We start from the raw sequence: 55,507 nt of genomic DNA on the forward strand, positions 1-55,507 counted from the left end.
ATCCTGCCTGTCCTGTAACAAGCTATTGCGCTGGTTGTAAAGGGCAAGACCACTCAGACAGCAAATCAGCAAGGCCACCAGCAACAGCCAGGCAATAAGGCGGCTGCGTAATGACATTCCGGCAGTAGTGTTCATTTTTTTCTCTCTGTTCCCGTTGACAGTCTCAAGCGAGCAACTGCTCTAATTATCAGTTTTTGTCATTCTACATCTTTATAGACGAAGATATAGCCGGGTTTACCCATGTACTATTTAAAAGTGATGACGGTATTAGCCAGATACCACTGCAAAACAAATTTAATGACGCCATGGCATGCCAGCCACGTAGCTTAGCAAACACCACAATGACGTCAGATGATCTAAAACAAAACAATAAAGTCCAATGTCATTATGCGGAACACATCATCAGCCAGCAGAGCAAAAGTGAATTGCCCCCCTGCAGCACCGTCAGTCCTACAAGAATGCTAGGATCATGACTTGGACTTTGCCAGAAAGATCACTCATGAAGCTGACACAGATGTTTGTGCACCCGATGAAATCTGCACGAGGGATTGCCTATGACAGGGCATTTGCCAGTACACAAGGGCTGTTGCATGACAGGGAATGGCTGCTCAGCACAGCGGATGGACAGTTCCTGACCGCACGTCAGCATCCACGGATGTTGCAGATTACAACTGCCTTGATACCAGGGGGCTTGTTGTTAGGTGCGCCAGGACGCTCACCCGTTCTTGCCATGACCCAGGTCTACAAGCAAAAGGTGGCAGCAACCGTATGGCGTGCCAACTTCACAGCCTGGCATGGGGATGAACATGTTGATGCCTGGCTGTCCGACTATCTGGGTATAGCCTGCCGTTTGCTGTGGCTAGGCATGCACTCAACACGCCTGCTAGAAGGAGCAGCGACACCCATGTCTTTTGCAGACGGCTATCCCTATCTGTTAGTAAACCAGGCTTCGCTGGATGCACTGAATCAGGACTTGCGCAAACCGGTCACGGTGCAGCATTTCCGTCCCAATTTGCTGGTCACGGGCGGATTGCCGTATGAGGAAGACGACTGGAAGGTCATTCAGATTGGCGACATCGTATTTGAAGTGGCCAAGCCATGCACCCGCTGCCAGATGATCACCACCGACCCTATCAGTGCAGAGGTGGATGCTGACAATGAACCCATGCTGACACTCAGCAAGACCAGACAACAGGCAGAGGGAATCTGCTTTGGCGTGAATCTGGTGGCACGTAATGAAGGAATTCTGGAAATTGGTGCACCAGTGCAGGTGCTTGAATCCAGGTATGCATTCTGACGAACACCGGACAGGCTGCAAGCCGATTGAAGCAGAAATGAAAAAAGCCAGCTTTCGCTGGCTTCTTTCATAACTTCACCGAATATTATTCAGCGGAGTCATCTACAACGGCAACGGCATCTTCAGCACGGTCAACCAGCTCAACCAGAGCCAGCGGGGCATTGTCGCCCTTACGGAAACCGTACTTCAGGATACGCACATAACCACCATTGCGGGCGGAGAAGCGCGGGCCGAGAACGTCGAAGAGTTTAACCACGATGTCGCGGTCACGAGTGCGGTCAAACGCCAGACGACGGTTGGCGAGAGACGGCTTTTTGCCGAGCGTAATCAGCGGCTCGGCCACACGACGCAGTTCCTTGGCTTTCGGCAGCGTGGTCACGATAACTTCGTGCTTCAGCAGCGAATTCGCCATGTTGCGCAGCATCGCCAGACGATGGCTGGTCGTGCGGTTCAGTTTACGATTACTGTAACGATGACGCATTGTTAATGTCCTTTAGTCTCAAACTTACGGCTTTTCCAGACCAGCCGGAGGCCAATTCTCAAGCTTCATGCCGAGAGTCAGACCCTTGGAAGCGAGAACTTCTTTGATCTCGTTCAGCGATTTGCGACCGAGGTTCGGAGTCTTCAGAAGCTCGGTTTCAGTACGCTGAATCAGATCGCCGATGTAATAAATGTTCTCAGCCTTCAGGCAGTTGGCCGAACGAACCGTCAGTTCAAGATCGTCTACCGGACGCAGCAGGATCGGATCGATCGGCGGCGCCTTTTCAACGACTTCTTCAACCGCTGTGCCTTGGAGGTCAGCAAAGATCGACAGCTGATCCATCAGAATACGTGCAGCATTGCGCACGGCCTGTTCCGGTTCGATCACGCCATTGGTTTCGATATCGAGAACCAGACGGTCGAGGTCGGTACGTTGCTCAACACGGGCGCTTTCCACTGCAAAGCTCACACGGCGAACCGGCGAGAAGGAAGCATCCAGTTGAATGGTACCGATGGAACGGTTTTCTTCATGAATGGAACGAGCAGACACGGGCTGATAGCCACGGCCTTTTTCGACCTTGATCTCCATGTCGATTTTGCCGCCAACAGAGAGGTGGGCAATCACGTGTTCCGGATTGATCACTTCAACATCATGGGGCAACTCGATATCGCCAGCCAAGACAGCACCTTCGCCTTCCTTTTTCAAGGTCAGCACGACACTGTCACGACCATGCAGCTTAAGCACTACGCCCTTGAGGTTGAGGAGGATGTCAACGACATCCTCGCGCACGCCATCAAGTGCGGAATACTCATGCAAAACGCCAGCGATAGTCACTTCGGTAGGAGCAAAGCCCGGCATCGACGACAGCAGGATACGGCGCAGCGAGTTGCCAAGAGTGTGAGCATAGCCACGCTCGAACGGCTCCATCGAAACGCGTGCATGGGTAGCAGATACCGGCTGCACGTCAATCAGACGAGGTTTCAAAAATTCCGAAGCGCTGTTTTGCATAGTCATTCCCTAAGAGCTAGCGATTACTTGGAGTAGAATTCCACAACGAGCTGTTCGTTGATATCGCTAGACAGTTCGGAACGTTCCGGAGCAGATTTGAAGACGCCTTCCATCTTCTTGGAGTCAACAGACACCCAGGAAGGGAAACCACCTTGCTCAGCCAGAGCCAGACCCTCTACGATACGGGCTTGCTTCTTGGCTTTTTCGCGGACAGACACTACGTCACCAGCTTTAACCTGGAAAGACGGAATGTTAACTACCTGGCCGTTCACAACGATAGCCTTGTGGCTTACCAGCTGACGTGCTTCTGCACGAGTGGAGCCAAAGCCCATGCGATATACAACGTTGTCCAGACGTGCTTCAAGCAGCTTCAGCAGGTTTTCACCAGTGGAGCCCTTGCGACGTACAGCTTCCGCAAAGTAATTGCGGAACTGACGCTCGAGTACGCCATAGATACGGCGGATTTTCTGCTTTTCACGCAGTTGGACACCGTAGTCGGACAGACGACCCTTACGGGCGCCGTGTTGACCAGGCGGGGTATCCAGTTTGCACTTGGAATCCAGTGCACGACGCGCGCTCTTCAGGAAAAGGTCGGTGCCTTCACGACGAGCGAGCTTACATTTTGGGCCGATATAACGTGCCATGTTCTCACACTCTCCGAATTAGATACGACGTTTTTTGGGCGGACGGCAACCGTTGTGCGGTACCGGCGTCACGTCGGAGATGCTGGTGATCTTGAAACCCAGCGCGTTGAGTGCGCGAACAGCGGATTCACGACCCGGACCCGGGCCCTTGATACGAACTTCGAGGTTCTTCACACCGTATTCTTGGGCAACTTTACCAGCATGCTCTGCTGCTACCTGAGCAGCAAAGGGTGTACTTTTGCGCGAGCCCTTAAAACCAGCGCCGCCAGAGGTAGCCCAAGACAGTGCATTGCCTTGACGGTCGGTGATAGTGATGATGGTGTTGTTGAACGAAGCGTGCACATGCACGATACCTTCGCTAACAGACTTGCGCACTTTTTTGCGTACACGGACAGCTGTGTTTGCTTTAGCCATTTCTGTGTTCCTTTAGTTACTTCTTGCCGGCGATCGCCTTACGCGGTCCCTTACGGGTACGCGCGTTAGTGCGAGTGCGCTGACCGCGGCACGGCAGGCCACGACGATGGCGCATGCCGCGATAGCAGCCCATGTCCATCAGACGTTTGATGCTCATCGTGATTTCGCGGCGCAGATCACCTTCAACAGTGAACTTTGCAACTTCTTCACGCAGAGTTTCCATCTCAGCGTCAGTCAGATCCTTCACCTTGGTGGAGGGGTTCACGCTGGCAGCAGCACAAATCTGCTGGGCGCGAGTTTGACCGATGCCGAAAATTGCCTGCAGGCCAATAACGGCATGCGCATGATTGGGGATGTTTACCCCTGCAATACGGGCCATACTCTTTCCTTAAGCCTTAAGACCTTGAAAAGTTTGCGATTGTAACACGCAAAGTCAGGTCTAACAAATGTTAGCCTTGTTTTTGCTTGTGACGCGGGTCCGTGCAGATCACGCGTACAACGCGATTGCGACGGATAATTTTGCAGTTACGGCAAATCTTCTTTACCGAAGGCTGTACTCGCATGTCAGTTCCTTTCGTTACTCTAAAAGAGCGAGTGCGTAATTTCGCACGGAACACGATACGGGCAGCGGTCTGTCCAGGCGGTGTTGGCCACCCTGACCTTTTAATCAATAAGCGTGCTTTGAAACAAGCTTGCTGATCATGCCCAAGTACGACGTGTCCATTCTCAAGTTTGATCCAGCAGTAGGGCGGCTGCTCTACTGCCAAATCTCACCCTGCATCTGGATGGTTCTTACCTAGCCATATAACCCAGCGAGAACACGTATGTCACCGGCCGAGTGCATTGCCTTTGAAGTTAGCCTTCTTGAGCAAGCTTTCGTACTGATGCGACAGAACGTAGGACTGTACCTGAGCCATGAAATCCATGGTGACCACTACAATGATCAGCAGTGATGTGCCACCGAAGTAGAACGGTACATTCCACTTCAGGATGAGGAATTCCGGCAACAGACAAACCAGCGTAATGTAGATTGCACCGATCAATGTCAGCCGCAGAATGATCTTCTCGATATAACGCGAAGTCTGCTCACCTGGACGGATACCTGGGATGAAAGCACCACTCTTCTTCAGGTTATCTGCCGTCTCTTTCGGATTGAAAACGAGCGCGGTATAGAAATAACAGAAGAAAATGATGGCCGTTGCATACAGCAGCACATAGATCGGCTGACCGGGATGCAGCTTGTCAGCCACGCCCTTGAGCCAACCCAGGCTTTCATTGTTGCCCAGCCAGCCAAGAATGGTGGCAGGGAACAGAATGATGCTGGATGCAAAAATCGGCGGGATCACCCCTGCCATGTTGAGTTTGAGCGGCATGTGCGTGCTCTGACCCTGCATGACACGATTACCAACCTGACGCTTGGCGTAGTTCACCAGAACCTTGCGCTGACCGCGTTCTGCGAACACGACAACGTAGGTCATCAGTGCAACACCGACAAACAGCACGATGGTAAACAGGATGGGCAGCGAGCCTTGACTGGTCAGCGTGAGCGTCTTGCCAATGGCAGCCGGAACACCTGATGCAATACCTGCACAGATGATCAGCGAGATACCGTTGCCGATACCACGCTCGGTAATCTGTTCACCCAGCCACATGAGGAACATGGTGCCGGTTACCAGAGATACCACGGTTGTCAGGTAGAACTCCCACTGGGCAGTCACCACCAGGTTAGGCTGCTTAAACAGCATCACCGCAATACTGAAACTCTGGAAAGAGGCCAGCAAAACGGTTGCATAACGTGTGTACTGAGTTACCTTACGACGTCCCGCGTCGCCTTCCTTCTTCAGCTGCTTCAGGCTCGGAAGAACCTCAGAGGCAAGCTGAAGAATGATGGAAGCAGAGATGTACGGCATGATGCCCAGGGCAAATACCGTAAACCTCGAGAGGGCGCCGCCCGAGAACATGTTGAACATGTCGAGCAGGCCCGTCTGCGACGTGTGGAACAACTTCGCTAGTTCGGCAGGATTGATACCAGGCACCGGAATATGCGCACCAATACGGTAAACAATCAAAGCTCCGATCAAGAACATGATACGGCGCTTCAAATCACCAAATTTATTGGCATTTCCAACTAGAGAAGTATTCGACACGTAAGTGCGCCTTATTCAATACTGCCGCCGGCAGCTTCGATAGCAGCGCGAGCGCCAGCAGTCGCAGCAATGCCACGCAGCTTAACGGCACGTTCGATCTTGCCGGACAGGACAACCTTGGCTACCAGAGCCTGAGCGTCTACCAGACCAGCTTGCTTCAGTGCCAACAGATCGATTTCGTCAACCGGCAGCAGGTTCAGTTCGGACAGGCGTACTTCTGCATTGAAGCGAGCAGTCAGCGACTTGAAGCCACGTTTCGGCAAGCGACGTTGCAGCGGCATTTGACCGCCTTCAAAACCAACCTTATGGAAACCACCTGCACGGCTCTTTTGACCCTTGTGACCACGACCGGAAGTCTTGCCCAGGCCGCTACCAATGCCGCGACCTACACGACGCTTGGCATGCTTGGCGCCGGCACCGGGTTGAATGGTGTTCAGCAGCATCTCTTAGCCCTCGAATTTCAACAGGTAGCTGATCTTGTTGATCATGCCACGGTTTTCAGGGGTATCGAGCACTTCCACAGTCTGGCGGATCTTTTTCAGACCCAGGCCACGGGCGCAAGCCTTGTGGGATTCCAGACGACCGATCAGGCTCTTTACCAGAGTTACCTTAACAGTGTTGGTGTTACTCATGATCAACCCCCAAGATCTCTTCTACGGTCAGACCACGCTTGGCGGCAACCTGAGAAGCGGTGTTAATCTTGTTCAGGCCGTCCAGAGTTGCACGAACCACGTTGTACGGGTTGGTGGAACCATGAATCTTGGCCGAAACATTGTGAACACCCATTGCGTCGAAGATTGCGCGCATCGGGCCACCGGCCTTAACGCCAGTACCTTCCTTGGCCGGCTGGATGAACACGGTGGTAGCACCATGCTTGCCGGTTACGGTGTGATGCAGCGTACCATTACGCAGCGGGATCTTTACCAGATTGCGGCGGGCTTGTTCCATTGCCTTCTGTACGGCAACAGGAACTTCCTTGGAACGACCCTTGCCCATACCGATGCCGCCATCGCCATCACCAACGACGGTCAAGGCGGAGAAAGCCATGATACGGCCGCCCTTAACCACTTTGGTGACGCGGTTGACGCTGATCATCTTCTCGACCAGACCGTCGCCACGATCTTCCATTTCGTGCTTAGCCATTCTTCACTCCGAATTAGAATACGAGACCGTGTTCACGGGCTGCGTCTGCCACAGCCTTCATACGGCCATGGTATTTGAAACCGGAACGGTCAAATGCCACGGTCGAAATACCGGCTGCCTTGGCTTTTTCAGCGATGCGCTTACCGACTACGGCTGCAGCGGCCACATTGCCACCATTGGAAACATCAGCGCGTACTTCGGCTTCCAGAGTGGAAGCGCTTGCCAGTACCTTGCTGCCAGTTTCATCAATGATCTGGGCATAAATGTGGCTGTTGGTGCGGTAAACAGTGAGACGCACCATCTTGAGCTCCGCAATCCGAGCACGGGTTTTACGTGCACGGCGGAGTCGAGCTTGTTTCTTGTCCATGTCAGTGCCTCAGTTACTTCTTCTTGGTTTCTTTCAGAACCACAACCTCATCAGCGTAACGAACGCCCTTGCCCTTGTAGGGTTCCGGGGAACGATAAGCGCGGATTTCGGCAGCGATCTGGCCAACGAGTTGCTTGTCAGCACCCTTGATCAGGATCTCGGTCTGAGTCGGAGTCTCAGCCTTGATGCCAGCAGGCATCTGGTGAGCTACCGGATGGGAGAAACCCAGAGACAGGTTCAGGGTGTCGCCTTGAGCCTGGGCACGGTAACCCACGCCAACCAGCTGCAGCTTCTTCTCGAAGCCCTTGGATACACCAATCACCATATTGTTCAGCAGGGCGCGCAGGGTACCGGACATGGCACGTGCGAACTTGCTGTCGTTTTTAGCCGCAAAAGTCAGTTCGTTGTTGTCGAACTTGATTTCAACGTCATTGCACAGAGCGGTGCTCAGAGAGCCCAGGGCGCCCTTTACAGTCACTTCTGCAGCACCGAATTTCACTTCGACGCCAGCCGGAATGGCTACGGGATTCTTAGCTACGCGAGACATTTGACCCCCTTATGCCACTACGCACAGCAGCTCACCGCCGATACCGGCAGCGCGTGCTTTGCGATCGGTCATGATGCCCTTGGAAGTAGACAGGATAGCTACGCCCAGACCATTCATTACCTTCGGGATTTCGGTGGAGCCCTTGTACACGCGCAGGCCAGGACGGGAAACGCGGTCAATGCGTTCGATCACCGGACGGCCAGCGTAGTACTTGAGCTGGATATCAAGAACAGGCTTCTTGGCTTCGCCGGCAACGGCGAAATCTTCGATGTAGCCTTCTTCTTTCAGCACCTGTGCCAGCGCAACTTTCAGCTTGGAAGACGGCATAGCAACAGCCACCTTGGAAGCCATTTGGCCGTTACGGATGCGGGTCAACATATCGGAAATAGGATCGTGCATGCTCATTTATGGTTCTCCTATTACCAGCTGGCCTTAACAACACCCGGAATTTCGCCCTTCATGGCGATTTCACGGAGTTTGTTACGACCCAGACCGAATTTACGGAACACGCCACGCGGACGACCGGTAATGGCGCAGCGACGACGCTGGCGTACCGGGGAAGCATTGCGCGGCAGCTGCTGCAGTTGCAGGCGAGCGGCGAAGCGTTCTTCTTCCGAGAGGCTTTGATTGTTGATGGTAGCGATGAGGGCTTCGCGCTTAGCGGCAAATTTTTCAGCCACCTTAACGCGCTTCTCTTCACGCTTGATCAGTGCAAGTTTTGCCATGTGCTTAACCCTTGAACGGGAACTTGAACGCAGCCAGCAGAGCGCGGGCCTCTTCGTCAGTCTTCGCCGTAGTGGTAACAGTAATGTTCATACCACGCAGAGCATCGATCTTGTCGTACTCGATTTCCGGGAAGATGATCTGTTCCTTGACACCCATGTTGTAGTTGCCACGGCCGTCAAAAGACTTGGCGGAAACACCACGGAAGTCACGAACACGCGGCAACGCGATGGTTACCAGACGGTCCAGGAATTCGTACATGCGTTCACGGCGCAGGGTAACCTTGCAACCAACCGGATAGTCATCACGAATCTTGAAGCCGGCGATGGATTTGCGAGCGGTGGTAACTACCGGCTTCTGGCCAGCAATCTTTTCCATGTCGCCCACGGCGAATTCCATTACCTTTTTATCGGCAACAGCTTCACCAACACCCATGTTGACGGTGATCTTCTCGATGCGCGGAACTTCCATGATAGACTTGTAGCCGAACTGTTTCATCAGTTCCGGCACTACGCTGTCTTTGTAGAAATCGTAGAAACGTGCCATGTTTGCTTTTCCTTACGCGCCGATAACTTCGCCACTGGACTTGAACACGCGTACCTTGCGGCCGTCTTCAAGAGTCTTGAAGCCTACGCGGTCAGCCTTTTGGCTAGCCGGGTTGAAAATAGCAACGTTGGAAGCGTCAACAGGCATAACCTTTTCAACGATACCACCAGCAACGCCACGCACCGGATTCGGCTTCTGGTGTTTCTTGGCAACATTCACGCCTTCAACAACCAGTTTTTCATCCAGGACGCGCAGAACGGTGCCGCGTTTACCCTTGTCTTTACCGGTGATTACTACGACTTCATCACCTTTACGAATTTTGCGCATGCGACCTCCTTACAGCACTTCAGGAGCAAGCGACACGATCTTCATGAAACGCTCGGTACGCAGTTCACGCGTCACGGGTCCGAAGATACGAGTGCCAATCGGCTCAAGCTTGTTGTTGAGCAGAACGGCAGCATTGCTATCAAACTTGATCAACGAGCCGTCCGGACGACGCACGCCTTTGGCAGTGCGCACTACTACTGCGTTGTACACGTCGCCTTTTTTGACGCGACCGCGCGGAGCAGCATCCTTGATGCTCACCTTGATGATGTCGCCAACGCTTGCATAGCGACGCTTGGAACCGCCCAATACCTTGATGCACATAACGTGACGCGCACCAGTATTGTCAGCGACCTCAAGCATGGTCTGCATTTGGATCATTTGATGATTACCTTTCTAATCCAACTTTATCCGTCACTTTCACCTGCCGGTTTCTCGCATAAGAGCAAGACCAAACAGACGAAACGCCACAGATCAAGCTGTGGCGTGTCAAACGGCCAGTTTTGGACCCCGTAAGGGCGGAATTCCTATCCGACACGGATAAGAAGATGGCCATTATACAAGGGACTTTCGTCCCTTGCAAGTCTTATACCTGGCGAGATTTCTCGACCAGGGCAGTCACCACCCACGATTTGGTCTTCGAGAGAGGACGGGACTCGCTGATTACTACGATGTCGCCGGCCTTGAACTCGTTGTTCTCGTCGTGTGCGTGGAACTTCTTAGAACGACGGATAATCTTGCCGTAGATCGGGTGCTTAACCTTGCGCTCGACCAGAACGGTTACAGTCTTATCCATCTTGTCGCTGACAACAGTACCGGTCAGCGTACGTACCACTTTGGTTTCGCTCATCTTAAACTGCCTTTTCTTTCAGAACGGTGCGAACACGAGCGATGTCGCGACGCACTTTCTTCAGTTCAGAGGTCTTGGCGAGTTGCTGAGTAGCGTGCTGCATACGCAGGGCAAACTGGGCCTTCAGGAGGCTCAGCAGTTCCGCTTTCAGCTCGTCAACAGTTTTGGCTTTCAGTTCGGACGCTTTCATTACTGACCTACCTGTCTAGTTACAAACACAGTGGCGATCGGCAACTTGGCTGCGGCCAGACGGAAAGCTTCACGAGCGAGTTCCTCGTTAACACCGTCCATTTCGTACAGCATCTTGCCAGGCTGAATCTCGGCCACGTAGTATTCCGGAGAACCCTTACCCCCACCCATACGCACTTCAGCAGGCTTGGAAGTGATCGGCTTGTCCGGGAAAATACGGATCCAGATACGACCGCCACGCTTGATGTGACGGGTCATGGCACGACGGGCCGCTTCGATCTGACGCGCGGTCAGACGACCACGACCAACAGCCTTCAAACCGAAATCACCAAAGCTCACTTTGTTGCCACGGGTAGCGATACCAGTGTTGCGGCCTTTATGCTGTTTACGGTACTTGAGTCTAGTTGGCTGCAGCATTGCGCGGGCCCTTTCTCGTTTTCTTCTCGGTCGCAACCGGAGCCGGTGCTACTTGACCCGGCTTCAGCTCACCTTTGTAAACCCATACCTTGATGCCAATGATACCGTAGGTGGTTTTGGCTTCAGAGGTAGCGTAGTCAACATCGGCACGCAGGGTATGCAGCGGCACACGGCCTTCGCGATACCATTCGCTACGAGCGATATCGATGCCGTTCAGACGACCGGAGGACATGATCTTGATGCCCTGGGCGCCCATACGCATGGCGTTCTGCATGGAACGCTTCATGGCACGGCGGAACATCACGCGCTTTTCCAGCTGGGAGGCGATGCCATCAGCAATGATTTGCGCATCCAGTTCCGGCTTGCGAACTTCTTCGATATTCACGTGAACCGGCACGCCCAGACGAGCTTGCAGTTCGCGCTTCAGAACTTCAATGTCCTCACCTTTCTTACCGATCACAACACCCGGACGGGCACTGTGAATGGTAATGCGTGCGGACTTAGCCGGACGCTCGATGGTGACACGACCAACAGCCGCATGACCCAGGCGCTTCTTCAGGTATTCGCGAACTTCCAGGTCTTGCATCAGCATTTCCGAGAAATTCTTCGAATTGGCGAACCACTTGGAAGACCAGTTTTTGTTAACGGCAAGACGGAATCCCGTCGGATGAATCTTCTGACCCATTTCTTACCCCTTAATTGCCAACGGTCAACGAGATGTGGCAGGTCTGCTTTTCGATGCGATTGCCACGACCCTTAGCACGGGCAGTGAAACGCTTCAGACTAGCGCCTTTGTCAACAAAGATGCTGGTGACACGCAGGGTGTCGATGTCAGCGCCTTCGTTGTGTTCGGCGTTAGCGATGGCAGATTCCAGCACTTTCTTCACAATAACCGCGCCCTTCTTCGGGGAGAAGGCCAGGATATTCAAAGCCTGACCAACGGATTGACCGCGGATCAGATCGGCCACCAAGCGGCACTTTTGTGCCGACAGGCGGACGCTTTTCAGATTTGCAGATACTCTCATCGCTTCACCTTATCTCTTCTTCGCCTTCTTATCGGCCGCGTGGCCTTTGAAGGTACGAGTCAGCGAGAATTCGCCCAGTTTATGACCGACCATGTTTTCGGAAACATAAACAGGCACATGGGTGCGACCGTTGTGTACCGCGATGGTCAAACCAATGAAGTCCGGCAGGACGGTCGAACGACGCGACCAAGTCTTGATCGGACGCTTGTCATTGGTTGCACGCGCCGCGTCGACCTTCTTCAGAAGGTGCAGATCAACGAACGGGCCTTTTTTCTGCGAACGTGCCATTGTCAATTACCCTTTAGTAGAATAGCGGCGGCGTACGATCATGTTGTCGGTACGCTTGTTGCGACGGGTACGGAAGCCCTTAGTCGGAGTGCCCCATGGGCTAACCGGCACACGGCCTTCACCAGTACGGCCTTCACCACCACCATGCGGGTGATCAATCGGGTTCATCGCAGTACCGCGAACGGTCGGACGAATACCACGCCAGCGGCTAGCACCAGCCTTACCCAGCTTACGCAGGGAATGCTCTTCGTTGCTAACTTCGCCAACAGTGGCGCGGCAGTCAACATGCACCAGGCGAATTTCGCCCGAACGCAGACGCAGCTGAGCATAGACACCTTCACGGGCCAGCAGCATGGCGGAACCGCCAGCCGAACGGACCATTTGGGCACCCTTGCCAGGTTGCAGCTCTACGCAGTGGATAGTCGTACCCACCGGGATGTTGCGGATCGGCAGAGCGTTACCAGCCTTGATCGGTGCTTCAGCACCGGACAGCAGAACTGCACCAGCTTTCACACCGCGCGGAGCGATAATGTAGCGGCGTTCGCCATCGGCGTAGCACAACAGAGCGATGTGGGCAGTACGGTTCGGATCGTATTCGATACGTTCCACTTTTGCCGGAATGCCATCCTTGTTGCGACGGAAGTCGATCAGACGGTAGTGCTTCTTGTGACCACCACCCATGTGACGGGTAGTAATGTGGCCATTATTGTTACGACCGGCAGTGGCAGACTTTTTCTCTACCAGAGCGGCGTGCGGAGCGCCTTTGTGCAGATCAGGGTGAACCACCTTGACAACAGCACGACGACCCGCGGAAGTCGGTTTTACTTTAACGATAGGCATGCTCTATCTCCTTACTCCGCAGCGGCCGGGGTGGCGGTCAGATCGATTTCCTGACCCTGAACCAGGCTAACGTAAGCCTTTTTCCAGTCTTTACGACGGCCAAAGGTACGGCCAAAGCGCTTGACTTTGCCCTTTACGTTAACAGTGGATACGCCTTCAACTTTTACGTTGAACAGCATTTCAACTGCAGCCTTGATCTCCGGCTTGGTAGCATCGGTAGCAACACGGAAAACAACTTGCTGATGCTTCTCAGCAACCATGGTGCTCTTTTCGGAAACAACCGGGGCCAGAATTACTTGCAACAGACGTTCTTGATTCATGCCCACTGCTCCTCCAGATGCTGCACCGCCTCACGGGTGATGACGATCTTCTTGAAACGCAGCAGGCTGTACGGGTCAGCTTGTTGAGCTTCGATCACCAGCACGTTCGGCAGATTGCGCGAAGACAGATAGAGGTTTTCGTCCAGTTCACGGGTAATGAACAGAGCCTGTTCCAGACCCATGGACTTAACCACACCTACGAATTCTTTGGTTTTCGGCGATTCAACCGACAGCGAATCAACCACGATCAGACGTTCGTCGCGAACCAGTTGGGACAGGATAGCTGCCATACCAGCGCGGAACATCTTGCGGTTTACCTTCTGAGAGAAATTCTCATCCGGGCTGTTCGGGAAAGCACGACCACCACCACGACGGTTCGGAGTGGAAGTCATACCGGCACGTGCGTTACCAGTACCCTTCTGCTTGAACGGCTTCTTGGTGGAGTGGTTTACTTCGGCACGAGTCAGCTGAGCACGGTTACCGCTGCGAGCATTCGCCAGGAATGCAGTCACAACCTGGTGAACCAGGGCTTCGTTGTATTCGCGACCGAACAGAGTCTCGGATGCCTGCAGGCTGCCAGCAGCCTGACCTTGGCTATTGATTACTTTCAATTCCATCACGCACCTGCCTTCACGCTAGGACGAACGACAACATCGCCGTTCTTGGCACCAGGAACGGCACCCTTAACCAGAAGCAGCTGACGCTCGGCGTCAACACGAACAACTTCCAGGCACTGAACAGTGCTCTTGACGTTGCCGTACTGACCAGCCATGCGCTTACCCGGGAAAATACGACCCGGATCCTGTGCCTGACCGATAGAACCCGGCGTGTTATGCGAACGGGAGTTACCGTGCGAAGCGCGGTTGGAAGAGAAGTTGTGACGCTTGATCACACCGGAGAAACCCTTACCCTTGGAGGTACCGGTTACATCAACCAGTTGACCTACGGTGAAGATTTCAACGGACAGTGCATCACCCGGCTTCAGGGAGGAGAGAGCTTCTGCGGACAGAACGAATTCGTTCAGACCCAGACCTGCTTCAACGCCAGCCTTGGCAAAGTGACCAGCAGCCGCCTTGTTAACGCGGCTGGCTTTACGGGCACCGAAAGTAACTTGAACGGCAGTGTAGCCGTCAACTTCGGCAGTTTTGATTTGCGTGACGCGGTTAGCAGACATGTCCAGCACAGTTACCGGGATGGAAGCACCATCTTCGGCAAAAATGCGGGTCATGCCGACTTTGCGACCGACAAGACCTAAACTCATGTTTATATCCTTTTGCAGGCGCCGATTACGATTGACCGGCATAAAAAACAAAAGCGGACTCGCAAAATTGCGAGTCCGCTAATGTATCACAGGATTTTCAGCAATCGCAAGCACTTAGCATGCGACAGGCTGATTTCTTGCAATTACTGCAGCTTGATTTCCACATCCACACCGGCCGGCAGGTCGAGCTTCATCAGAGCATCAACAGTCTTGTCGGTCGGATCTACGATGTCCATCAGGCGCAGGTGAGTACGGATTTCCAGCTGGTCGCGGGAAGTCTTGTTCACGTGCGGGGAACGCAGAACGTTGAAACGCTCGATTTTGGTCGGCAGCGGAACCGGGCCCTTAACAACAGCGCCGGTACGCTTGGCAGTTTCAACGATTTCCTGGGCGGAACGATCGATCAGGTTGTAATCGAAGGCCTTCAGGCGGATGCGGATTTTCTGGCTTTGCATATTATCTGCTCCGATTAGGCGATGATTTTGGCAACAACGCCGGCGCCAACAGTACGGCCACCTTCACGGATCGCGAAACGCAGACCTTCTTCCATAGCGATCGGTGCGATCAGTTCTACGGTGATTTCCACGTTGTCACCCGGCATTACCATTTCCACGCCTTCGGCCAGGCTTACAGCACCGGTCACGTCGGTAGTACGGAAGTAGAACTGCGGACGGTAGTTAGCGAAGAACGGGGTGTGACGACCGCCTTCATCCTTGCTCAGCACGTATACCGATGCGCCGAACTTGGTGTGCGGGGTGATGGTACCCGGCTTGGCCAGAACCTGACCACGCTCTACGTCTTCACGCTTGGTACCACGCAGCAGTACGCCTACGTTGTCACCAGCCTGACCTTGATCCAGCAGCTTGCGGAACATTTCAACGCCGGTGCAGGTGGTCTTCGCAGTTGCCTTCAGGCCTACGATTTCCAGTTCTTCACCAACTTTAACGATACCGCGCTCTACACGACCGGTCACTACAGTACCACGACCGGAGATGGAGAATACGTCTTCGATCGGCAGCAGGAACGGCTTGTCAACAGCGCGTTCCGGCGTCGGGATGTAGGAGTCCAGAGCAGCTGCCAGACGGAAGATGGAGGGTTCGCCCATTTCGGATTGGTCGCCTTCCAGTGCCAGACGAGCAGAACCGATCACTACCGGAGTGTCATCGCCCGGGAAGTCGTAGGAAGACAGCAGATCGCGCACTTCCATTTCAACCAGTTCCAGCAGTTCAGCGTCGTCAACCAGGTCAGCCTTGTTCAGGTAAACGATGATGTACGGTACGCCAACCTGACGGGACAGCAGGATGTGTTCGCGGGTTTGCGGCATCGGGCCGTCAGCAGCGGAGCACACCAGGATAGCGCCGTCCATCTGGGCAGCACCGGTAATCATGTTCTTAACGTAGTCGGCGTGACCCGGGCAGTCTACGTGAGCGTAGTGACGGGACTCGGTTTCGTATTCTACGTGTGCGGTATTAATGGTAATACCACGTGCCTTTTCTTCCGGCGCGCTGTCGATCTGGGAGTAGTCCTTGGCTTCGCCACCGAACTTCTTCGACAGAATGGTGGTGATCGCTGCGGTCAGGGTGGTCTTACCGTGGTCAACGTGACCGATGGTGCCGACGTTTACGTGCGGTTTGGTCCGTTCAAACTTTTCTTTTGCCATTTTGCAAAAATCCTTAATTAAAGAACATTAGATCAGAGTTGACCAGCCAGAGCCGGCCAACTTCAGCGCGCATTACTTCTTGGCGGCCATTACGGCTTCAGCGATATGCTTCGGCGCTTCGGAGTAGTGCTTGAACTCCATGGAGTAGGTAGCACGACCCTGAGTAGCAGAACGCAGGTCGGTGGAGTAACCGAACATCTCGGCCAGCGGTACTTCGGCCTTGATCTTCTTGCCACCCAGACCATCATCGTCCATACCTTGCACGATGCCGCGACGACGGTTCAGGTCACCCATCACGTCGCCCATGTACTCTTCCGGCGTCTCAACTTCAACAGCCATCATCGGTTCGAGGATGCACGGGCCGGCACGGCGCATGGCTTCCTTGAAGGCGATGGAACCGGCCAGTTCGAAGGCGATCTGCGAGGAGTCAACGTCGTGGTAGGAACCGAAGGTCAGACGTACGGTTACGTCAACCACCGGGAAGCCAGCCAGAATGCCGTTGTTCAGCGAGTTGCGGATACCCTTGTCAACGGAAGGAATGAATTCACGCGGAATCACACCACCCTTGATCTCGTCGATGAACTTGTAGCCATTACCTTCGCCGGACGGCTCCAGAGTAATCGTACAATCACCGTACTGACCCTTACCGCCGGACTGCTTGGCGTGCTTACCTTGCACGTCGGTAACAGTCTTGGTAATGGTTTCGCGGTAAGCAACCTGCGGAGCACCCACGTTGGCTTCAACGCCGAACTCACGCTTCATGCGGTCAACCAGAATTTCCAGGTGCAGTTCACCCATACCGGAAATGATGGTCTGGCCGGATTCTTCGTCAGTGCGTACACGGAAGGACGGGTCTTCCTTAGCCAGGCGGTTCAGGGCAACGCCCATCTTTTCCTGGTCGGCCTTGGTCTTCGGCTCAACAGCAACGTGAATAACCGGATCCGGGAATTCCATGCGTTCCAGCACGATCGGTGCATCAACGGAACACAGGGTTTCACCAGTAGTCACTTCCTTCAGGCCGATAGCAGCAGCGATGTCACCAGCGCGTACTTCTTCGATTTCCTTACGGTCGTTGGCGTGCATCTGTACGATACGGCCGATACGTTCCTTCTTGCCCTTCACGGAGTTCATTACGGTATCACCGGATTGAACCACGCCAGAGTAAACGCGGAAGAAGGTCAGCTGACCTACGTACGGGTCATTCATCAGCTTGAATGCCAACGCGGAGAACGGTTCGTCGTCAGAGGCGTGACGTTCGGCTTCAACACCGTCGACTTCACCCTTGATCGCCGGAACTTCAGTCGGCGAGGGCAGCAGTTCGATCACGGCGTCCAGCATGCGCTGTACACCCTTGTTCTTGAACGCGGAACCACACAGCATCGGCTGGATTTCGCAACGCAGGGTACGTGCACGCAGACCAGCAACGATTTCTTCCTCGGTCAGCGTTTCGCCGCCCAGGTACTTGTCCATCATTTCGTCGCTGACTTCGGCAGCGGCTTCAACCATCTTCTCGCGCCATTCTTCAGCCACGGAAACCAGGTCAGCCGGGATTTCGCCGTATTCGAACTTCATGCCCTGGGAAGCTTCATCCCAGATGATGGCCTTCATCTTCAGCAGGTCAACCACGCCTTCGAAGCCATCTTCAGCACCGATCGGTACAACGATAGGTACCGGATTGCCACGCAGACGGGTTTTCACCTGCTCTACGGCACGGAAGAAGTTGGCACCCTGACGGTCCATCTTGTTCACGAAGGCAATACGCGGAACCTTGTACTTGTTGGCCTGACGCCATACGGTTTCGGACTGCGGCTGAACACCACCCACAGCGCAGTAAACCATTACGGCACCGTCCAGTACACGCATGGAACGCTCTACCTCAATGGTAAAGTCCACGTGGCCCGGGGTATCGATGATGTTGAAACGATGTTCCGGGAACTGCATGCCCATACCTTTCCAGAAGGTAGTGGTAGCAGCGGAGGTGATGGTAATACCACGCTCCTGTTCCTGTTCCATCCAGTCCATGGTGGCGGCGCCATCATGCACTTCACCGATCTTGTGGTTAACACCGGTGTAAAACAGAATACGCTCGGTAGTAGTTGTCTTACCGGCGTCAATGTGAGCGGAAATACCGATATTACGGTAGCGCTCGATGGGGGTCTTTCTAGCCACGATCTACACCTTATTGTGTGGTTGAGCTTAGAAGCGGAAGTGAGAGAAGGCCTTGTTGGCTTCTGCCATACGATGCACTTCGTCACGCTTCTTCATGGCGCCGCCACGACCTTCGGCAGCGTCGATCAGCTCACCGGCAAGGCGCAGGTCCATGGACTTTTCGCCACGCTTACGCGCAGCATCACGCAGCCAGCGCATGGCCAGAGCCATACGACGGGACGGACGAACTTCAACAGGAACTTGATAGTTTGCACCACCTACACGGCGGCTTTTTACTTCAACAATCGGCTTGGCATTGGACAGTGCTGCGTTGAACACTTCCAGTGCGCTCTTGCCGGTTTTCTTTTCGATCTGTTCCAGTGCGCCGTAGATGATGCGTTCTGCAACGGCTTTCTTGCCGTCGATCATCACGACGTTCATGAACTTAGACAGATCTTGGGAACCGAACTTCGGATCCGGCAGAATCTCGCGCTTGGGGACTTCTCTGCGTCTTGGCATGTTACTTCCTTCATTATTCAGTTGAGCTTGTGCTCATGACCACCCATGTAAAAGCAGCCACTTACTCGACGACCTCAGGCCGCCGCCAGTACATCCCAATTATTTAGGACGCTTAGCACCGTATTTGGAACGGGACTGTTTACGGTCCTTAACACCTGCGGTGTCCAGGGAGCCGCGTACGGTGTGGTAACGCACACCCGGCAAGTCTTTTACACGACCGCCACGGATCAGCACTACGGAGTGTTCCTGCAGGTTGTGGCCTTCACCACCGATGTAGGAAATCACTTCGAAGCCGTTGGTCAGACGAACCTTGCATACTTTACGCAGCGCGGAGTTCGGCTTTTTCGGGGTGGTAGTGTAAACACGGGTGCACACGCCACGCTTCTGCGGGCAGGCTTCCAGCGCAGGCACCTTGCTGTTCACGGTCAGGACCGCACGGCCCTTGCGAACGAGTTGGTTAATGGTTGGCATTACTATCAGTTCCTAGTTGATTCATTCTGCAGACAACACGCCTCCAGAAGGACGGAGGATTATATTTTAGTCAAATACTTACCGTCAATTGAAAAACGCCGCACTACCAGCAACTGCAGCTGGTAGCGCGGCGTTTTTTCAACAGACAGCCAGTTTGTACTGCTTAGCTGTTGTTTTCCACTTCATCCACGTGTTGCTCATCCAGCAACTGGGACTGGGAAATATCCAGTCCTTGCCCCTGGCGGCGACGGGTACGGTGATAGGCCAGACCGGTACCGGCCGGAATCAGACGACCCACAATCACGTTTTCCTTCAGACCGCGCAGATCATCCTTCTTGCCCATGATGGCCGCTTCGGTCAGCACGCGGGTGGTTTCCTGGAAGGAAGCCGCCGAGATGAAGGAGTCGGTGGACAGGGAAGCCTTGGTAATACCCAGCAGGATGTTTTCGTACTGGGCAGGTTCCTTGCCTTCGGCCAGCATCTGGTCGTTCATTTCCAGCACGTCCGCACGTTCAACCTGTTCACCCTGGATGAACTCGGTGTCACCACTGTCGGAGATGATGACACGACGCAGCATCTGGCGAATGATCACTTCGATGTGCTTGTCGTTAATCTTCACACCTTGCAGACGGTACACTTCCTGAACTTCCTGGACGATGTAACGTGCCAGCGCTTCGATACCTTGCAGACGCAGAATGTCGTGCGGGTCAACCGGACCGTCGACGATCAGTTCACCACGGTTGACGACCTGACCATCGTGCACCAGAACGTGCTTGTCTTTCGGGATCAGGTTTTCGTAACCGTTACCTTCCAGATCGGTGATGATCAGACGCTGCTTGCCCTTGGTGTCCTTACCGAAGGAAACAGTACCGGTCACCTCGGCCAGCATACCGGCGTCCTTCGGCGAACGGGCTTCGAACAGTTCGGCCACACGCGGCAGACCACCGGTAATGTCACGGGTCTTGGAGGATTCCTGCGGGATGCGGGCCAGCACTTCGCCCTTGCCCACTTCCTGACCGTCACGCACGGTAATGATGGCGCCTACCTGGAAGGTGATGGATACCGAAGCATCCGAACCTGCCAGCTTCACTTCCAGACCGTTTTCGTCCAGCAGCTTCACCAGCGGACGCAGCATCTTGGACTGCGAACCGGCACGACGCTTCGGATCGATAACCACCAGGGTGGACAGACCGGTCACTTCGTCGGTCTGCTTGGCAACGGTGTTGCCCTCTTCCACGTTTTCGAATTTCACGCGGCCAGCGTACTCGGTGATGATCGGACGGGTGTGCGGGTCCCAGGTCGCCAGGACTGCACCAGCCTTGATCACCAGACCGTCGGTCACCATCAGGGTGGCGCCATACGGTACTTTGTGGCGTTCGCGCTCACGGCCCATATCGTCATGGATCACCACTTCACCGGAACGGGTGATGACAATCAGCTCTCCCTTGGTGTTGGCAACATAACGCATCTGGCTGGAGAAGCGTACGGTACCGTTCGACTTACCTTCAACCTGGCTGGCTGCGGCATTTCGGGACGCGGCACCACCAATGTGGAAGGTACGCATGGTCAGCTGGGTACCCGGCTCACCAATCGACTGCGCAGCAATCACACCGACTGCTTCACCGGCGTTCACGCGCTTGCCGCGTGCCAGGTCACGACCGTAGCACTTGGCGCACAGACCATAACGGGTGTCGCAAGTAATGGCAGTGCGGACCTTGACTTCGTCGATACCCAGGCTGTCGATGACGTCAACCATGTGTTCGTCCAGCAGGGTGCCGGCTTCCAGAACGGTTTCGCCAGTCGACGGATCAACCACGTCAACAGCGGTAACACGACCCAGAATACGATCACGCAGTGCTTCAATAACGTCGCCACCTTGCAGAACCGCCTTCATGGTGAAGCCATTGCTGGTGCCGCAATCATCTTCGATCACCACCAGATCCTGCGTCACGTCTACCAGACGACGAGTCAGGTAACCGGAGTTAGCGGTCTTCAAGGCCGTATCCGCCAGACCCTTACGGGCACCGTGAGTGGAGATGAAGTACTGCAGAACCGTCAGACCTTCACGGAAGTTGGCGGTAATCGGCGTTTCGATAATGGAGCCGTCCGGCTTGGCCATCAGACCCCGCATACCGGCCAGCTGCTTGATCTGTGCTGCGGAACCCCGCGCACCAGAGTCGGCCATCATATAAATGGAGTTGAAGGATTCCTGATCGACTTCCTTGCCTTCGCGGTCCAGCACCTTCTGCTTGGACAGCTCGTCCATCATGGCCTTGGCGATCTTGTCGCCAGTACGGCCCCAGATGTCCACTACCTTGTTGTAGCGTTCGCCCTGGGTAACCAGACCTTGACGGTACTGTTCTTCGATTTCCTTGACTTCCTTCTGGGCTTCACCCAGCAGCTCGACCTTCTTGCCCGGGATTTGCATGTCGTCCACGCAAATGGAGATACCGCCACGGGTGGAGTAGGCAAAACCGGTGTACATCAACTGGTCGGCGAAGATCACGGTATCGCGGATGCCGCAACGGCGGAACGATACGTTGATCAGCTTGGAGATTTCCTTCTTCTTCAGCGCCTTGTTGATGTGCTCGAACGGCAGGCCCTTCGGCAGGATATCCGACAGGATTGCACGACCAACGGTGGTCTCGTAACGCTTGATCACCGGCTGGAATTCGCCCTGCTCATCCTTTTCCCATTCTTTCAGACGAACGGTAATGCGGGTAGCCAGTTCAACCTGACGGGTTTCGTAAGCGCGATGCACTTCCTTGGTGTCGGCAAATACCATGCCTTCACCCTTGCCGTTTACCTTGTCGCGGGTCATGTAGTACAGACCCAGCACGATATCCTGGGACGGTACGATGATCGGGTCGCCGTTGGCCGGGGACAGCACGTTGTTGGTGGCCAGCATCAGGGTACGGGCTTCCATCTGCGCTTCCAGCGACAGCGGCACGTGAACGGCCATCTGGTCACCGTCAAAGTCGGCGTTGAATGCCGCGCAGACCAGCGGATGCAGCTGGATGGCCTTGCCTTCGATCAGTACCGGCTCGAACGCCTGGATACCCAGACGGTGCAGGGTCGGCGCACGGTTCAAGAGGACCGGATGTTCGCGGATCACGTCTTCCAGGATGTCCCATACTTCCGGCACTTCCTGCTCGACCAGCTTCTTGGCTGCCTTGATGGTGGAAGCCAGGCCCATGACTTCCAGCTTATGGAAGATGAAAGGCTTGAACAGTTCCAGCGCCATTTTCTTCGGCAGACCGCACTGATGCAGACGCAGGGTCGGACCTACGGTAATCACGGAACGGCCGGAGTAGTCGACACGCTTACCCAGCAAGTTCTGACGGAAGCGACCGCCCTTACCCTTGATCATGTCGGCCAGCGACTTCAGCGGACGCTTGTTGGCGCCAGTCATGGCCTTGCCGCGACGACCGTTGTCCAGCAGCGAGTCAACCGATTCTTGCAGCATGCGCTTTTCGTTGCGCACGATGATGTCCGGGGCGCGCAGTTCCAGCAGGCGCTTCAGACGGTTGTTACGGTTGATGACGCGGCGATACAGGTCGTTCAGGTCGGAAGTGGCAAAACGGCCACCATCCAGCGGTACCAGCGGACGCAGTTCCGGCGGCAGTACCGGCAGCACTTCCAGAATCATCCATTCCGGCTTCATGCCGGAGCGCTGGAAGGCTTCCAGCACTTTCAGACGCTTGGCGATCTTCTTGATCTTGGTGTCGGAATTGGTGGCTTCCAGTTCGCGACGCAGGGTCTCGATCTCGGTATCCAGATTCAGACGCTTCAACAGTTCGCGTACGGCTTCGGCACCCATCATGGCGACGAATTCTTCGCCGTACTGGTCTTCCTTGTCCAGGAAGTCTTCTTCGGTGAGCAGCTGACGGTATTGCAGCGGCGTCATGCCCGGATCGGTCACGACGAATGCTTCGAAGTACAGTACGCGTTCGATGTCGCGCAGGGTCATGTCGAGCACCATGCCCAGACGAGACGGCAGGCTCTTCAGGAACCAGATGTGCGCAGTCGGGCTGGCCAGTTCGATGTGGCCCATGCGTTCGCGACGCACTTTGGACAGGGTGACTTCAACGCCACACTTCTCGCAGATGACGCCACGATGCTTCAGGCGCTTGTATTTGCCGCACAGGCATTCGTAGTCTTTTACCGGCCCGAAGATACGGGCGCAGAACAGGCCGTCACGTTCCGGCTTGAAGGTACGATAGTTGATGGTTTCCGGCTTTTTGACTTCACCATAAGACCAGGAACGGATCTTGTCGGGCGAAGCGATGCCGATTTTAATCGCATCAAACTCTTCTTCTTGCGTTACTTGCTTAAAGAGGTCGAGCAGAGCTTTCATTGCGTCTCCAGTCAGGGGACAGGAGGCGCGGCATGATGCCGCGCCTTCTCACCCAATCAATAACGTTCCAGGTCGATATCCAGGCCGAGCGAGCGGATTTCCTTCACCAATACATTGAAGGATTCCGGCATGCCGGCGTCGATCTTGTGTTCGCCCTTGACGATGTTTTCGTAAACTTTGGTACGACCGGTGACATCGTCGGACTTCACCGTCAGCATTTCCTGCAGAGTGTAGGCGGCGCCGTATGCTTCCAGCGCCCACACTTCCATCTCACCGAAACGCTGGCCACCGAACTGCGCCTTACCACCCAGCGGCTGCTGGGTAACCAGGGAGTACGGGCCGGTGGAACGGGCGTGCATCTTGTCATCAACCAGGTGATGCAGTTTCAGGTAGTGCATCACACCCACAGTCACCTTGCGGTCGAAGGCTTCGCCGGAGCGGCCATCGTACAGGGTCATCTGGGTTTTGGACTCGTTAAAGCCCATCTTCTCGGTCAGCTCGTCGCCGCTCGGGTAAGCCAGATCCAGCATGTGCTTGATCTCGGTTTCCTTGGCACCGTCGAATACCGGCGTGGCAAACGGCATGCCCTTGCGTAGGTTGTCTGCCAGATCCAGGATCTCGGCATCGGACAGGCTGGCGAGGTCTTCGGACTTGCCTGTTTCGTTATAGATGCGCTCCAGGTAGCCGCGCAGTTCGGCAACGTCCTGCTGTTGCTTGATCATGCGGTCGATGCGCTCGCCAATACCCTTGGCAGCCCAGCCCAGGTGCACTTCCAGAATCTGACCGATGTTCATACGCGACGGTACGCCCAGCGGGTTCAGCACGATGTCGACCGGACGACCGTCGCCCATGTAAGGCATGTCTTCGATCGGCAGAATGCGGGAAACCACACCCTTGTTACCGTGACGACCAGCCATCTTGTCACCGGCTTGCAGACGACGCTTAACAGCCAGGTAAACCTTGACCATCTTCTGTACGCCCGGCGGCAGTTCGTCACCCTGGGTCAGCTTGCGCTTCTTGTCTTCGAACTTGAGGTCGAATTCTTCGCGCTTCTGAACCAGGCTTTCCTTGATCAGTTCCAGCTGCTTGGCGATGTCTTCATCAGCCATGCGGATGTCGAACCAGTCGTGCTTGACCGGCAGGCTTTCCAGGTACTCGGCATCAATGGCGGTACCCTTGGCCAGACGCTTCGGACCACCGTTGGCCAGCTTGCCAACGATCAGGCGTTCGATACGGCTGAACGCGTCGTTTTCGAAAATACGCAGCTGGTCGTTCAGGTCGAGACGATAGCGCTTCAGTTCGGCATCAATGATGGACTGAGCACGCTTGTCGCGCTCGATACCTTCGCGGGTGAACACCTGTACGTCGATCACGGTACCCACGGTACCAGTCGGCACGCGCAACGAAGTGTCTTTCACGTCGGAGGCTTTTTCGCCGAAGATGGCGCGCAGCAGTTTTTCTTCCGGCGTCAGCTGGGTTTCACCCTTCGGTGTTACCTTGCCGACCAGAACATCACCGGCTTCCACTTCAGCACCGATGTAAACGATGCCGGATTCATCCAGACGGCCTGCCATGCGCTCGGACAGGTTCGGAATATCACGGGTGATTTCTTCCGGTCCCAGCTTGGTATCACGCGAAACAACCGACAGTTCTTCGATGTGGATCGAGGTGTAGCGGTCTTCAGCAACCAGCTTTTCCGAGATCAGGATCGAGTCTTCGTAGTTGTAACCGTTCCACGGCATGAAGGCGATGGTCATGTTCTGACCCAGAGCCAGTTCGCCCAGGTCAGTAGAAGCACCATCGGCTACCACGTCGCCACTGGCGATCTTGTCGCCCACCTTCACCACCGGACGCTGGTTGATGTTGGTGTTCTGGTTGGAACGGGTGAACTTGGTGAGGTTATAAATATCCACACCTACTTCGCCAGCAATGGCTTCTTCGTCATTCACGCGGACTACGACACGGCCGGCGTCAACGTAGTCAACCACGCCGCCACGACGGGCAACCACGGTGGTGCCGGAGTCAACCGCTACCGAACGCTCGATACCGGTACCGACGAACGGTTTTTCCGGGCGCAGGCACGGTACGGCCTGACGCTGCATGTTGGCACCCATCAAGGCACGGTTGGCGTCATCGTGTTCCAGGAAAGGAATCAGCGAAGCGGCAACGGATACCACCTGACCGGTAGCCACGTCCATGTACTGCACGCGGTCCGGGGTAGCCAGAATGGTTTCACCCTTTTCACGGCAGGTTACCAGTTCGTCAACCAGGGTACCGTCTTCACCCAGCTCAGCGTTGGCCTGAGCAATGACGTAACGGCCTTCTTCGATGGCGGACAGGTAGTCGATCTCGTTGGTGACCTTGCTGTCCACCACCTTGCGGTACGGGGTTTCCAGGAAACCGAACTCGTTGGTACGTGCAAACACGGACAGCGAGTTGATCAGACCGATGTTCGGACCTTCCGGGGTTTCGATCGGGCATACACGACCGTAATGGGTCGGGTGTACGTCACGCACTTCAAAGCCGGCGCGTTCGCGAGTCAGACCGCCCGGGCCAAGAGCCGATACACGGCGCTTGTGGGTGATTTCCGACAGCGGGTTGGTCTGGTCCATGAACTGGGACAGCTGCGAGGAACCAAAGAATTCCTTGATGGCAGCGGATACCGGCTTGGCGTTGATCAGGTCGTGCGGCATCAGGTTGTCGGACTCAGCCTGATTCAGGCGTTCCTTCACTGCGCGCTCTACACGCACCAGACCGGCGCGGAACTGGTTCTCGGCCAGTTCGCCCACGGAGCGGACACGACGGTTACCCAGATGGTCGATGTCATCCACTTCGCCACGGCCATTGCGCAGTTCGCACAGGATGGCGATGACAGAAACGATGTCTTCAGTCGACAGGGTGCCTTCCATCACGTCGCGACGATGGGCGAATTTTTCACCAATCAGCGACTTGAACCACTCCGGGGTCTTCTCATCGAACTTGTACTGATAGGTACGCGAGCTGAACTTCATACGGCCTACGCGCGACAGATCGTAGGTTTCTTCGCTGAAGAACAGGCGCTGGAACAGTGCTTCCACCGCATCTTCGGTCGGCGGCTCCCCAGGACGCATCATGCGGTAGATGGCAACACGCGCTTGCAGGCGGTCCAGGCTGTCATCGGTGCGCAGGGTTTGCGAGATGTAAGCGCCTTGATCCAGATCGTTGGTGAACAGCACTTCAACCTGTTCGATCTCGGCCAGGGCCAGCTTGGCCAGCAGCTCTTCAGTGATTTCTTCGTTGGCGCGCGCCAGTACTTCGCCAGTGTCAACATTGGTGACATTGTGCGACAGCACCTTGCCCAGCAGGACATCAGCCGGCACTTCGATACGATCGAGCTGAGCGGTCTGGATGTCACGGATGTGCTTGGCAGTGATGCGCTTGTCCTTGGCCACGATCAGCTTGCCATCGGCAGCAACGATGTCGAACTTGGCCACTTCGCCCTTCAGACGCTCCGGAACCACGCGCATGAACACGCCGGACTTGGTCAGGTAGAAGGTGTCGAAGCTGTAGAACTCGGACAGGATTTGTTCGTTGCTGTAACCCAGTGCCTTCAGCAGGATGGTCACCGGCATCTTGCGGCGACGGTCGATACGGAAGTACAGCAGGTCTTTCGGGTCAAACTCGAAGTCCAGCCAGGAACCGCGGTACGGAATCACGCGGGCAGAGAACAGCAACTTGCCGGAAGAATGGGTCTTGCCGCGGTCATGCTCGAAGAACACGCCCGGAGAGCGGTGCAGCTGGGAAACGATAACGCGTTCGGTGCCGTTGATGATGAAGGAACCGTTGGTGGTCATGAGCGGAATTTCGCCCATGTAAACTTCATTCTCGCGCACTTCTTTTACCACCGGCTTGGACGACTCTTTGTCCAGGATGGTCAGACGGATACGGGCGCGCAGCGGAGCAGCATAGGTAATGCCACGCAGCTGACATTCCTGCACGTCAAACGGCGGCTCACCCAGAATGTAGTGAGCAAAATCAAGGCGGGCATAGCCATTGTGGCTATGGATCGGGAAGATCGACTTGAACGCGGCCTGCAGACCAGCATCCTTGCGCTGATCTAGCGGTACACCCAGTTGCAGGAAATCGGCATAAGAATCAATCTGGGTCGCCAACAGGAATGGGACATCGAGAACACTGGCGCGTTTCGCAAAGCTCTTACGAATACGCTTCTTCTCAGTAAACGAATAACTCATAGAGTCTCCATCGAGGTGGTAGTGGCGCAAGAAACCAAAAGTCAGCAGCCACGCCGGGTAATTGCTGGCTTTTACTATCTTTGTTTCGGCCAATTACAAGCGCAATAAGGCTGGCGGATTTCTCCGCCAGCCTCACCTTCTTTTTTCAAAGAAGATTATTTGATTTCAGCCTTGGCACCGGCTTCGGTCAGTTGCTTCAGAACTTCTTCGGCTTCAGCCTTGGCTACGCCTTCTTTCACGGTCTTCGGAGCGCCGTCAACCATGTCCTTGGCTTCCTTCAGGCCCAGGCCGGTGATAGCACGAACAACCTTGATCACGTTAACCTTGTTGTCGCCAGCAGCGGTCAGAACAACGTCGAACTCGGTCTTTTCTTCAGCAGCAGCAGCGCCACCAGCAGCCGGGCCGGCAACGGCAACGGCAGCAGCGGAAACGCCGAACTTCTCTTCGAACGCCTTAACCAGGTCGTTCAGTTCCATAACGGTCAGGCCAGCAACGGCTTCGAGGATGTCTTCTTTGGTGATTGCCATGTAAAAATCTCCTGAATTCTATAAGAATCAAATAAGTTAAGCGGCTTCGGCTTGCTTCTCTGCCAATGCAGCCAGGGCGCGGGCGAAGCCAGCAACCGGAGCTTGCATAACGTAGAGGAGCTTGGACAGCAGTTCTTCGCGGCTCGGGATGGACGCCAGCTCAGCAACCTGAGCAGCATTCAGTACCGCGCCATTGTAGGAACCTGCCTTGACGATGATCTTGTCGTCAGCCTTGGCAAATTGATGCAGCACCTTGGCAGCAGCAACCGGATCGGCAGAGATACCGTAAACGAGCGGGCCAACCATTTGTTCGGCCAGCGCTTCGAATTGGGTACCAGCAACCGCACGGCGAACCAGCGTGTTCTTCAGAACGCGCAGGTAAACGCCTTGCTCACGCGCCTGAGCGCGCAGCTTGGTCATGCTGCTTACCTCGATGCCCCGATATTCGGCGATGACGAGGGTCTGCGCAGCGGCCAGCTCGGCAGCTACAGCAGCAACGACTGCCTTTTTATCTTCGATATTGAGACTCAAGGTCTATCTCCTAGACTGAAATGAAGCAGAATGATTTCTGCTCCGCTTTGCAGCGGCGACCTGTATCAGGAGACAACATAGAGAAGGGAAACTGGTGCTCATGGGCGGAATTGAACCGCCGACCTCTCCCTTACCAAGGGAGTGCTCTACCCCTGAGCTACATGAGCCCTGAACTCTTCAGAAGCCTACTTTCGGGTACACCATCTGCGCAGGATGCAGGCCACCGGGAGGCAACTTGCGATTAAGCCTTGCGGCTCCTACGGTCTTTGACAATCTGGCAGGTAAGCCTGCCAGCCCAAAGCCAGTGGCAAGGTGGCGAACCACCCTGCCGAACTCACATCAAACTTAAGCGCTGACGGAGCTGGTATCTACACGAGCGCCAATACCCATGGTGCTGGATACGGCGATCTTTTTCAGATACACGCCCTTGGAAGCGGCCGGCTTGGCTTTCACCAGGGCATCTACCAGAGCAGTAAAGTTTTCACGCAGGGCTTCGGCTTCGAAAGAAGCACGGCCGATGGTGGCGTGAATGATACCGGCTTTGTCGGTACGGTATTGAACCTGACCGGCCTTGGCGTTTTTAACGGCTTCGGCAACGTTCGGGGTAACAGTACCAACCTTCGGGTTCGGCATCAGGCCACGCGGGCCGAGGATTTGACCCAGTTGACCAACAACGCGCATTGCATCCGGGGAGGCAATTACAACGTCGAAGTCCAGGTTGCCAGCTTTTACTTGCTCAGCCAGGTCGTCGAAACCGACAACTTCAGCACCGGCAGCCTTGGCGGCTTCGGCGTTGGCGCCTTGAGCAAATACAGCAACGCGTACGGACTTACCGGTGCCGCGCGGCAGAACGACGGAACCACGTACAACCTGGTCGGATTTACGCGGATCAACACCCAGATTAACGGCCACGTCGATGGACTCGTCAAACTTGGCGGTAGCAGCGGACTTAACCAGTGCAATTGCTTCTTCAACAGCGTACAGCTTGTTGCGATCAACAGTTGCCTTCAGGGTTTGCAGGCGCTTGGAAATCTTGGCCATTTACACACCCTCCACTTCAAGACCCATCGAACGGGCGGAGCCGGCGATGGTGCGAACAGCAGCATCCAGATCAGCAGCGGTCAGATCCGGCTGCTTGGTCTTGGCGATTTCTTCCAGCTGAGCGCGGCTTACCTTGCCAACCTTGTCGGTATGCGGCTTGGCGGAACCGGACTTGATACCAGCAGCCTTCTTCAGCAGAATGGTTGCCGGCGGCGTCTTCATGATGAAGGTGAAGGACTTGTCTGCGTAAGCAGTGATCACAACCGGAATAGGCAGACCCGGCTCGATGCCTTGAGTCTGGGCGTTGAACGCCTTGCAGAATTCCATGATGTTCAGACCACGCTGACCAAGAGCCGGACCGATCGGAGGAGACGGGTTGGCCTTACCAGCGGGCACTTGCAGCTTTACATAGCCGACAATTTTCTTTGCCACGATTAAAACTCCTAAAATGGGTATAGCGCGAGCGTGCACTCGCTTCCCGGACGAAAGCGCAACAGTATATACGCTTACAAACTAGCTGCCAAGTAAAATTACAGCTTTTCTACCTGACTGAAATCCAGCTCTACCGGCGTGTCGCGGCCGAAGATCTGCACCGACACACGCAGCTTGTTACGTTCGTAGTTAACTTCATCAACAGAGCCGTTGAAGTCATTGAACGGACCGTCGATAACACGGACTTTTTCACCCACCTCAAACAACACCTTCGGCTTCGGCTTTTCCACGCCCTCTTGCATTTGCTGCATGATGGCATCGACTTCCTTCTTGGAAATCGGAGCCGGACGATTGGCGGTACCACCAACAAAACCGGTTACCTTAGGCGTGCTCTTTACCAGGTGCCAGGTATCATCAGTCATGTCCATTTCGACCAGAACATAACCAGGGAAAAACTTGCGCTCGGTAATGGAGCGGCGGCCATTCTTCACATCCACCACTTCCTCTACCGGAACGAGGATCTGGCCGAACAGGTCTGCCACCTCGGAACGTTCGATGCGCTCACGCAGCGCCTTCTGCACACTCTTCTCAAAACCGGAATAAGCATGCACAACGTACCAGCGCTTTGCCATTATCTACCTCGACCAAGAATTACATCGTAGAACAACCAGGACAGACCCGAATCCACCATCCACATAAACAGGGCCAGCACCAGAACGAAGACGAAAACCATGCCGGTCATTTGCATGGCTTCCTTGCGGGTTGGCCATACGACCTTGCGCGCCTCGACCAACGAATCATTGGCATAGGCAACAAACTCCTTGCCCGGAGTCGACAACCAGACGGCACCAGCCGCCAGGACAACACCAACAATGAATGCCAGAGCACGCAATACACCCTGATCTTCGGGAATCATGTAGAAGCCAACAACACCGGCCACCACCAGCAGACCGGCCAAGGCCAGTTTGAGTTTATCTTGCATTTCCATGTGCGGAATGTTCTCTGCGCGTATGCGACAAAAGACCAACCGGCGCACAAGCGCCGGCTGGTCTTAATTGGCAGGCCAGGAGGGTCTCGAACCCCCAACCCTCGGTTTTGGAGACCGATACTCTACCAATTGAGCTACTGGCCTATAAACCTATTAATCAAGCAATGATCTTTGCTACCACGCCGGCGCCAACAGTACGGCCACCTTCACGGATCGCGAAACGCAGACCTTCTTCCATAGCGATCGGTGCGATCAGTTCTACGGTAATTTCTACGTTGTCACCCGGCATTACCATTTCCACGCCTTCGGCCAGGCTTACAGCACCGGTCACGTCGGTAGTACGGAAGTAGAACTGCGGACGGTAGTTAGCGAAGAACGGGGTGTGACGACCGCCTTCATCCTTACTCAGCACGTATACCGATGCGCCGAACTTGGTGTGCGGGGTGATGGTGCCCGGCTTGGCCAGAACCTGACCACGCTCTACGTCTTCACGCTTGGTACCACGCAGCAGTACGCCTACGTTGTCACCAGCCTGACCTTGATCCAGCAGCTTGCGGAACATTTCAACGCCGGTGCAGGTGGTCTTCGCAGTTGCCTTCAGGCCTACGATTTCCAGTTCTTCACCAACTTTAACGATACCGCGCTCTACACGACCGGTCACTACAGTACCACGACCGGAGATGGAGAATACGTCTTCGATCGGCAGCAGGAACGGCTTGTCAACAGCGCGTTCCGGCGTCGGGATGTAGGAGTCCAGAGCAGCTGCCAGACGGAAGATGGAGGGTTCGCCCATTTCGGATTGGTCGCCTTCCAGTGCCAGACGAGCAGAACCGATCACTACCGGAGTGTCATCGCCCGGGAAGTCGTAGGAAGACAGCAGATCGCGCACTTCCATTTCAACCAGTTCCAGCAGTTCAGCGTCGTCAACCAGGTCAGCCTTGTTCAGGTAAACGATGATGTACGGTACGCCAACCTGACGGGACAGCAGGATGTGTTCGCGGGTTTGCGGCATCGGGCCGTCAGCAGCGGAGCACACCAGGATAGCGCCGTCCATCTGGGCAGCACCGGTAATCATGTTCTTAACGTAGTCGGCGTGACCCGGGCAGTCTACGTGAGCGTAGTGACGGGATTCGGTTTCGTATTCTACGTGTGCGGTATTAATGGTAATACCACGTGCCTTTTCTTCCGGCGCGCTGTCGATCTGGGAGTAGTCCTTGGCTTCGCCACCGAACTTCTTCGACAGAATGGTGGTGATCGCTGCGGTCAGGGTGGTCTTACCATGGTCAACGTGACCGATGGTGCCGACGTTTACGTGCGGTTTGGTCCGCTCGAACTTTTCCTTAGCCATGGCAAAATTTCCTGAATTGAGTCTCTAACAAACAAATGGGTGGTGCCCATGGGCAGAATTGAACTGCCGACCTCTCCCTTACCAAGGGAGTGCTCTACCCCTGAGCTACATGGGCCCTTAAACAGGCAATAACGCTTGGAGCGGGTGAAGGGAATCGAACCCTCGTCGTAAGCTTGGAAGGCTTCTGCTCTACCATTGAGCTACACCCGCCTGCAACAACTAAACGGCTTTCAAACTACACGCCGCCAAGACGTAAATAATTCTGGTGGGGGGAGAAGGATTCGAACCTTCGAAGGCTGAGCCGCCGGATTTACAGTCCGGACCCGTTGACCGCTGGGGTAACCCCCCCTGAGAGACCCGAATAGTATAGATACCCGTTTCCGCCGTCAACACCTGTAGCGCATTTTTTTTAATTATTTTTGCCGGAAAATGCACAAAGCCCCGCACTGGGCGGGGCTCTGCTTTTTGCATCAAGCACTTAGCCTTGATCAGGCCTTGCCGGAAATCTGCAGATATTTTGCATGCAGCTCTTCCTGGGTTTCCGGATGAGCCGGATCCAGCGGGATGCAATCCACCGGACAGACTTGCTGGCACTGCGGTTCGTCGTAATGACCAACGCACTGGGTGCACAGGTTCGGGTCGATCTGGTAGATCTCTTCACCTTGCGAGATGGCGTTGTTCGGGCATTCCGGTTCACAGACGTCGCAGTTGATGCATTCGTCGGTAATCATGAGAGACATAGTAATTTCCTCAAGTATTCACAGTATTGATTCTGTCATCCACCTGCAGCAGTCGCAAGTTCGCCCCGTTATATCTTTATGCGGCGACTTGCAGGTGCATTACAGCGATTCTTCTTCCAGTGGCCTTGCCAGTGCGTAATGCACGGATGAGGCTTTGTCTTGCTTGATGACTTCCCAGCCGCTAAGGGCTTCTGGCCAATGCCTTGCTTCGAAGTACACCACACCGTCTTCTGCCAGTAGTGCTGCGACCAGCGGCAGTACTTGCTGCAGCAGCGTGGAATCGTATGGTGGGTCCAGGAAGATGACATCGAACTTTTCGCGACAGCTTTGCACGTAGTGCATTGCGTCCATGGCGACTACATCTATATGTGTTGCGGCGAGCAGCTGACGATTCGCCTTGAGCGATTCGACCACCTTGCGTGACTTCTCCACCATGACCACGCGAGCGGCCTCGCGCGATGCGGCTTCAAATCCCAGCGCCCCGCTACCGGCAAACAGGTCGAGGCAGCGCTTGCCATAGAGTTCCTGACCCAGCCAGTTGAATACGGTTTCCCTGACACGATCCGGTGTGGGCCGCAAGCCCTCGGCATCCGGGAACGGTAACAAGCGGCGGCGGTACTGGCCACCGATGATACGGACTTTGTTTCGCTGCTGATTCATGATGCATGGGCTGAAAACACAAGGGCGAGAGTTTACTCTTTTCCCGCCTGGCATGCTGCATCGCTAGCAGTTTGACGCTCAAGGTGTAGCGCCTGCCGTCACAATCTGCATTTGCTGTGGGTCTATCCGGCGTTGCCAGGCATCTCGAATCTGCGCAACACTCACCTGGGCTACGGCGTGCGGGTAGTCCTGCAGATAGCTCAAGGGCAAGTGGTACTGACCGATGACGGCGAGATAGGGCAGCAATTTGCTGTTGCTGTCATAGCGCAATGGAAAGCCGCCAATGATATTGGCCTTGGCCTGCTTCAACTCTGCTTCAGTCGGCCCTTCCTTTATATAGTGCCCCAGCACTTCGCGCGTTGTCTGCAAAGCCAAGCCGGCCTCAGCATTGCGGGTAGCCAGTGAAATGACAAACGGCCCGGCTTGTTGTAATGGTGTGAAATGACTGCGCACACCATAGGTCAAGCCGCGTCGCACGCGCAGCTCCTGCATCAGACGGGAATCAAAACCGCCGCCACCAAGTATGTAATTGCCAACCAGCAGTGGGTAGTAGTCCGGGTCGTCACGCCGGAGCACCGGCATGCCCATGGCAATATGGGTCTGGCTGCCGGGCCGTGCCAGATGAAGCTGAGCAACAGACTGTGGGGGCACTTGTGCGATATCCGGCAATGGCAGTGTGCTTTGTGGCAAGTTACGCAGCATGACATTGACCAGTTTTTCAGCGTCCTGACGTTTGATATCTCCAACAATGGAAACCACGGCCCCTGCTGCGCGGTAGTGCTGCTGCCAGAACTGCAGCAGATCTTCGCGCTGGATGGCTTGCAGGCTTTTGACCGCGGTGAACGCAGGTCTGGCGTAGGGATGATCACCATACATGCGCTGTTGCAAGGTGATGTCAGCACTTGCGCCGGCATCCTCCTGCTTTTGCAGCAGGCTTTCGATGGCGCGTTGCCGTTCGCGATTCAACACTGCCGTCGCAAACGTCGGTTGGGTCAGCAGCAGGGTGGCCAGTCCGGTGACACGCTCTTGCAGGTCGGATCGGCTCAGACTGCGCATACGCACTCCGGCGGTTTCCAGTTCGGCAAAACCGTTCAGCTGCGCTGCACTGTTGGCCAGCTGTTGCTGGATGGCCTCTTCATCTAGTTGGCCAGTCCCGCTATCCAGCAGGCCCGCCACCATGGCGGCCAGCCCTTCTTTGCCAGGTGGATCGCGCCGGCTGCCTGCGTCAAAGTCAACCCGCACATCCAGTATCGGGTTGGCATGCGTCTCTACCAGCAATACGCGGGCACCTTGCGGTGCAATCCATGACTGGATTTCAACTGCATGAGCCAGAGTGCTGACGAGGACAAACATGGCTGCAAAGGTTATCGTTTTAACGGACAAAGCCATCTCCCTTCAATTGGCCCGCCACGGGTACGGCTCCGCCTTTGCCAAGCAGGGTTACCACGGTGAGCTGGGTATCCTGCAAGGATGCCGCAGCCTGCCGCACTTGTTCTGCCGTCACCTGCTGCATTTGCTGCCGGATGCGGTCGGCGTCACGCCAGGAAAAACCTACAGACTCCAGCGTGCCGATACGCATGGCCTGGGCAAACAGTGAGTCACGCTGGTAAATCTCATCCGCATCCAAGCGCAGCCGGGCGCGGGCCAGTTCTTGCTCGTTGACACCATGCTCGACGATGTCCCGCAGTTGCTGACAGATGGCGACCTCCAGTTCAGCCGGCTGTCTGCCACGTGGCTGGGTGGCGGTAATCACAAACAAGGCTTCGCCCCGTCCCAACATGTTGTAGTCGGCCGCTGCTTCATGCGCCAACGCCCTCCCCCTCTCCATCTGACTTGGCAACCGTGCAGCAGCATCTCCCGACAACAGCGCTTCCAACAGAGCATAAGCATAAGCCTGACGATCCGCCCCAGGCTTGAGGCCAGGCGCATGCCAGGCCATGCTCAAATAGTTAAATTGTGATGGCGCACTCAGTTCCACCCGCTTGATACCCTGCTGCAAGGGCTCACGCTGCGGCTTACGTACCGGCAATGTTCTGGCCGGCAGTCCGGCAAAGTAATGTTTGACCTGATCAAATACCTGCGCCGGGTCGACATCCCCAACAATCACCAGCGTGACATTGTTGGGCACATACCACTGGCGATACCACTGACGCAGGTCCTCTGCCCGGGCTTGAACCAGATCATCCATCCAACCGATGACCGGATAGCGGACCGGATTTGCCACAAAGGCATTGGCATAGAGCGCTTCTTGCAACAGGCCGCCTGCTTGATCATCGGTACGCAGACGGCGCTCCTCCTTGACGACTTCCAGCTCGCGCAGGAAAGCTGCTTCATCAATCTGCAGATTGGCCATGCGGTCGGCTTCCAGCTCCAACAACAGGGGCAGTTTGTCAGCAGACAGCTGGGCAAAATACACGGTGTAATCGCGACTGGTGAAGGCGTTCTCCTTGCCACCGGCCTGGGCAATACGTCTGGAGTATTCGCCATCTGCAACGCTGGCCGTACCCTTGAACATCATGTGTTCCAGCAAATGTGACAGGCCGGTATGTCCATTGACCTCATCCACACTGCCTACCCTGTACCACAGCTGGGAAACCACCACAGGCGACCTTGCATCCCGTTCCACCACGACCTTCATACCATTGGGCAGTATTGCTTCTTGCGGCGCCGCCATGACCACACCTGTCAACAGCAGCAACATAGCCAGCATCAGCCCTGATTTTGCTTTCATCACCATCGTTTCTGCCCAGTTGCTCATTTAAGGATACAATTTAGCCATTTATCGCATCCCCAGACTACACAGACGCATGTTTAGTTTCTTCAAGAAAAAGCCAAAACCGGTTGAAACCCCGGTTATCGAACCCCAGACCGAGCCGTCACAGAGCAGGGTTGTCGAGTCTCCTGTCGCTGCGCCGGAAAACCATGCAGCCCCCACCGTGCAGGCTGAAGCCCTTGCACCGGTAGTTGCCAACACGGTTATTGCAGCGGAAATGCCAGCAGCAGAAAGCGCAGCCCCCACCAAAAAACTCAGCTGGACCGAGCGGCTGAAAGCCGGCCTGTCCAAAACCCGTGACAAGCTGGGCAAATCGCTGGCTGGCTTGTTTGGTGGTGGCAAGATTGATGAAGACCTGTACGAGGAGCTGGAAACCGTCCTTTTGACTGCCGACATGGGCATGGATGCCACCGTGCATCTATTAAAGGACGTACGTGAGCGCGTCAGCCTGAAAGGTTTGAAAGATGGCAGCGAGCTGAAAGGGGCATTGAAGGACTCGCTGAACGAGCTGATTCACCCCCTGGAAAAACCGCTGGACGTCAACGGCAAGAAGCCGTTTGTCATCATGATGGCCGGGGTGAATGGTGCCGGCAAAACCACGTCTATTGGCAAGCTGGCCAAATACTATCAGCAGCAAGGCAAGAGCGTGCTGCTGGCGGCCGGCGACACCTTCCGTGCCGCTGCCCGCGAGCAGTTGATGGCATGGGGCGAGCGCAACAACGTCACCGTGATTGCCCAGCAAGGCGGTGATGCCGCCGCCGTTTGTTATGATGCCATTCAGGCTGCCATTGCCCGTGGCATTGATATCGTGCTGGCCGACACCGCGGGCCGCTTGCCCACCCAGTTACACCTGATGGAAGAAATCAAGAAGGTAAAACGCGTCATCCAGAAGGCGCTGCCGGATGCTCCGCACGAAGTGATTCTGGTACTGGACGCCAATATCGGCCAGAACGCCATCAGCCAGGTCAAGGTATTCGATGACGCGCTGGGCCTCACCGGCCTGATTCTGACCAAGCTGGATGGCACGGCCAAAGGCGGCGTCATTGCCGCCATTGCCAAGCAACGCCCCATTCCGCTACGGTTTGTTGGCGTGGGTGAAAGTATTGACGACCTGCGGCCATTCAATAGCAAGGACTATGTCGACGCCTTGTTCGACTGACCCAGCAGCATAATCATTGAGCACCGGCACATCGCGGCCGGTGATGTCTTTCCGGATCAAGGGGAATCCAGCGCATGATTCAGTTCGACCAGGTCACCAAGCGTTATCCCGGTGGCAACGAGGCCCTGAAGAACCTTTCCTTTACCATCGACACCGGCGAAATGGTGTTTCTGGCTGGTCATTCTGGTGCCGGCAAGTCCACCTTGCTAAAACTGGTGGCCGGTATCGAACGCGCCACCAGCGGCAGCGTGATTGTCAGCGGGCAAAACCTGTCCAAGCTGCGTAACAGTCAGATTCCCTATGTCCGTCAACATATCGGCATGGTGTTTCAGGACCACAAACTGCTGTTTGACCGCTCGGTATTCGACAATGTGATGCTGCCGCTGGACATCATCGGCTTTGACCGCCGCGATGCCGCGCGCCGTGTCCGTGCCGCACTGGACAAGGTGGGCTTGCTGTCAAAAGAAAAAACCATGCCCATCCGCCTGTCCGGTGGTGAACAGCAACGTCTGTGCATTGCCCGTGCCGTGGTACACCGTCCCAGCCTGCTGTTGGCGGATGAGCCCTCGGCCAATCTGGACCGCGCCTATGCACTGGACATCATGGAATTGTTCAAATCCTTCCATCAGGTTGGGGTCAGCGTGGTGATTTCCGCCCACGATGAAACGCTGATGGAAGACTATGGTCGCCGCATCATCCGGTTGAAAGAAGGGCAGTTCGCCGCATGAAACATTACCTGTACCTGAACTGGCAAAGTGCTCGGCAAGCTTTGGGCAAGATTGTCCGCCAACCCTTTGGCAGCCTGCTTACCCTGCTGATGTTATCGATCGCCCTGGCCCTACCCTTATCCTTATACCTGAGCGTCAGCAGCATCCAGGAATGGGCGGGCCGCCTGACCGCCACCCCGCAAATCACGCTGTTCATGGAGCAATCTGCCGAAGAAGCAGACCTGGCCGCCGTCTCCAGCACGCTGACCAAACACCCGCGTATCCAGAGTTTCCAGTTCATTGGCAAGAAGCAGGCGCTCTCCGACCTGGAAAAACGCAATGGCCTGGCCGGGCTGAGCGAAGGGCTGACCGACAATCCCCTGCCGGATGCTTTTGTGGTCACCCCCAAGACCCTGGAACCGCACGAACTGGAAATGCTGCAAAAAGAACTATCCGGCCTGCCCATGGTGGAAACCGCCCAGTTTGATGCACGCTGGGCCAAACGCCTGTACGGGATGGTGGAAATGGGCAAGCAACTGACCTGGTTTCTGGGTGCTGCGCTGGGCATTGCCCTGATTCTGGTCACCTACAATGCCGTACGGATGCAGATCCTGGCGCGACGCGATGAAATTGAAGTGGCCAAGCTGATTGGTGCACCGGACAGTTTTATCCGCCGTCCCTTCATGTATCACGCCATGTGGCAGGGTTTGCTGGCGGGGCTGGCTGCCTGGGGACTGACCAGCTGGCTGGTGGCCACCGCCAACCCGGCCATTCACGATTTTGCCCAGCTTTATAACGAAGCAGTCTCGCTGCGCGGACTCACACCGTTAGAATTGGCCGTGGTGCTGGCCGTTTCTGCCATACTGGCCATGCTGGGTGCCCGGCTGGCTTCCGACCATCACCTGCGCCAGATACAACCTCGTTAACAATCCACCCCTTCCCGCACCGGCCGGTTTTCGCTTAATGTGACAACCGGCCGTCCCTGATGAATGCGCGATAGCGACTTGGAAAATGCTATCAGCACCATAGAAAAATTCATTGACGGTGGAACCTTTGCTTGCTAGCACTCTCTATATGCGAGTGCTAAGATAGCACTACCCAAGGAGGTAGTTACACTGATGACCACAACATTTGCCTTGCCCGTTCCGTCGTCCAGCGGCAGCCTGGAGCAATACATCCAGGCGGTGAACAGTGTTCCCATGCTGACCCCCGAACAGGAAACAGAGCTGGCCACCCGCTTCCAGGAAGAAAACGACCTGGATGCCGCCCGCCAGATGGTTCTGTCGCACCTGCGTGTCGTCGTATCCATTTCGCGTGGTTATGCCGGTTACGGCCTGCCACAAGCCGACCTGATCCAGGAAGGCAATATCGGCCTGATGAAAGCGGTAAAGCGCTTCGAGCCAGGCCGTGGAGTGCGCCTGTTTTCCTTTGCCGTGCACTGGATCAAGGCAGAAATCCACGAATTCATCCTGCGCAACTGGCGGCTGGTGCGCATTGCCACCACTAAGCCACAACGCAAGCTGTTCTTCAATCTGCGTAGCATGAAAAGCAGCTTCTCTGCCCTGAGCGAACACGAAGCCCAGCAAATTGCTGAAGATCTGGGCGTGAAGCCGGAAGAAGTGCGTGAAATGGAAACCCGCATGAGCGGGCAGGATATCGCGCTGATGGCTGACGACGGTGACGATGAGTCCTATGCGCCGATCAACTGGCTGGCGGATGCCCACCACGAGCCGACCCGTGCACTGGAACGCAAGGCTTTCGATCACTTGCAGACCGAAGGCATCGAATACGCGTTGTCCACGCTGGACGCCCGTAGCCGTCGCATTGTCGAAGCCCGCTGGCTGGCCGACGACGGTGGCTCCACCCTGCACGAACTGGCTGCCGAGTTTGGTGTTTCGGCTGAACGCATTCGCCAGATCGAAGCCAAGGCACTGGGAAAAATGAAGGCCGCACTGAGTGAAGGTGTGGTAATCGACGACTAAGCAGTCACCCGCAACAAAAAAAGCCCGCGTCTAACAACGCGGGCTTTTTCGTTTTCTTCAGCAGTTTCACACCCTGCTTCATGCAAACCGCCCTATTACGGACGGCTGCTTGCAGCAACACTCATTCCCCTTCCCCACCCCGGTACTTGGCCGGCAGCTTGTCGAAGACGCGTTGCGCCTCGGCACGCAGGCCTTGCCATTCGGGCACATCCTCGTCAATACCATCGAGATAGTCCTTGGCATAGGTCGGGAAGGATGCCAATGCCGTGGCCACGGTTTTGCGTGCCTCATCCTGTCTACCCGCCAGCGCCAGCATCTGCGCCTTTTTCATCATCACATCAGGATAAGGACGGAAAGCCGTCAGACGCTCTTCCCACTGCAATTTCTGGGTCAGGTTGCTGCGATCGGCAGTCAGATAATCATCCAGCGTGCTGAGGGCATGATAGGCAAACAGCGGATGCTCATCCATGATCTGCGCCAGTCGCTGTTGACGTTTGGCATCGCGTGCCGGGTTATCCGTCTGGGTGTACAAGCCCACCAGCTCGTTATAAGTGGACCAGGTAACAATCGACAGATAGCCGACATACACCATGCCCAGCAGCCAAGCGGCCCGCACCAGCAAACCTGCCCGGGCAGTACGTGCGGGTGCCATCGAAGCGAACACGACCAGCATGGCCAGGAAATACAAATACCACAGCGGATATTCCAGCATGCTGTGAATCAGCGTCACCGCCATGCAGCCCAGCGCCAGCATGCCTTCGGCTTCCGCACGCTCGCTGAAGAATGGCCATGTCACCCAGGCAAAGCCGACGACCACAGCCAACGTGATCGGCAAACCCATTTCCGCCAGCAATTGCAGAATGAGGTTATGGCAATTGGTGAACAGGCCGCTATTGAAGCCGGCACTGGCAAACTGCGGCAGGGGCTGCAAACGTACGCTTTCCGCGGCATATTGCGACCAACCCACCCCCCACAAGGGATGAGCCTTGAACGTGAGCCAGGCCTTGGTCATTTCGGCAATACGGCGCGAACCCATGTCGTCACCATTGGCCGCCAGTCGCTCCACGCCGGAAGCATTGGTCACATTGGCATGGGTGAACAGCGAAATAAGGTGATTGACCAAGGGCAAGGCAAACTGCGCGGCGAAAATCACCACACAAGCCAGCAACATGGCCCACATCAGACGGCGCGACTCCTGGCTACGCATGCGCCAGTGCCATACCAGGCCCAGCATGGTGAGTGCCAGCAGATACAACAGCGTAGTACGCGATGCAGCATATGCCAGCATCAATCCCATCCACACCACCAGCAAGGCCAACCAGCCACGCGCCATGCGGTCCACAGCAAACAGGTATACCCCGCTCACCACCGACCACATCAGATAATGCGCATACTGATTACGCTGACCGATATGACCAAAGATATTGGTAGTGGGGTGGGCACTGTCATAAAACAGGCCCAGCGTGTGGGCAAGGCCGGTAAGCTGAGCCAAGCCAATCAGCGACTGCACCAAACCACCCACAATCACCGCCCGTGCCAGCCAAATGGCAAAGTCTCGCTGCCCGAAGGTTTGCTGCAGGCTGTAGGACAGACCCGCCAGCAAGGCCACCACCAGCCAGGCCAGTGCAGTGGCATAAGTCATGCCGGGAAACAGCGCCTGCACCAGTTGAGGCTGCACACCCCACAACAGTGCGAGCAATAAACACCACCAGCTGGCACGGGGTACGCGTTCAAACAGGGTTGCCACCGGTAGCAGGAAGACAGCGGAAGCCAGCATCAGCCACACCACATTCATCTCGCCAAACCATTGCGGCAGCGGTACAAAATGAATGCGGGATGCAAAGGGCAGGATGGCGATCAGGCAAAACGCCAGCAAGGCCATGCGGCGGGAAAGCGTCGGAAGGGACATGATGAAATAAAGGAGCCGAAAGCAAAACAAGGAGGATACCGCATGTCCGACAGGAAGACACCGCCAGCCTGAGCCGACGGTGCCTGTAGACGATCAGAAAAGTGCTTTGCGAGTGACGGGGGCGGCAAAAGCATTGACGATCGCCAATCGGCGTGCATCATCATTGGCATTACCAGGGTATTTCATACTGATCTGACACGCTTGGTCTGCAAGGGTACGTAAAGGAATATATGCTGTATCTGCTTGTCGATCCAGATAAAAACAAAGTGACAACACTTGATCTGGATAAACTACAATAAACTGCTTAATCAGATCAGATGCTTTACTCGTATCACCAGCCAACGCATGAAGCAATGCTCCATTCTGCAAAATAAATGGCTGTGGACGATAACTTAACAAGGGATCATAAATATCAAGCTTGAGTGAAAGATGATCACGACTAGGCGATAAGAATCGTGCCAGCGCAAAACTGGCATCATCGCTCCATAACGGATCAAGACGTATTACAGAGAGTTTTTCAATACGCTTTTGATTTACGTGCACATCCGCAGTTGGCATTGACTCCCTAGTCAATGTATTGAATCTGAATACACCAACTACCACATAGAAAAAACATAAAATAAAAAATATTACATACATACCACGCCAAAAAATAGCTCGAATTTGAAGATGAAAAACAGGCTGGGGTGATAATGACAAAGTCAGTATAAACATTGCCAAGAATGGCAGGTACCATAATGGAAATTCAAACATTGAGTGAATTAACGTAACCGACAGAATAATTATTATAAATAAATTTTCAGTTGTTGCATTTTTTTTCCAGAAAAATGGTAAAATCAACAAAGCAAGACTGAACATAAAAATAGAAGTACCAAACAATCCTGTCTCCGCCAGCAACTGGAAAACAAGATTGTGGCAATGGGCAAACAACCATGACTCTGGAACTTTTGGCAAGCCACCATGTACCTCTAACCAATTAGCTGCTGATGCGTAACCATCCCAACCAACTCCAAACCAAGGATGCTGATTGAACAATATCCACGCCTTTGTCCATTCGATACGCCGCCGCGCACCGAATCCATGATCAAACAACCGCTCTACGCCACTTTGCAAATCAATTCTAAATCCAACCCACGACAATGCATCATTGATCTGCTGAAGGCATAATTGAGTGAAAAATACCGTAAACAAAACAATAAAAAGTGCAAAAACCATTTTTACCATGCGCTCATTACGATCTGCTCGCAAGCGCCAAAGTATGCCCCAAACAATAGCCGCAGTGACATATCCCAAAATTAAACGCCCGCCACTCCAAGCGATCAGCAATCCTAGAAAGAGCTGTGCCAGTAACAGGAAAGGTAAACGCAGAATTTCTCTTGAATACAAATAGCAGGCTGAGAACATTGCCCAAGCAAGGTAATGACCATACAAATTACGCTGAGCAATATTACCCATAATGTTCCCAGCTGGATTTGCAGGATCGTACATGACATAACCATGCATTAATGGAGCCAAGCCAAACACCTGGAGAAGCCCCAAAATAACTTGCAATAAACCACCAGCAAAAACAACCTTCGCAACATCACAAACAAACTCATCATTACTCGCTACTTTTTGGACATAGAAATAACGAGAAAGTACTAACATAACAACCAAACAACCAAGCAACGAATTGAAACTACCTGGATTAATATGCATAAAAAACCCAGCCAATGCATTGCCAGCAAAAAACAACACCAAACATAACTCGATGACTAATACTTCATTATCACGCCGAAATTGAAAAAATAGAACAATACCAGCAAGGACACTGCAAAACACAACCAGCGCATTAGTCCACCAATCAGCAACTGGGACATAATGCAAAAAATTGAGAAAAGGAAAAATAAAAGCACACACCAAAACCAATATTCTTAGTCTCATAATAAAATAAAGAGGCGCCAAAGCACCTCTTTTCAAATTAGAACTCTATTTAGCTACGGCAGTTAGAAGGAACCCAACCCGACTGCAACCCGGAAGGGGTAATACCATTCTGAGCAGTAGCATATGTGCAAGTCCACTGAATGGCACCTGATGTAATTGTCGGGGCTAACAGAAGCGTCGCATTGCTAGCAACGGTCTGGTTATATGTAATTACAATAGTTCCAGAAGTGCTGACCTGCAAATTACTTACCGAATTGCCAGAAATTGTTGTAGCAAGACCATATGAAGCATTCCCAGATCCAAATGCATTGTTAGATGCATAATATTCAGAAACGGCTGTTTTAGCGGCATCAGCAAGCGCCAAACCCTCTGTTACACGAGCACGCTTTGTATAGTCTTGGTACGCCGGAATCGCAATTGCGGCCAGAATACCAATAATGGCAACTACAATCATTAGTTCGATCAAGGTAAAACCTTGCTGCATTTGCTTTTTCATAACAACACTCCTGAGAAAATTTAACGACAAGATGAAGGTAAATAACTACCAAAGCCGGATCCTGCTGAACACTGCCAGATGATGGAACCACTAGTAACCACAGGTGTCAGCGTGACAATCAGGCCAGATGCAACGGTGGAAGCGTTATAAGAAACGACAATATCGCTTACACTACCTGAGGCAACAATACTGACACTATCAACATACACTGTTTTATAACCGGCAGCAGATGCAATACCTGCCGATGCATTGCTCGTCGGCCAAGCATTATTTGTGGTGTAACTATCCCACATTGCCGACTTGATGGAATCCGCCAGTAACAAACCTTCCGATACCTTAGCCCTGATGGTGTAGTTCTGATACGCCGGTATTGCAATCGCAGCCAGAATGCCGATGATGGCTACCACAATCATCAGTTCAATCAAGGTAAAACCGTTATTGCGTCGCATGCCCCTCTCCGCGGTATGCACGGGCTTACATAATGCAGAAAGCGTGCCAGGTGGCGGCATGCCGTGTTTTCAGGGTGACTCGCCATCACTCACCTTGCATAGCCTGTCAGCATGTGACGTTTTTTGTCAGTTCCGGGTGACGGGACTGGCTGTGTTAGCATCCTGCCATTCCCGCTTACAGGAGCCCTCATGAGCAACCAGGACTGGCTGAGCCGCAGCCGCGACAGCGTCTGGCACCCTTGTACCCAGATGAAACGCCACGAAACCCTGCCCATCATCCCCATTGCCAAAGCCGAAGGAGTGTGGCTGGAGGATTTTGACGGCAATCGCTATCTGGATGCGGTGAGTTCCTGGTGGGTGAACCTGTTCGGCCATGGCCATCCGCCCATCAAACAGGCCATCAAGCAGCAGCTGGATGAGGTGGAACATGTGATTCTGGCCGGTTTCACCCACAAGCCGGTGATCGAACTATCCGAGCGCCTGTCGGCGCTGACCGGGCTTGGCCATGTTTTCTATGCCTCGGATGGTGCCAGCGCTACCGAGATCGCCCTGAAGATGAGCTTTCATTACTGGAAGAACATCGGTCAGCCGGAAAAGTGCCGTTTCATCAGCCTGGATAACAGCTATCACGGTGAAACCGCCGGGGCGCTGGCAGTCACCGACGTCCCGCTGTTTTCCGCCACCTACGCGCCGCTGCTCAAGCCTGGTGTGCGCGTGCCTTCGCCGGATGCAAGACTGGCCCGGCCCGGACAGAGTGCTGAGGACGTGGCCATGGCTGCTATTCGCTCGCTGGAAAATGTGCTGGCAAAGAAGGCTGGCGAGATGGCGGCCATCATTGTGGAACCGCTGGTACAGGGTGCGGCCGGCATGGCCATGTACCACCCGGTCTACCTGACAGAACTGCGCCGCTTGTGCGATCAGTACCAAGTACACCTGATTGCCGATGAAATTGCCGTGGGCTTCGGACGCACCGGTACGCTGTTTGCCTGCGAACAGGCCGGCATCAAACCGGACTTTCTTTGCCTGTCCAAAGGTATTACCGGCGGCTTCCTGCCCCTGTCCTGTGTACTGAGCACCGACACCATCTATCAGGCGTTTTATCACGATGATGTCACCCGTGGCTTTTTGCACTCGCACAGCTACACCGGCAATGCCCTGGCTTGCAGCGCCGCCCTGGCGGTGCTGGACATTTTTGCCGACGAAGACATCATTGCGCGCAATCGCGAACTGGCCGCCACCTTTACTGACATTCTGGCGCCACTGGCTGAACGGGCAGATGTGCGCCACTTCCGCCATACCGGCATGATTTGGGCGTTCGATGTAGAAAGCCCGCGCGCTGACTTTGCACAAGCCTTTTTCTCGGCCATGCTGAAACTGGGCTGCCTGGTCAGACCGATAGGCAAGACGGTGTATTTCATGCCGCCTTATGTCATGCAGCCCACCGAAATGATGCAGCTGTTCCAGGCCACTTGCACTGTGCTGGATGCCCTGCATCAAGAAAACACGATTTTGACCGGGCCGGTCACTGCGTTGCCATGAGGATTACCTTGCCTAGGCAGGCTTGATTCAAATAGCATGAGTGTTACAAGGAATGACAGATCAATCATCCATATGGTTTGTCATTCTGCGAGAACCCATCACCTTACCCGCCTAGCCACAGGATGCACGATGCAGCTTGCCTTGCCCGCTCTGGATATGGACCCGAGATTGGTAGACACCAACCCTGACAGCGTTGCCAGCTGGGTAGAACGCTTGCCGTACACCGACCTGCATGAATGCGGCCGCCAAATGCTGGATGCCTTGCGCAATCTCAGCCGCACTCCGATGGAAGTGGCAAACCGCCATAAGCTGTTGCTGCAATACCTGAAGGGGCTGGACCGCTACTACCCCGCGCTGGAAAGTGAAATCATCCAGACCGACCTGACCTCGGCACCGCGCACCCGCCAGCTGGCCATGCTGGGGGCGGCCTTGTTCGAAGCGATTTTCATTGCCTTCAAACGCACGCTGAGCGAGCGGCTGGCCAAACGGGGCCTGCTGGAACGCGAGCAACAGCGCATCGAGCTGCTGCTGTACACCATGATGTCGGCACGCCAGTTGCTGAGCATCTGCTGCCAGAGCTATAGCCCGCCACCGGCTCACTTCTGGTACGACTGCCACCAGCTGTTCAGCTTTGCCCTGGCACGTGGCTGGCAGGACAAGCATCTGGAAAACGACGACTCACCGGCCACCATTTACCGCCAGATCCTGCTATTGGGGCTGACTTCCACCAACCGGCTGTCCATGCCTGAATTACTGGTGGCCAAGCAGTTGATCATGGACCTGGCCCATCAGACCGGGCTGGTTCCGGTGGAGGCCATCCAGGGGCAGGCGCATGGCTATCTGGTGGATGCCAGCCGTGACGAGCCGCCGCGTTTCTTGCGCATCCAGGCGGAAACCCTGGAAGCAGGGTGTTATCTGCTGGACCTGGCGCCGGCCATTACTGTGCTCAATCACAGCATCGAGCAGTTGACCAAGGTGCAGAACACCAGCAACAACCCCAGCCAGGTTTACGATGAGCTGTACCTGTTGCAGTCGCTGGCAGCCGAATGGCAGCAACCACGCCGTCGCCGTCACCAGCGCCTGCCGATTCAGGAAGTGATCGAACTGATTTCCACCGTGCCGGCCATCTGGTATCGCAGCAATGGCATGAGCTGGGTGCAGGCCGGTAACGAGGAAGCCGCACCGCCCCCCACCACCCGGGCTCCGCCACCGCCCAGCCTGTTTGTGGTGGTGAACCAGAGCGCCACCGGCTTTCTGCTGCGCGGCCAACCACGCGGTCAGACCCTGCGCGCTGGCGAAGCCGTCCTGCTCACCCATCCGGGCAAGCCCGACACGGCCCAGTTGTGCATGGTGTGCTGGGTTTCCTTGCTGCCGGACGGAGTGGATGTGGAATGCGGGGTGGAAATCATCGCGGCCAAACCCGAAGCCGTCATGATCATTCCCACCATCACCCATCCCAGCGACACCCCGCAATTTTCCCTGCGCCTTCCGGCTATTGCCAGCCTGCGTCGCCCGGCCCTGCTGCTGATGCAAGGCCGCCCGTTCAGCCGCCTGCGCGAATTCCGCCTGTGGGATGACAAGGGTGACATGCTGATACGCTCCTCCAGGCTGGACAAACAATCCCCTCATTTCCAGCTGATGGAATATCGCGATAGCGACCACTTCTGAGCCACGCCCATGCTGTCCAGTTTGCGGTAAACTCTTCAGCTTCTTCATTTATTGCAGCAGAAGGGTTTTGTATGCGCTCGGTGATTCATGCCGCCAACCGGATTGTGGTCAAGGTAGGTTCCAGCCTGGTCACCAATGATGGCAAAGGACTGGACCTGGCGGCGCTGGCGCGCTGGGCTGCTGAAATTGCCGAGCTCAAACGCCGTGGCAAGCAGGTGGTGCTGGTTTCCAGCGGTGCCATTGCCGAAGGCTGTCAGCGCCTGGGCTGGTCGGTACGCCCCAAGGGGGTTCACGAATTGCAGGCAGCCGCTGCCGTCGGCCAGATGGGCCTGTGTCAGGCCTATGAAACCGCGTTTCGCTCTTTCGGCCTGAAAACCGCGCAAATTCTGCTGACCCACGAAGACCTGGCCGACCGCACCCGTTACCTGAATGCGCGCACCACACTCACCACCCTGCTCAATCTCAATGTCGTCCCCATCATCAATGAGAACGACACTGTCGTTACCGACGAAATCCGCTTTGGCGACAACGACACGCTGGGCGCACTGGTGACCAACCTGATTGAAGCCGATGCGCTGATCATCCTGACCGACCAGCAAGGCCTGTACACTGCCGACCCGCGCAAGCATCCGGATGCGGTATTCGTGCACGAAGCACAGGCGGGTGATACCGCACTGGAGGACATGGCCGGAGGTGCTGGCTCCAGTGTGGGTACCGGCGGCATGATCACCAAAATTCTCGCCGCCAAGCGTTCGGCTCGCAGTGGCGCAGACACAGTGATTGCCTGCGGTCGCGAACATGATGTGCTGTCCCGTCTGGCGGACGGTGAAGGGATTGGTACCCAGCTGCTGGCACCGACCAACCGCATGGCCGCACGCAAGCAATGGCTGGCAGATCACCTCAAGCTGACCGGTCGCATTATGCTGGACGCCGGTGCGGCGCTGGCGGTACGCGAACGCGGCACCAGTCTGCTACCGGTAGGCGTTACCGCCATCGAGGGTGACTTCCTGCGCGGCGAAGCAGTGGCTTGTGTCGACCCAGAAGGGCTGGAAGTGGCACGTGGCCTGGTGAACTACAGCTCGGACGAAGCCCGGCTGATCATGAAGAAAACCACACGCGAGATTGAAGCCACACTGGGCTATATGGTGGAGCCGGAACTGATTCACCGCGACAATATGGTCACGCTGTAAAACCGGCATCAGGGTAGTGACAGACACAAAAAAGGCGGCGCAAGCCGCCTTTTGCATGAGTAACACCAGCCTGGATCAGTAAAGTGAACAGGCCAGTTGCAGGATCAATCCTGAGTGGACCCATCCATGTTTTTGCCTGCCTCCAGCTCGCGGGCGCGGCGCAACTCCAGCGCGCGGGCAATCACATAGGCCATCATCAGGCAGATGAAGAACAGGAACATCACCAGCGCCATCGAGCGCAGGGTTTCGGTCAGCGCATTCCACAATTCCAGCACCCAGCGCGCACCGGTCAGTTCCAGCTGGGTACTGCCCTTGCCGGCAGTGGGCGGCAAATACTGCTCCAGATTCCAGGGGCGGACGCCACCGGAGATCCCTGCCACCACGATGGCAAAGCTGATGTAGTAGCGCCAGGCATCGGCCAGGTCCTGCCCCAGCGTGCGACGCAATATCTTGACAATAGCCGGGTCAAAAAAACGCACCACTGCCAGCGAAGTAGCCAGGGCGACCGCAACAATGGCAGCAAACAGTGCATAAAACATGATGTTTCCTTTCTGGAAAACCAAATCAGGTCAGATAACAAATCAATTCATGTGCCGCAGCCTGCACTCAGACAGATGGCTGTTGTTGCAGACGGGCAAAACGCTGCAAGACAGAAGCAGCCTGCGGTGTGGGGCACAGCTGTGTGCGCAAGGCTTCGGGTGCCAGACCTGCCGCCTGCAGCGTGGGCGCCAGGTGCGCCAGATACGCGTCCATGGCAGCAAGATCGAACTCGGGATGAAATTGTACGCCCCAGGCCGAGCCAAGGCGGAAGGCGTGATTGGGTTCGAATGCATTGGCGGCCAGCCGTACCGCACCCGGTGGCAATGTGCTGACTGACTGCCAGTGGATGACCGCCGCCGGGAAACGTGCCGAAAAACCGGCAAACAGCGGGTCTTCTGCGGCGGCAGGTAACAGGTCGACCTCCACCACCCCTGCCTCCGGCCCCTTGGGGTGATAGCCCACGCTGCCACCCAGCGCATCAGCCAGCAACTGGTGGCCATAACAGATGCCCAATAGCGGAACCTCACGCGCCACTGCCTCACGCAACCAGTGGGCCGTGGCCACGCTCCAGTCTTCGCGGTCGCTCACCATGGCCGGAGAACCGGTAATCACCGCAGCGGCGCAGTCCTGCACCGCTGGGAGGGCTTCACCACGCTGCACATCCACCACGCGCCACTCACCGGGCGCAGCTTGCAACTCGCGGGCAATCCAGTGTTCAAAATCGCCCAGTTTTTCGGCCAGCGCCGGATAAGTACGGCCGGTCTTGATGATGATTTTCTGCATGGGACTAGTCTTTCAGCGGCAGACCAAAGTGGGTGTACGCCAGCGCCGTGGCCATGCGGCCACGCGGGGTACGCTGCAAATAGCCCTGCTGGATCAGGAAGGGTTCGATTACATCTTCGATGGTGTCGGTGGACTCGCCTATGGCCGCACCGACATTGTCCAGCCCCACCGGGCCGCCGCCGAACTTCTCCAGAATGGCGGCCAGCAGCTTGCGGTCCATCACGTCCAGACCGGCCGGGTCGACATCCAGCATGGCCAGCGCGGCATCTGCCACCTGGGCTGTGACCACGCCATCCGATTTCACTTCGGCATAGTCGCGCACCCGGCGCAGCAGGCGGTTGGCAATACGCGGCGTGCCGCGCGAACGGCGTGCCACCTCAAAGGCACCATCATCACCCAGCGTCACGTTCAACAGTCCGGCTGAGCGGCTGACAATCCTGGTCAGCTCCTCAGCGGTATAGAACTCCAGTCGGGCGACAATGCCAAAGCGGTCGCGCAAGGGGTTGGTCAGCATGCCGGCACGGGTGGTGGCGCCCACCAGGGTGAAGGGCGGCAAGTCCAGCTTGACCGAGCGGGCAGCCGGGCCTTCACCAATCATGATGTCGATCTGGTAATCCTCCAGCGCCGGGTAAAGGATTTCCTCCACCACCGGGCTCAGGCGGTGGATTTCGTCGATGAACAGCACATCGTGCGGCTCCAGATTGGTCAGCAAGGCTGCCAGGTCGCCGGCACGTTCCAGCACCGGGCCGGAGGTCTGGCGCAGGTTGACCCCCATCTCGCGCGCTACGATATGTGCCAGCGTGGTCTTGCCCAGTCCAGGCGGGCCGAACAGCAGAACGTGGTCCAGCGCTTCACCACGGCGTTTGGCGGCCTCGATGAAGATTTCCAGCTGTTCGCGTGCCTTCTTCTGGCCCACATATTCATCCAGCAGCTTGGGGCGCAGGGCGCGCTCCAGTGCTTCTTCCTGCGAGGACAGGCTTTGCTGGGTAACGATGCGTCGCTCAGGTGCGCCGCCAATCAGCTTGTCGGTTTCAATCATGGGTACTGCCGCGGTGGCTGAATTTTGAATCCGTCCATATTACCACCTGACCCAACAGGCCGCAGGCTAGCCCTTCATCAAATTCTTCAAGGCCAGACGCACACCGTCGCTGACCGTCACGTCGGCAGGCAGGCCCTTGGTGGCGGCGGCGGCTTCTTTCTCGTTGTAACCCAGTGCCAGCAGGGCGTTGACGATATCGCTCTTTTCGTCCGGCGTGGCAGCAAAAGGCAGGCCGCCGGGTACAGCCAGATTGCTGCCGGTAGCCAGTTTGCCACGCAGCTCCAGCACCAGACGTTCGGCGGTTTTCTTGCCAATGCCAGGCACAGACGACAGGCGCTTGATATCTTCACTGGCAATGGCCACCGCCAGTTCATCAGCCGTCATGCCGGACAGGATGGCCAGCGCAATCTTGGCACCAATGCCGCTGACCTTGATCAGCTGGCGGAAGGTTTCCCGCTCTTCCTTGCTGGCAAAGCCAAACAGCAGGTGGGCATCCTCCCGCACCACCAGGTGGGTGAACAAGCTGGCTTTCTGCCCCAGGGCCGGGAGCTGGTAAAACGTCGTCATCGGCACATCCACTTCGTAACCAACGCCATTGACGTCCACCACCACTTGCGGTGGCAGTTTTTCGATAAGAGTGCCACTGAGGCGTCCGATCATGACAAACATTCTCCCGATGAGATTGACTGCTCAGGCCAGTAGCAAGGCCACGGCCAGCAGCAGTGGATACAGATTGGCCGCCATGATGGTGGCGATAATGGCCGGGCGCAAGTGCGACGGTTCGTCCGCATGCTGCCGTAACTGCACGCTGGCAAAACCGGACAGCGGCAAGGTGAGCAAGCCCAGCGCGGCAAACAGCGGCAGCCGCTGCTGCCACAGCAGCATGGCAAGCAAGCCATAAGCCAATACCGCCAGCAGACCATACACGGCGCGGGCTTGCGCTAGTGGCAGCCGCACCACCCAGTGCCACTTGCCAGCCAGCCGGTCGGCTTCGCGATCGGGAAACTGGTTGATATACAACAGCAGGCTGGTAAGGATGGCATAGGGCAGGCTGGCGCATAGCAAGGTGCTCTGCCAGCCACCGGTCAGCAACACCACCATGCCCTGCGGCAGCAACAAAAAACACAGCGCCACGCTGACTTCGCCCAGGCCCCGGCTGTTCAGCCGCAAAGGCGGAGCCGAATAGCCCCAGCCCAACAGCACGCCGGCAAGGCCGATCAGCAATAAGGGCAAGCCACGCAAGCTGACCAGATACAGCCCGCCAGCCGTCACCAAAGCAAACAGCCCATAGGCGAGGCTACGCATCTGTGTTGCACTGAGCACACCGTTCTGGATGAAGCGGCTGCCACCGGTAAACGGAAACAGCCGCGCTGTATTGGCTGCATCCGTTCCGTTGTGATGGTCAGCCACATCATTGATGACATTGACTGCGGCATGCGTAAGCAAGGCCAGAATCAGCCCCAGCACCGCCAAGGGCCAGTGCTGTTGTAATGCTGCACCGCCGCTGGCGGCGATACCCAGCAAGACACCGGCCAGCGTAATGGTGAGAAAGGCCGGCCGGGTGGCCAGCCACCAGCGTGCCGGACGATGCACCAGGGCGGCGGCTTGCGGTTCGATGGCGATGGGAGAGGGAGACATGCAGGCTTCCGTCAGGTCGATGACCACAGCATAGCGCAGCCACTATCAACCGTGCTTGCGCTATACCAAGCGCCCGCCACGCACTTTCAGGCCCTGGCGTGCCAGTTGACCTATCGCACCGCCGCTGAGATTGGCGTGCGCCAGTGCCACAGCCAGCGCGTCCGCCGCATCGGCTTGTGGCGTACCGGACAGATTGAGCATGCGCACCACCATGTGCTGCACCTGCTCTTTCGCCGCCTTGCCGTGCCCCACCACCGATTGTTTCACCTGCAAGGCGGTGTAGTCCGCCACCGCCAGATTGCGCAACACCAGCGCAGAAACACAGGCACCACGCGCCTGGCCCAGCATCAGCGTGGCTGCCGGGTTGACGTTGACGAACACTTGCTCGATGGCTGCTTCGTGCGGCTGATAGGTATCAATGACATTAAACAGGCCATCGATGATGACCTTGATGCGTTCGGCCAGCGGCGCGCCCTGCGGGGTGCGGATGCAACCCGATGCCACGTAGTGACGCTGCTGGCCTATCAGGTCTATCACCCCGAAACCGGTAATGCGGCTGCCGGGGTCCACGCCCAGAATGCGCCGGCTCACACCGACCAGCCTGCGGCAATGGCATCGGCTTCGGCCAGCCGCTCCGGCGTGCCTACATCCAGCCACATGCCATCCAGCCGACTGCCACTCACCTGCCCTTGCGCCATGGCTTCACGCAGCAGCGGTGCCAGCTTGGCCGGCTGCCCGGCAGCTGTGCTGGCAAACAGGGCCGGATGGTAGGCAGCGATGCCGGAAAAGGTCAGGCCGTTACCGGCGGCCGGGGTGGCGACCAACAGGCCGTTGTCCAGCAGGCCGAAATCACCCGCCGGATTGTGCGGCGGGTTATCCACCAGCAGCAGGTGAGCCAGGCGGGTTTTGCCATCCAGCTGCGCTGCCTGTTGTTGCAAGGGGGCGAAATCGACATCGCTCAGCACATCGCCATTCACCACCAGAAAAGGTGCATTGCCCAGCAAGGGCAGTGCGGTGGCAATGCCACCTGCCGTTTCCAGTGCGCTGGCTTCCGGTGAATAGGCGATGTCCACACCCCAGCGGTCGCCATCGCCCAGTGACTGTTCGATTTGCGCACCCAGCCAGGCGTGGTTGATCACCAACTGACGAATGCCCACAGCGGCCAGACTGCGGATATGCCATTCGATCAGCGGCCTGCCACCGGCCAGCAACAAAGGCTTGGGTGTG

The 55,507-nt window shown here is 55.8% G+C and carries 65 protein-coding genes and 5 tRNA genes (2 of these 70 cut by a window edge); 8 read left to right on the top strand and 62 right to left on the bottom strand.

The annotated features are described in order from the left end of the window. Positions 1–135, bottom strand: partial view of a methyl-accepting chemotaxis protein gene (locus HWX34_RS05465; protein ID WP_178971344.1) — the 5' portion only. 1,506 nt of this gene lie to the left of the window's left edge; the window shows 135 of its 1,641 coding nt (coding positions 1–135); its start codon is at positions 133–135; its stop codon lies beyond the left edge, outside the window. Positions 136–499: 364 nt separating this feature from the next. Between HWX34_RS05465 and HWX34_RS05470 the strand changes: the two genes are divergently transcribed. After that, positions 500–1,297 carry an MOSC domain-containing protein gene (locus HWX34_RS05470; protein WP_178971345.1) on the top strand — a complete coding sequence of 266 codons (798 nt, stop codon included), beginning with the start codon at positions 500–502 and terminating at the stop codon, positions 1,295–1,297. Between the two features lie 85 nt (positions 1,298–1,382). Here the strand turns inward: HWX34_RS05470 and rplQ are convergent, their stop codons facing one another. From rplQ to HWX34_RS05720, 50 genes are all read right to left on the bottom strand, one after another. After that, on the bottom strand, positions 1,383–1,778 hold the full coding sequence (gene rplQ, locus HWX34_RS05475) for a 50S ribosomal protein L17 (RefSeq protein ID WP_045846886.1): 396 nt from the start codon (positions 1,776–1,778) through the stop codon (positions 1,383–1,385). A gap of 24 nt (positions 1,779–1,802) precedes the next feature. Next, the gene (gene rpoA / locus HWX34_RS05480) at positions 1,803–2,786 is read right to left on the bottom strand and encodes a DNA-directed RNA polymerase subunit alpha (protein ID WP_045846885.1); all 984 of its coding nucleotides are present in this window, start codon (positions 2,784–2,786) and stop codon (positions 1,803–1,805) included. A gap of 23 nt (positions 2,787–2,809) precedes the next feature. Then, entirely contained in the window at positions 2,810–3,430 is a 621-nt protein-coding gene (gene rpsD / locus HWX34_RS05485; protein ID WP_045846884.1) for a 30S ribosomal protein S4, read from the bottom strand. An 18-nt stretch (positions 3,431–3,448) separates the two neighbouring features. Then, positions 3,449–3,844 carry a 30S ribosomal protein S11 gene (rpsK, locus tag HWX34_RS05490; protein WP_008955659.1) on the bottom strand — a complete coding sequence of 132 codons (396 nt, stop codon included), beginning with the start codon at positions 3,842–3,844 and terminating at the stop codon, positions 3,449–3,451. A 16-nt stretch (positions 3,845–3,860) separates the two neighbouring features. After that, positions 3,861–4,223 (bottom strand): 30S ribosomal protein S13, encoded by a 363-nt coding sequence (gene rpsM / locus HWX34_RS05495; RefSeq protein ID WP_045846883.1) that lies wholly within the window; start codon positions 4,221–4,223, stop codon positions 3,861–3,863. A 70-nt stretch (positions 4,224–4,293) separates the two neighbouring features. Next, positions 4,294–4,407 carry a 50S ribosomal protein L36 gene (gene rpmJ / locus HWX34_RS05500; RefSeq protein WP_011137711.1) on the bottom strand — a complete coding sequence of 38 codons (114 nt, stop codon included), beginning with the start codon at positions 4,405–4,407 and terminating at the stop codon, positions 4,294–4,296. A gap of 264 nt (positions 4,408–4,671) precedes the next feature. Further along, the gene (gene secY / locus HWX34_RS05505) at positions 4,672–5,991 is read right to left on the bottom strand and encodes a preprotein translocase subunit SecY (protein WP_045846882.1); all 1,320 of its coding nucleotides are present in this window, start codon (positions 5,989–5,991) and stop codon (positions 4,672–4,674) included. An 11-nt stretch (positions 5,992–6,002) separates the two neighbouring features. Then, entirely contained in the window at positions 6,003–6,434 is a 432-nt protein-coding gene (gene rplO / locus HWX34_RS05510; RefSeq protein WP_045846881.1) for a 50S ribosomal protein L15, read from the bottom strand. A 3-nt stretch (positions 6,435–6,437) separates the two neighbouring features. Continuing rightward, on the bottom strand, positions 6,438–6,623 hold the full coding sequence (gene rpmD / locus HWX34_RS05515) for a 50S ribosomal protein L30 (protein ID WP_045846880.1): 186 nt from the start codon (positions 6,621–6,623) through the stop codon (positions 6,438–6,440). After that, on the bottom strand, positions 6,616–7,134 hold the full coding sequence (gene rpsE, locus HWX34_RS05520; RefSeq protein WP_045846879.1) for a 30S ribosomal protein S5: 519 nt from the start codon (positions 7,132–7,134) through the stop codon (positions 6,616–6,618). The genes rpmD and rpsE overlap by 8 nt, the downstream gene beginning before the upstream one ends. Before the next feature lie 13 nt (positions 7,135–7,147). Beyond that, entirely contained in the window at positions 7,148–7,501 is a 354-nt protein-coding gene (rplR, locus tag HWX34_RS05525; RefSeq protein ID WP_045846878.1) for a 50S ribosomal protein L18, read from the bottom strand. 13 nt (positions 7,502–7,514) lie between these two features. Then, positions 7,515–8,048 carry a 50S ribosomal protein L6 gene (gene rplF / locus HWX34_RS05530; RefSeq protein WP_178971346.1) on the bottom strand — a complete coding sequence of 178 codons (534 nt, stop codon included), beginning with the start codon at positions 8,046–8,048 and terminating at the stop codon, positions 7,515–7,517. Between the two features lie 9 nt (positions 8,049–8,057). Continuing rightward, positions 8,058–8,453 carry a 30S ribosomal protein S8 gene (rpsH, locus tag HWX34_RS05535; protein ID WP_045846876.1) on the bottom strand — a complete coding sequence of 132 codons (396 nt, stop codon included), beginning with the start codon at positions 8,451–8,453 and terminating at the stop codon, positions 8,058–8,060. Between the two features lie 14 nt (positions 8,454–8,467). Next, positions 8,468–8,773, bottom strand: coding sequence for a 30S ribosomal protein S14 (gene rpsN / locus HWX34_RS05540; protein ID WP_045846875.1), 306 nt, complete (start codon positions 8,771–8,773; stop codon positions 8,468–8,470). A gap of 4 nt (positions 8,774–8,777) precedes the next feature. Further along, positions 8,778–9,317 carry a 50S ribosomal protein L5 gene (gene rplE / locus HWX34_RS05545; protein ID WP_045846874.1) on the bottom strand — a complete coding sequence of 180 codons (540 nt, stop codon included), beginning with the start codon at positions 9,315–9,317 and terminating at the stop codon, positions 8,778–8,780. A gap of 12 nt (positions 9,318–9,329) precedes the next feature. Continuing rightward, the gene (gene rplX / locus HWX34_RS05550; RefSeq protein WP_045846873.1) at positions 9,330–9,644 is read right to left on the bottom strand and encodes a 50S ribosomal protein L24; all 315 of its coding nucleotides are present in this window, start codon (positions 9,642–9,644) and stop codon (positions 9,330–9,332) included. Positions 9,645–9,653: 9 nt separating this feature from the next. Then, entirely contained in the window at positions 9,654–10,022 is a 369-nt protein-coding gene (gene rplN / locus HWX34_RS05555) for a 50S ribosomal protein L14 (RefSeq protein ID WP_043579386.1), read from the bottom strand. A 205-nt stretch (positions 10,023–10,227) separates the two neighbouring features. Further along, entirely contained in the window at positions 10,228–10,491 is a 264-nt protein-coding gene (rpsQ, locus tag HWX34_RS05560) for a 30S ribosomal protein S17 (RefSeq protein ID WP_045846872.1), read from the bottom strand. 1 nt (position 10,492) lies between these two features. Next, positions 10,493–10,681, bottom strand: a complete 189-nt coding sequence (gene rpmC, locus HWX34_RS05565) for a 50S ribosomal protein L29 (RefSeq protein WP_011137725.1) — start codon at positions 10,679–10,681, stop codon at positions 10,493–10,495. Then, a complete protein-coding gene (gene rplP, locus HWX34_RS05570) occupies positions 10,681–11,097 on the bottom strand; it encodes a 50S ribosomal protein L16 (RefSeq protein ID WP_045846871.1) in 417 nt (138 codons plus the stop codon). The genes rpmC and rplP overlap by 1 nt, the downstream gene beginning before the upstream one ends. After that, on the bottom strand, positions 11,081–11,782 hold the full coding sequence (gene rpsC / locus HWX34_RS05575; protein WP_178971347.1) for a 30S ribosomal protein S3: 702 nt from the start codon (positions 11,780–11,782) through the stop codon (positions 11,081–11,083). The genes rplP and rpsC overlap by 17 nt, the downstream gene beginning before the upstream one ends. A gap of 10 nt (positions 11,783–11,792) precedes the next feature. Then, on the bottom strand, positions 11,793–12,122 hold the full coding sequence (gene rplV / locus HWX34_RS05580) for a 50S ribosomal protein L22 (protein WP_045846869.1): 330 nt from the start codon (positions 12,120–12,122) through the stop codon (positions 11,793–11,795). Positions 12,123–12,131: 9 nt separating this feature from the next. After that, positions 12,132–12,410: a 30S ribosomal protein S19 gene (rpsS, locus tag HWX34_RS05585; protein WP_024301222.1), complete on the bottom strand. Its 279-nt coding sequence runs from the start codon at positions 12,408–12,410 to the stop codon at positions 12,132–12,134. A 6-nt stretch (positions 12,411–12,416) separates the two neighbouring features. Beyond that, the gene (gene rplB, locus HWX34_RS05590) at positions 12,417–13,250 is read right to left on the bottom strand and encodes a 50S ribosomal protein L2 (protein ID WP_045846868.1); all 834 of its coding nucleotides are present in this window, start codon (positions 13,248–13,250) and stop codon (positions 12,417–12,419) included. 11 nt (positions 13,251–13,261) lie between these two features. Beyond that, on the bottom strand, positions 13,262–13,576 hold the full coding sequence (rplW, locus tag HWX34_RS05595; protein ID WP_197077176.1) for a 50S ribosomal protein L23: 315 nt from the start codon (positions 13,574–13,576) through the stop codon (positions 13,262–13,264). Next, on the bottom strand, positions 13,567–14,187 hold the full coding sequence (gene rplD / locus HWX34_RS05600; RefSeq protein ID WP_045846866.1) for a 50S ribosomal protein L4: 621 nt from the start codon (positions 14,185–14,187) through the stop codon (positions 13,567–13,569). The genes rplW and rplD overlap by 10 nt, the downstream gene beginning before the upstream one ends. Next, positions 14,187–14,831 carry a 50S ribosomal protein L3 gene (rplC, locus tag HWX34_RS05605; RefSeq protein WP_045846865.1) on the bottom strand — a complete coding sequence of 215 codons (645 nt, stop codon included), beginning with the start codon at positions 14,829–14,831 and terminating at the stop codon, positions 14,187–14,189. The genes rplD and rplC overlap by 1 nt, the downstream gene beginning before the upstream one ends. A 143-nt stretch (positions 14,832–14,974) precedes the next feature. Further along, entirely contained in the window at positions 14,975–15,286 is a 312-nt protein-coding gene (gene rpsJ, locus HWX34_RS05610; protein ID WP_017507377.1) for a 30S ribosomal protein S10, read from the bottom strand. 14 nt (positions 15,287–15,300) lie between these two features. Further along, on the bottom strand, positions 15,301–16,491 hold the full coding sequence (tuf, locus tag HWX34_RS05615) for an elongation factor Tu (protein WP_119313285.1): 1,191 nt from the start codon (positions 16,489–16,491) through the stop codon (positions 15,301–15,303). Between the two features lie 72 nt (positions 16,492–16,563). Continuing rightward, positions 16,564–18,660, bottom strand: a complete 2,097-nt coding sequence (fusA, locus tag HWX34_RS05620) for an elongation factor G (protein WP_045848784.1) — start codon at positions 18,658–18,660, stop codon at positions 16,564–16,566. Positions 18,661–18,687: 27 nt separating this feature from the next. Then, positions 18,688–19,158, bottom strand: a complete 471-nt coding sequence (gene rpsG, locus HWX34_RS05625) for a 30S ribosomal protein S7 (protein ID WP_045848783.1) — start codon at positions 19,156–19,158, stop codon at positions 18,688–18,690. A 99-nt stretch (positions 19,159–19,257) separates the two neighbouring features. Beyond that, on the bottom strand, positions 19,258–19,629 hold the full coding sequence (gene rpsL, locus HWX34_RS05630; RefSeq protein ID WP_045848782.1) for a 30S ribosomal protein S12: 372 nt from the start codon (positions 19,627–19,629) through the stop codon (positions 19,258–19,260). A gap of 163 nt (positions 19,630–19,792) precedes the next feature. Further along, positions 19,793–23,986, bottom strand: a complete 4,194-nt coding sequence (gene rpoC / locus HWX34_RS05635) for a DNA-directed RNA polymerase subunit beta' (protein ID WP_178971348.1) — start codon at positions 23,984–23,986, stop codon at positions 19,793–19,795. A gap of 56 nt (positions 23,987–24,042) precedes the next feature. Beyond that, complete coding sequence (gene rpoB, locus HWX34_RS05640; RefSeq protein ID WP_045848780.1) at positions 24,043–28,218, bottom strand: DNA-directed RNA polymerase subunit beta; 4,176 nt, start codon at positions 28,216–28,218, stop codon at positions 24,043–24,045. Positions 28,219–28,373: 155 nt separating this feature from the next. Continuing rightward, a complete protein-coding gene (rplL, locus tag HWX34_RS05645; RefSeq protein ID WP_045848779.1) occupies positions 28,374–28,745 on the bottom strand; it encodes a 50S ribosomal protein L7/L12 in 372 nt (123 codons plus the stop codon). A gap of 36 nt (positions 28,746–28,781) precedes the next feature. After that, positions 28,782–29,276, bottom strand: a complete 495-nt coding sequence (rplJ, locus tag HWX34_RS05650; RefSeq protein WP_045848778.1) for a 50S ribosomal protein L10 — start codon at positions 29,274–29,276, stop codon at positions 28,782–28,784. Positions 29,277–29,368: 92 nt separating this feature from the next. Next, positions 29,369–29,443 (bottom strand) — tRNA-Thr (locus tag HWX34_RS05655). Positions 29,444–29,621: 178 nt separating this feature from the next. Continuing rightward, complete coding sequence (gene rplA / locus HWX34_RS05660) at positions 29,622–30,317, bottom strand: 50S ribosomal protein L1 (RefSeq protein ID WP_045848777.1); 696 nt, start codon at positions 30,315–30,317, stop codon at positions 29,622–29,624. Further along, the gene (gene rplK / locus HWX34_RS05665; RefSeq protein WP_059287632.1) at positions 30,318–30,749 is read right to left on the bottom strand and encodes a 50S ribosomal protein L11; all 432 of its coding nucleotides are present in this window, start codon (positions 30,747–30,749) and stop codon (positions 30,318–30,320) included. A gap of 98 nt (positions 30,750–30,847) precedes the next feature. Further along, the gene (nusG, locus tag HWX34_RS05670; protein WP_045848775.1) at positions 30,848–31,381 is read right to left on the bottom strand and encodes a transcription termination/antitermination protein NusG; all 534 of its coding nucleotides are present in this window, start codon (positions 31,379–31,381) and stop codon (positions 30,848–30,850) included. Further along, a complete protein-coding gene (gene secE / locus HWX34_RS05675) occupies positions 31,381–31,737 on the bottom strand; it encodes a preprotein translocase subunit SecE (RefSeq protein ID WP_082086642.1) in 357 nt (118 codons plus the stop codon). The genes nusG and secE overlap by 1 nt, the downstream gene beginning before the upstream one ends. Positions 31,738–31,805: 68 nt before the next feature. After that, positions 31,806–31,881, bottom strand: a tRNA-Trp gene (locus HWX34_RS05680). Positions 31,882–31,894: 13 nt separating this feature from the next. Beyond that, complete coding sequence (gene tuf / locus HWX34_RS05685) at positions 31,895–33,085, bottom strand: elongation factor Tu (protein WP_119313285.1); 1,191 nt, start codon at positions 33,083–33,085, stop codon at positions 31,895–31,897. A gap of 40 nt (positions 33,086–33,125) precedes the next feature. After that, positions 33,126–33,200, bottom strand: a tRNA-Thr gene (locus HWX34_RS05690). A 21-nt stretch (positions 33,201–33,221) separates the two neighbouring features. Beyond that, positions 33,222–33,295: transfer RNA gene (locus tag HWX34_RS05695), tRNA-Gly, on the bottom strand. Between the two features lie 53 nt (positions 33,296–33,348). Continuing rightward, positions 33,349–33,434, bottom strand: a tRNA-Tyr gene (locus HWX34_RS05700). A gap of 139 nt (positions 33,435–33,573) precedes the next feature. Then, complete coding sequence (locus HWX34_RS05705) at positions 33,574–33,825, bottom strand: YfhL family 4Fe-4S dicluster ferredoxin (RefSeq protein WP_045846381.1); 252 nt, start codon at positions 33,823–33,825, stop codon at positions 33,574–33,576. A 99-nt stretch (positions 33,826–33,924) separates the two neighbouring features. After that, positions 33,925–34,485 (bottom strand): 16S rRNA (guanine(966)-N(2))-methyltransferase RsmD, encoded by a 561-nt coding sequence (gene rsmD / locus HWX34_RS05710; protein ID WP_178971349.1) that lies wholly within the window; start codon positions 34,483–34,485, stop codon positions 33,925–33,927. A gap of 78 nt (positions 34,486–34,563) precedes the next feature. Further along, positions 34,564–35,838: a pitrilysin family protein gene (locus HWX34_RS05715; RefSeq protein ID WP_255496587.1), complete on the bottom strand. Its 1,275-nt coding sequence runs from the start codon at positions 35,836–35,838 to the stop codon at positions 34,564–34,566. A gap of 19 nt (positions 35,839–35,857) precedes the next feature. Then, a complete protein-coding gene (locus HWX34_RS05720; protein ID WP_255496588.1) occupies positions 35,858–37,216 on the bottom strand; it encodes a pitrilysin family protein in 1,359 nt (452 codons plus the stop codon). A 76-nt stretch (positions 37,217–37,292) separates the two neighbouring features. On the opposite strand from HWX34_RS05720, the gene ftsY reads away from it, so the two are divergent. The 4 genes from ftsY (at position 37,293) to rpoH (ending at position 41,106) form a co-directional block, all read left to right on the top strand. Beyond that, positions 37,293–38,417 (top strand): signal recognition particle-docking protein FtsY, encoded by a 1,125-nt coding sequence (gene ftsY / locus HWX34_RS05725; RefSeq protein ID WP_178971351.1) that lies wholly within the window; start codon positions 37,293–37,295, stop codon positions 38,415–38,417. A gap of 74 nt (positions 38,418–38,491) precedes the next feature. Next, complete coding sequence (gene ftsE, locus HWX34_RS05730) at positions 38,492–39,145, top strand: cell division ATP-binding protein FtsE (RefSeq protein ID WP_045846377.1); 654 nt, start codon at positions 38,492–38,494, stop codon at positions 39,143–39,145. After that, the gene (gene ftsX, locus HWX34_RS05735) at positions 39,142–40,050 is read left to right on the top strand and encodes a permease-like cell division protein FtsX (RefSeq protein WP_178971352.1); all 909 of its coding nucleotides are present in this window, start codon (positions 39,142–39,144) and stop codon (positions 40,048–40,050) included. The genes ftsE and ftsX overlap by 4 nt, the downstream gene beginning before the upstream one ends. A 192-nt stretch (positions 40,051–40,242) precedes the next feature. Further along, positions 40,243–41,106 (top strand): RNA polymerase sigma factor RpoH, encoded by an 864-nt coding sequence (gene rpoH / locus HWX34_RS05740; RefSeq protein ID WP_178971353.1) that lies wholly within the window; start codon positions 40,243–40,245, stop codon positions 41,104–41,106. A 121-nt stretch (positions 41,107–41,227) separates the two neighbouring features. Here rpoH and HWX34_RS05745 read toward each other — a convergent pair whose 3' ends face one another. From HWX34_RS05745 to HWX34_RS05760, 4 genes are all read right to left on the bottom strand, one after another. Continuing rightward, the gene (locus HWX34_RS05745; protein WP_178971354.1) at positions 41,228–43,015 is read right to left on the bottom strand and encodes a PglL family O-oligosaccharyltransferase; all 1,788 of its coding nucleotides are present in this window, start codon (positions 43,013–43,015) and stop codon (positions 41,228–41,230) included. A gap of 93 nt (positions 43,016–43,108) precedes the next feature. Next, entirely contained in the window at positions 43,109–44,974 is a 1,866-nt protein-coding gene (locus HWX34_RS05750) for a PglL family O-oligosaccharyltransferase (protein ID WP_178971355.1), read from the bottom strand. 13 nt (positions 44,975–44,987) lie between these two features. Next, positions 44,988–45,434: a pilin gene (locus tag HWX34_RS05755; protein ID WP_178971356.1), complete on the bottom strand. Its 447-nt coding sequence runs from the start codon at positions 45,432–45,434 to the stop codon at positions 44,988–44,990. A 20-nt stretch (positions 45,435–45,454) separates the two neighbouring features. Further along, a complete protein-coding gene (locus HWX34_RS05760; protein WP_178971357.1) occupies positions 45,455–45,883 on the bottom strand; it encodes a pilin in 429 nt (142 codons plus the stop codon). Between the two features lie 189 nt (positions 45,884–46,072). Here HWX34_RS05760 and HWX34_RS05765 point away from each other — a divergent pair, with 189 nt between their 5' ends. From HWX34_RS05765 to proB, 3 genes are all read left to right on the top strand, one after another. Beyond that, on the top strand, positions 46,073–47,422 hold the full coding sequence (locus HWX34_RS05765; RefSeq protein WP_178971358.1) for an adenosylmethionine--8-amino-7-oxononanoate transaminase: 1,350 nt from the start codon (positions 46,073–46,075) through the stop codon (positions 47,420–47,422). Between the two features lie 129 nt (positions 47,423–47,551). Then, positions 47,552–49,090: a hypothetical protein gene (locus HWX34_RS05770; RefSeq protein WP_178971359.1), complete on the top strand. Its 1,539-nt coding sequence runs from the start codon at positions 47,552–47,554 to the stop codon at positions 49,088–49,090. A gap of 71 nt (positions 49,091–49,161) precedes the next feature. After that, positions 49,162–50,280, top strand: a complete 1,119-nt coding sequence (gene proB / locus HWX34_RS05775) for a glutamate 5-kinase (RefSeq protein ID WP_178971360.1) — start codon at positions 49,162–49,164, stop codon at positions 50,278–50,280. A gap of 104 nt (positions 50,281–50,384) precedes the next feature. Here proB and HWX34_RS05780 read toward each other — a convergent pair whose 3' ends face one another. The 7 genes from HWX34_RS05780 to murU all read right to left on the bottom strand — a co-directional run. Continuing rightward, a complete protein-coding gene (locus tag HWX34_RS05780; RefSeq protein ID WP_178971361.1) occupies positions 50,385–50,819 on the bottom strand; it encodes a hypothetical protein in 435 nt (144 codons plus the stop codon). A gap of 67 nt (positions 50,820–50,886) precedes the next feature. Then, positions 50,887–51,603 (bottom strand): glutamine amidotransferase, encoded by a 717-nt coding sequence (locus HWX34_RS05785; RefSeq protein ID WP_178971362.1) that lies wholly within the window; start codon positions 51,601–51,603, stop codon positions 50,887–50,889. A 4-nt stretch (positions 51,604–51,607) separates the two neighbouring features. Then, a complete protein-coding gene (gene ruvB / locus HWX34_RS05790) occupies positions 51,608–52,642 on the bottom strand; it encodes a Holliday junction branch migration DNA helicase RuvB (protein ID WP_178971363.1) in 1,035 nt (344 codons plus the stop codon). A gap of 66 nt (positions 52,643–52,708) precedes the next feature. Next, a complete protein-coding gene (gene ruvA, locus HWX34_RS05795; protein ID WP_178971364.1) occupies positions 52,709–53,302 on the bottom strand; it encodes a Holliday junction branch migration protein RuvA in 594 nt (197 codons plus the stop codon). 30 nt (positions 53,303–53,332) lie between these two features. Continuing rightward, entirely contained in the window at positions 53,333–54,280 is a 948-nt protein-coding gene (locus tag HWX34_RS05800; protein WP_178971365.1) for a prenyltransferase, read from the bottom strand. 60 nt (positions 54,281–54,340) lie between these two features. Further along, the gene (ruvC, locus tag HWX34_RS05805; protein WP_178971366.1) at positions 54,341–54,871 is read right to left on the bottom strand and encodes a crossover junction endodeoxyribonuclease RuvC; all 531 of its coding nucleotides are present in this window, start codon (positions 54,869–54,871) and stop codon (positions 54,341–54,343) included. Beyond that, positions 54,868–55,507 carry the 3' portion of an N-acetylmuramate alpha-1-phosphate uridylyltransferase MurU gene (gene murU / locus HWX34_RS05810; RefSeq protein ID WP_178971367.1) on the bottom strand. 59 nt of this gene lie beyond the right edge of the window, so the window shows 640 of its 699 coding nt (coding positions 60–699); its start codon lies off the right edge, out of view; the stop codon is at positions 54,868–54,870. Before murU ends, ruvC begins: the two co-directional genes overlap by 4 nt.

Source organism: Aquitalea sp. LB_tupeE (assembly GCF_013391415.1).
GTDB lineage: Bacteria > Pseudomonadota > Gammaproteobacteria > Burkholderiales > Chromobacteriaceae > Aquitalea.

Coding starts and splice junctions, on each gene's coding strand:
- rpmJ (WP_011137711.1), bottom strand. CDS start 4,407: ATGCGAGTACAGCCTTCGGTAAAGAAGATTTGCCGTAACTGCAAAATT.
- rpsK (WP_008955659.1), bottom strand. CDS start 3,844: ATGGCTAAAGCAAACACAGCTGTCCGTGTACGCAAAAAAGTGCGCAAG.
- rpmC (WP_011137725.1), bottom strand. CDS start 10,681: ATGAAAGCGTCCGAACTGAAAGCCAAAACTGTTGACGAGCTGAAAGCG.
- rpsL (WP_045848782.1), bottom strand. CDS start 19,629: ATGCCAACCATTAACCAACTCGTTCGCAAGGGCCGTGCGGTCCTGACC.
- ruvB (WP_178971363.1), bottom strand. CDS start 52,642: ATGATTGAAACCGACAAGCTGATTGGCGGCGCACCTGAGCGACGCATC.
- rpoB (WP_045848780.1), bottom strand. CDS start 28,218: ATGAGTTATTCGTTTACTGAGAAGAAGCGTATTCGTAAGAGCTTTGCG.
- proB (WP_178971360.1), top strand. CDS start 49,162: ATGCGCTCGGTGATTCATGCCGCCAACCGGATTGTGGTCAAGGTAGGT.
- HWX34_RS05720 (WP_255496588.1), bottom strand. CDS start 37,216: ATGAAAGCAAAATCAGGGCTGATGCTGGCTATGTTGCTGCTGTTGACA.
- rplD (WP_045846866.1), bottom strand. CDS start 14,187: ATGGAATTGAAAGTAATCAATAGCCAAGGTCAGGCTGCTGGCAGCCTG.
- rpsE (WP_045846879.1), bottom strand. CDS start 7,134: ATGGCTAAGCACGAAATGGAAGATCGTGGCGACGGTCTGGTCGAGAAG.
- nusG (WP_045848775.1), bottom strand. CDS start 31,381: ATGGCAAAGCGCTGGTACGTTGTGCATGCTTATTCCGGTTTTGAGAAG.
- HWX34_RS05770 (WP_178971359.1), top strand. CDS start 47,552: ATGCAGCTTGCCTTGCCCGCTCTGGATATGGACCCGAGATTGGTAGAC.
- rplC (WP_045846865.1), bottom strand. CDS start 14,831: ATGAGTTTAGGTCTTGTCGGTCGCAAAGTCGGCATGACCCGCATTTTT.
- ftsY (WP_178971351.1), top strand. CDS start 37,293: ATGTTTAGTTTCTTCAAGAAAAAGCCAAAACCGGTTGAAACCCCGGTT.
- rplO (WP_045846881.1), bottom strand. CDS start 6,434: ATGCTGCTGAACACCATTCAACCCGGTGCCGGCGCCAAGCATGCCAAG.
- HWX34_RS05765 (WP_178971358.1), top strand. CDS start 46,073: ATGAGCAACCAGGACTGGCTGAGCCGCAGCCGCGACAGCGTCTGGCAC.
- rplV (WP_045846869.1), bottom strand. CDS start 12,122: ATGAGAGTATCTGCAAATCTGAAAAGCGTCCGCCTGTCGGCACAAAAG.
- HWX34_RS05780 (WP_178971361.1), bottom strand. CDS start 50,819: ATGTTTTATGCACTGTTTGCTGCCATTGTTGCGGTCGCCCTGGCTACT.
- rplX (WP_045846873.1), bottom strand. CDS start 9,644: ATGCGCAAAATTCGTAAAGGTGATGAAGTCGTAGTAATCACCGGTAAA.
- secE (WP_082086642.1), bottom strand. CDS start 31,737: ATGGAAATGCAAGATAAACTCAAACTGGCCTTGGCCGGTCTGCTGGTG.
- rpoH (WP_178971353.1), top strand. CDS start 40,243: ATGACCACAACATTTGCCTTGCCCGTTCCGTCGTCCAGCGGCAGCCTG.
- rpsH (WP_045846876.1), bottom strand. CDS start 8,453: ATGAGCATGCACGATCCTATTTCCGATATGTTGACCCGCATCCGTAAC.
- ruvA (WP_178971364.1), bottom strand. CDS start 53,302: ATGATCGGACGCCTCAGTGGCACTCTTATCGAAAAACTGCCACCGCAA.
- rplN (WP_043579386.1), bottom strand. CDS start 10,022: ATGATCCAAATGCAGACCATGCTTGAGGTCGCTGACAATACTGGTGCG.
- HWX34_RS05745 (WP_178971354.1), bottom strand. CDS start 43,015: ATGTCCCTTCCGACGCTTTCCCGCCGCATGGCCTTGCTGGCGTTTTGC.
- ftsE (WP_045846377.1), top strand. CDS start 38,492: ATGATTCAGTTCGACCAGGTCACCAAGCGTTATCCCGGTGGCAACGAG.
- rpsC (WP_178971347.1), bottom strand. CDS start 11,782: ATGGGTCAGAAGATTCATCCGACGGGATTCCGTCTTGCCGTTAACAAA.
- HWX34_RS05705 (WP_045846381.1), bottom strand. CDS start 33,825: ATGTCTCTCATGATTACCGACGAATGCATCAACTGCGACGTCTGTGAA.
- tuf (WP_119313285.1), bottom strand. CDS start 33,085: ATGGCTAAGGAAAAGTTCGAGCGGACCAAACCGCACGTAAACGTCGGC.
- rplF (WP_178971346.1), bottom strand. CDS start 8,048: ATGTCTCGCGTAGCTAAGAATCCCGTAGCCATTCCGGCTGGCGTCGAA.
- rpmD (WP_045846880.1), bottom strand. CDS start 6,623: ATGAGTAACACCAACACTGTTAAGGTAACTCTGGTAAAGAGCCTGATC.
- rplR (WP_045846878.1), bottom strand. CDS start 7,501: ATGGACAAGAAACAAGCTCGACTCCGCCGTGCACGTAAAACCCGTGCT.
- HWX34_RS05755 (WP_178971356.1), bottom strand. CDS start 45,434: ATGAAAAAGCAAATGCAGCAAGGTTTTACCTTGATCGAACTAATGATT.
- ftsX (WP_178971352.1), top strand. CDS start 39,142: ATGAAACATTACCTGTACCTGAACTGGCAAAGTGCTCGGCAAGCTTTG.
- rsmD (WP_178971349.1), bottom strand. CDS start 34,485: ATGAATCAGCAGCGAAACAAAGTCCGTATCATCGGTGGCCAGTACCGC.
- rpoC (WP_178971348.1), bottom strand. CDS start 23,986: ATGAAAGCTCTGCTCGACCTCTTTAAGCAAGTAACGCAAGAAGAAGAG.
- HWX34_RS05800 (WP_178971365.1), bottom strand. CDS start 54,280: ATGTCTCCCTCTCCCATCGCCATCGAACCGCAAGCCGCCGCCCTGGTG.
- rplQ (WP_045846886.1), bottom strand. CDS start 1,778: ATGCGTCATCGTTACAGTAATCGTAAACTGAACCGCACGACCAGCCAT.
- HWX34_RS05760 (WP_178971357.1), bottom strand. CDS start 45,883: ATGCGACGCAATAACGGTTTTACCTTGATTGAACTGATGATTGTGGTA.
- rpsQ (WP_045846872.1), bottom strand. CDS start 10,491: ATGAGCGAAACCAAAGTGGTACGTACGCTGACCGGTACTGTTGTCAGC.
- rplB (WP_045846868.1), bottom strand. CDS start 13,250: ATGCCTATCGTTAAAGTAAAACCGACTTCCGCGGGTCGTCGTGCTGTT.
- rpsN (WP_045846875.1), bottom strand. CDS start 8,773: ATGGCAAAACTTGCACTGATCAAGCGTGAAGAGAAGCGCGTTAAGGTG.
- HWX34_RS05715 (WP_255496587.1), bottom strand. CDS start 35,838: ATGTTTGTCCTCGTCAGCACTCTGGCTCATGCAGTTGAAATCCAGTCA.
- HWX34_RS05470 (WP_178971345.1), top strand. CDS start 500: ATGAAGCTGACACAGATGTTTGTGCACCCGATGAAATCTGCACGAGGG.
- rpsG (WP_045848783.1), bottom strand. CDS start 19,158: ATGCCAAGACGCAGAGAAGTCCCCAAGCGCGAGATTCTGCCGGATCCG.
- rplL (WP_045848779.1), bottom strand. CDS start 28,745: ATGGCAATCACCAAAGAAGACATCCTCGAAGCCGTTGCTGGCCTGACC.
- rplP (WP_045846871.1), bottom strand. CDS start 11,097: ATGCTGCAGCCAACTAGACTCAAGTACCGTAAACAGCATAAAGGCCGC.
- rpsD (WP_045846884.1), bottom strand. CDS start 3,430: ATGGCACGTTATATCGGCCCAAAATGTAAGCTCGCTCGTCGTGAAGGC.
- tuf (WP_119313285.1), bottom strand. CDS start 16,491: ATGGCAAAAGAAAAGTTTGAACGGACCAAACCGCACGTAAACGTCGGC.
- rplA (WP_045848777.1), bottom strand. CDS start 30,317: ATGGCCAAGATTTCCAAGCGCCTGCAAACCCTGAAGGCAACTGTTGAT.
- HWX34_RS05785 (WP_178971362.1), bottom strand. CDS start 51,603: ATGCAGAAAATCATCATCAAGACCGGCCGTACTTATCCGGCGCTGGCC.
- rpoA (WP_045846885.1), bottom strand. CDS start 2,786: ATGCAAAACAGCGCTTCGGAATTTTTGAAACCTCGTCTGATTGACGTG.
- rplE (WP_045846874.1), bottom strand. CDS start 9,317: ATGGCACGTTTCTACGATTTCTACAAAGACAGCGTAGTGCCGGAACTG.
- rpsJ (WP_017507377.1), bottom strand. CDS start 15,286: ATGCAAAGCCAGAAAATCCGCATCCGCCTGAAGGCCTTCGATTACAAC.
- rpsM (WP_045846883.1), bottom strand. CDS start 4,223: ATGGCCCGTATTGCAGGGGTAAACATCCCCAATCATGCGCATGCCGTT.
- rpsS (WP_024301222.1), bottom strand. CDS start 12,410: ATGGCACGTTCGCAGAAAAAAGGCCCGTTCGTTGATCTGCACCTTCTG.